Here is a 56,137-nt window from a genome sequence, read left to right on the forward strand (position 1 = left end):
GCCATGGGGGTGGCGGCGGACGTGGTCGCCGTGGTGCCCCCCGGCACCGATCCGGCGCCGGCCGCCGCGGGCTCCGGCGGCGTGGCACCGGCCCTGCTGGCGGTCGGCATGGTGACGCCGCGCAAGGGGCATCTCACGCTGGTGGCGGCGCTGGCGGCGCTGACCGACCTGCCCTGGCACCTCACCCTGGTGGGCAGCCTCGAGCGCGACCCGGCGCACGCCGGAGCCGTGCGCGACGCGCTGGCCCGCGCCGGGCTGGCGCACCGGGTGACCCTGCGCGGCGCGGTGGCCGAGGCGGACCTCGCCGCCGCCTTCGCGGCCGCCGACCTGTTCGTCCAGCCCTCCCACCACGAAGGCTACGGCATGGCGCTGGCCGAGGCCCTGGCGCGCGCTCTGCCCGCCGTCTCCACCGCCGTCGGCGCGGCGCCGGAGCTGCTGGCCGGCGGCGCCGGCCTGACGGTGCCGCCCGGCGATGCCGGCGCGCTCGCCGCCGCCCTGCGCGCGGTGCTGGGCGAGCCGGACCGCCGGCGGCGTCTGGCGGCCGCGGCGCGCGGCGTGGCGTCCCGCCTGCCGACCTGGGACGACGGCGTCGACCGCTTCGCCGGCGCGCTCACCCCCGTGGTTCGCGGCTGACGGCCGTTCCACTCGCGCAACGACCGCATCGGGCAGGCATGCGGGCGGCGACAAGGGCGGTGTCCCGTGATAGAATCCGCGCGCCTTTCCACGACGAAGAGACGCGCTCCGCATGGTTCCGGCGAAACGCATCCTCCTGGTGGACGACGACGAGCCGCTGCGGCAGTCGCTGGCGGAGCAGCTGCAGCTCCACGAGGAGTTCGAGACCGCCGAGGCCGCCAGCGGGGCGGCGGGGCTGGAGGCGGCGCGCGCCGGCGCCTTCTCGGCGGTGCTGCTCGACGTCGGGCTGCCCGACATGGACGGACGCGACCTGTGCCGGCTGATGCGGCGCGAGGGGGTGCGCTGCCCGATCATCATGCTGACCGCCGCCGGCACCGACGCCGACACCATCCTCGGCCTGGATTCCGGGGCCAACGACTACATCGTCAAGCCGTTCCGCCTGGGCGTCCTGCTGGCCCGCCTGCGCGCCCAGCTCCGCCAGTTCGAGCAGAGCGAGGACGCGGTCTTCGCCATCGGCCCCTACTCCTTCCGCCCGGCCTCCAAGCTGCTGGTGGACGAGGCGACGCACCGCAAGATCCGCCTGACCGAGAAGGAGACGGCGATCCTCAAGTTCCTCTACCGCGCCGGCGGCAAGGTCATCGGCCGCGAGGTGCTGCTGGGCGAGGTGTGGGGTTACAACGCCGGGGTGACGACGCACACGCTGGAGACCCACGTCTACCGGCTGCGCCAGAAGATCGAGCGGGACCCCTCCAACGCCGAGATCCTCGTGACCGAGCCCGGCGGCTACCGCCTGGTGCCCTGACCGCCGCCCCGCCGGTTGGCGCCCGAACCGTTGGCGCCCCGGCCGTCGGCGCCCCAGCCATCGGCGATGGTGACGGCCAGCGACCCGCCGGGCCAGCGCCGCCGCGGCCCGTCCGGCCCGCCGGCGGGCAGGGCGCCGGCGCGCGGGCCGTGCGGGCGCCACAGGCCGCGCCCGCGCGGCGCCACCGGCAGCAGCCGCAGCTTGCGCCCGACGATGGCGAGGCGGCGGCGCCAGTGCGCCACCACCTGCGGCGAGGTGCCGACGCGCCGGGCGATCTCCTGGTCGGACAGCGGCGCGCTGCCGGGATCCTGCAGATGGTCGAGAATGGCGCGGCGCTTCTGCAGCGGCGTGTGGCGGCTGGCCCGGCGTTCCAGGGCCTTGCCGACGTCCCACAGCTTCTCCGCGGTCTGGCGCGCCAGGACCTTCCAGCGCTCGGTCTCGTCGCGCTGCTTCTCCGCCTCTCCCACCGCCTGGTCGAGCTGGCGCTTCAGCGCCGTGACCTCCTTCTCCAGGTCCGAAACCTGGCGGCGCAGGCCGAGCACCATCTGGTCCGGCGGCGGCGGCTTGACCGGCGGCTGCGCCGGCTCCGCCGCCCGGGCGGGACGGGCGTCGGCGGGGGCCTGGGCGGCGGTGGCGAGATCGCGGAAGGTCAGGCCGGCGCGGGCGAGCATGATCCGGGCGGCACGCAGGGCGGACAGCGCCTCGCCCTGGTGCTCCGATTCGGCCATGGCGAGAACCTTGGCGAGCTTGTTTGGGTCCATGCGTCGTTCGAGTCCGGCGCCCGCGGTCCGCGGTGGTGGGAAAGCGCGCGCCGACCCTACCACATGTTATGCCTTTCGGCATCCCTACATGTTGAGCGGAACAGTCTGGAATTGCAGACGGTCGCGGGATCGTGCACGTATGACGCTCTCAGTGTGGCGCTCTTAAGGCCCAGCTTTTCGCTCGACTTCGCCGGCATCGCCCCGGCAACATGCCGGAACCATGACGGACGCCGCCGTTTCGAACGCCCCTTTCCCGCCCGGCGGCCCGAGCCGGAGCTTCACGGCCCGTTTCTGGGGCGTGCGCGGCAGCATCGCCTCGCCCGGCCCGGACACCGTGCGCTACGGCGGCAACACCGCCTGCCTGGAGGTCCGCTGCGGCGGGGCGCTCCTGGTGTTCGACGCCGGCACCGGGCTGCGCGCCCTCGGCCTGGCGCTGGAGCGCGCCGGGCCGGCCGACCTCGACCTGTTCCTCAGCCACAGCCACTTCGACCACATCTGCGGCCTGCCCTTCTTCGCGCCGGCCTTCAACCCGGCGAGCCGCCTGCGGGTGTGGAGCGGCCACCTGCCGCCCGAGCACACCACCCGCTCCGTCGTCTGCGACATCATGTCGGCCCCCTACTACCCGGTGCCGGTGGACATCTTCCGCGCCGACTGCACGTTCCACGAGTTCGAGTGCGGCGCCGTGCTGGAGCCGGTGCCGGACGTCCGCGTCCGCACCGCGCCGCTCAACCACCCCAACGGCGCCGTCGGCTACCGGATCGAGTTCGCCGGGCGCAGCCTGTGCTTCGTCACCGACACCGAGCACCTGGCCGGGGGACGCGACCCGGCGGTGCTGGAGCTGGTGCGCGGCGCCGACGTGATGATCTACGACAGCACCTACACCGACCAGGAATACCCGCGCCACGTCGGCTGGGGCCATTCCACCTGGCAGGAGTGCCTGCGCGTGGCCGACGCCGCCGGGGTCGGCCGGGCCGTCATCTTCCATCACGACCCGACCCGCGACGACGCGGCGCTCGACGCCATCGCCGCGGCGGCGCAGGCGCTGCGCCCCGGCACCTTGGTGGCGGCGGAAGGCATGGAGCTGGTGCTGTGAAGGGAGCGCGATGAGCCGGGCGCACCGTCTTCCCCTCGGCCTCGCCACCCTGTTCGGGCTGGCGCGCCGCGGCTTCTTCATTCCCTACCGCCACGCCGCCACCCTGCCGCCGGCCGGTGCGGTGCCCGTCTACGCCCCCTTCGAGGCGCTGCTGCGGCGCTGCGAGCCGGCGTTCCTCGCGGTGCTGGCGGACATCGACCGCTTGGCCGCGGCGCTCGCCGCCTTCGACGGCACGGCACCGCCGGCGCCGCGCTGGCGGCAGGACTGGTTTCCCCGCCTCGACGGCGCCGCCGCCTACGCGCTGGTGCGGCGCCACCGGCCGGCCCGCATCGTCGAGGTGGGCTCCGGCCATTCCACCCGCTTCCTGGCGCGCGCGCTGGCCGACGAGGGCGTCGAGGCCGAGGTCACCTGCATCGACCCGCAGCCGCGCGCCCGGCTGGCCGGGCTCGCCGTCCGCCATCTCGCCGTGCCGCTGCACCGGGCGGGAGCGGAGCCGTTCGCCGCGCTGCGCGCCGGCGACGTGCTGTTCATCGATTCCTCGCACATCCTGATGCCCGGCACCGACGTCGACGTGGCGGTGGCGCGCATCCTGCCGGCCCTGCCCGAGGGCGTGCTGCTGCACGTGCACGACGTCTTCCTGCCCGACGACTACCCCGCGGACTGGGCGTGGCGTGGCTACAACGAGCAACAGGCGGTGGCGGCGCTGCTGGCCGGCGGCGGCTTCGCGCCGCTGTGGGCCAGCCACTACGCCGCCACCCGCATGGCGGCGGCGGTCGCCGCCTCGGCCGCCGGCGCGCTGCCGCTGCCGGCGGGGGCCCGGGAGTCCAGCCTGTGGCTGCGCAAGACGGCGCCGCCGCTGGCCGGCTGGGACCTCGCGGCGCGTTGATCGTTCGTGAAGGCGCGGCGGCGGCGCGACCGACGTAGAATGGGGTGACGCGTTTCCGCCCGCGAAAGGCTCCGCCATGCGCCTGTCCCTGCTCCGTCCGTCCCTGCCCGCCGTGCCGCCGGCGCCTCTGCCCGAGCGGGTGCGGGCGGCCGTGCGCGAGCAGGAGGAGCGCAGCGAGATCCTGATCGGCTGGGTGCAGCTCGGCGTCGTCGTCACCTTCGGCACCCTCTACGCCGTGGCGCCCAAGGCCTTCGACCGCACCATGGCGATGTTCGAGCCGGTGCCGATCGCGCTCGCCGCCTATCTCCTGTTCACCGTGCTGCGCCTGGTCCTGGCCTACCGGCGGCGCCTGCCGCCGTGGTTCCTGCTGCTGTCGACGGGGGTCGACGTCGGCCTGCTGATGGGGCTGATCTGGAGCTTCCACGTCCAGTACGGGCAGCCGCCGAGCTTCTATCTCAAGGCGCCGACCCTGCTCTACGTCTTCATCTTCGTGGCGCTGCGGGCCCTGCGCTTCGACCCGGCCTACGTGCTGACCACCGGGCTGGCCGCCGCCGCCGGCTGGGGCGCCATGGTGGTCTACGCGGTCGCCGCCGGCGACGGCATGGTGACGCGCGACTACGTCGCCTACCTCACCGGCAACCGCATCCTGCTGGGCGCCGAGTTCGACAAGATCGTCACCATCCTGATGGTGACCCTGGTGCTGGCGGTGGCGCTGGCGCGCGGCCGCCGCCTCCTCGAGCGCGCGGTGGCCGAGGAGGCGGCGGCGCGCCAGCTCAGCCGCTTCTTCGCCCCGGAGATCGCCGCCCGCATCACCGGCGCCGAGCAGCCGGTGGCGGCCGGCCAGGGCGAGGCGCGCGACGCCGCCATCCTCACGGTCGATCTGCGCGGTTTCACCCGGCTGACCGCCGGCATGGACCCGGCGTCGGTCATCGCCCTCCTCACCGAGTACCAGGCGCGCATGGTGCCGGCGATCGTCGGCCACGGCGGCAGCATCGACAAGTTCATGGGCGACGGCATCCTCGCCAGCTTCGGCGCCGTGGTCCCCAGCGCCACCCACGCCGCCGACGCGCTCGCCGCCGTCGACGCGCTGCTCGCCGAGGCCGACGCCTGGGCCGCCGAACGCCGCGCCCGCGGCCTCGCCACGCCGGACGTCAACGCCGCCGTCGCCACCGGCCGGGTGATCTTCGGCGCCGTCGGCGACGCCGACCGGCTGGAATACACCGTGATCGGCGACGCCGTGAACCTCGCCGCCAAGCTGGAGTCCCACAACAAGGTGGCGGGCAGCCGCGCCGTCGCCAGCGCCGAGGCCTGCCGCCTCGCCGCCGTCCAGGGCCACCGCGGCGGCGATCCGCGCGGGCCGGCGGCGCTGTGCCGGGTGGCCGGGGTCGAGGGCGACGTCGAGCTGGTGGTGCTCGCCCCTGTGGCAGAAGCGTGACAGGGTTGTGGCAAACATCGGGCGCGTTCCAGCGCTTTGCTAACTTCCGCCTGTAAAGCGCTGTCCTGCCTATGATATGGAAAACGCGTGCAACCGGGTGACGAACCTGGAGGTGAGCATGCGGCTTTCCCGACGTGCCCTGATGTGCGGCGTGCTGGCGACAGGAACGCTGGCCGGCTGCGCGACCGGTCCGAACCCGGACGCCGGGCCGGACACGCCGCGGTCGATCGTGCTGGTCCATCCCGAGAGCGGCGAATCGGTGGCGGTGACCTACTGGCGTCCCGGCGGTTACGAGTCCAAGGCGCTGTTCGAGATCGGGCTGCTGTTCCGCGACCGCCGCGCCGGCGACTTCCTGCCGGTCGACCCGGCGCTGATCGAGACCATCGTGGCGGTGCGCGACCGCCTGGGCCTGCCGCCGGACACGCCGATCCACCTCACCTCGGGCTACCGCTCGCCGATCACCAACGCCTCGCTGGCGCGCGCCAACGGGCACGTCGCCGAGAACAGCTACCACGTCACCGCCCGCGCCGCCGACATCCGCATCCCCGGGGTTCCCGGCCGGCGGGTCGCGGCCGCCGCGGCGGAGCTGCGGCGCGGCGGCTACGCCTACTATCCCGGCAGCGACCACGTCCACATCGACACCGGCCCGCCGCGCACCTGGACGGTGCGGTAGGGCCTACCGGTAGGGATCCGCCGCGTCGCGCAGGCCGTCGCCCAGGAAGTTGAAGGCCAGCACGGTGACGATCACCGGCACCACCGGCAGCATCAGCCAGGGGTAGAGGGCGACCACGTTGATGTTCTGCGCCTCCGCCAGCAGCACGCCCCAACTGGTGATGGGCGGGCGCAGGCCGAGGCCGAGGAACGACAGGGCCGTCTCGCCGAGGATCATGCCGGGGATCGACAGGGTGGCCGAGGCGATGAGGTGGCTGGTGAAGCCGGGCAGCAGGTGGCGGCGGATGATGCGGGCGGGCGAGGCGCCCATCAGCTGGGCGGCGGTGCAGTAGTCCTCCTCGCGCAGCGCCAGCAGCTTGGAGCGCACCGCCCGGGCCAGCCCGGTCCAGTCGAGCAGGCCGAGGATCACCGTGATGCCGAAATAGATGAAGATGGGATTCCAGGTGACCGGCAGGGCGGCCGACAGGGCCATCCACAGCGGCAGCTCGGGAAAGGAGCGGATGATCTCGATGGCGCGCTGGATCACGTTGTCGACCCAGCCGCCGTAGTAGCCCGCCACGCCGCCGATGGCGATGCCGAGCACGAAGGAGATGGCGATGCCGAACAGCCCCACCGTCAGCGAGATGCGGGTGCCGTAGACGATGCGGCTCAGCATGTCGCGGCCCAGCCGGTCGGTGCCGAGCAGGAACAGGGTGCCGCCGGCGGCCGGGCAGGCGAGGTGCAGGTCGGCCTCGAACAGGCCCCAGAACGCGTACGGGTCGCCGCGGCAGAAGAAGCGGATGGGCTGCACGTCGGCGGGATCGGGGGTGTAGACGCGGGTCAGCGTCTCCATGTCGAGGCGGTAGTCGAAGCCGTAGACGAAGGGGCCGACGAAGCGCCCCTCGTGGAACAGGTGGACCGCCTGGGGCGGGGCGTGGATGAAGCGGGTGTGGCGGCTGTCGACGGCGTAGGGGGCCAGCATCTCGCTGACCAGGGTCGAGGCGTAGAGCAGCAGCAGCACCGCCCCGGACAGCACGGCGAGGCGGTGGCGCTTCAGCTTCCACCACATCATCCGCCACTGCGAGGCGAGGAAGTAGCGCTCCTGTTCCGGGGTCAGCCGCTCCTCGACCTCCGGGCTCCAGGGGGCGGTGGAGACGGTGTGGGGCAGGGGGGCGTCGCTCATTTGCCGGCCCCCGCGCCGAGGCGGATGCGCGGGTCGAGCGCCGCCAGCGCCAGGTCGGAGACGAAGACGCCGACCACCGTCAGCACGGCGAGGAACATCAGGAACGAGCCGGCGAGATACATGTCCTGGCTGCGCAGGGCCTGCAGCAGCATCGGCCCGGTGGTCGGCAGCGACATCACCACCGAGACGATGGCGGCGCCGGAGACCACCTGCGGCAGCAGGTTGCCGATGTCGGAGATGAAGGGGTTCAGCGCCATGCGCAGCGGGTACTTCCACAGCACGCGGCCGGGCGACAGGCCCTTGGCGTGGGCGGTGACGACGTAGGGCTTGTGCAGCTCGTCCAGCAGGTTGGCGCGCAGGCGGCGGATCATCGCCGCGGTGCCGGCGGTGCCGATGACGATCACCGGGATCCACAGGTGCTCCAGCACGCTCAGCACCTTCTCCGCGGTCCACGGGGCGTCGAGGTAGCGCGGGTCCATCAGCCCGCCGATGGAGGTGCCGAACCACACGTTGGCGAGGTAGAGCAGCACCAGCGCCAGCAGGAAGCTGGGCGTCGCCAGCCCGAGGAAGCCGAGGAAGGTGAGGGCGTAGTCGCCGGCGCTGTACTGGTGGGTGGCGGAGTAGATGGCGATGGGAAAGGAGACGGCCCAGATGAACAGGATGGTGGCGAAGGAGACGACGGCGGTCAGCCACAGCCGGTCGCCCACCACCTGCGACACCGGCAGCTCGTACTCGAAGGAGTAGCCGAAGTCGCCGCGCAGCATGCCGACGACCCACAGCGCGTACTGCTCGATCATCGGCCGGTCCAGGCCGTAGGTGGCGCGCAGCATGGCCAGCCGCCCCTGGTCGACGGTCTCGCCGCGGCTCTGCATCTCCATCACCAGCGTCGACAGGTAGTCGCCCGGCGGCAGCTGGATGATGACGAAGGTGATGACGCTGATGGCGAGCAGCGTGGGGATCATCACCAGGACGCGGTGCGTCAGGTAGCCGAGCATGGTGCGCTCCTCCGCAAGGGACCACGTGGCCACTCGGCTTCCCGACCGGCGCTCATTCTCTGCCCTCGAACCAGAAGCTGTCGGGCCGGTAGATGCCGAAATGGGCGCCGGGGTCGTAGTTGTAGAGGCCGTCCTCCGGCACGTTGCGCAGCCCGTCGGCGACCACCACCGGCTGCGGCACGCCCGACACCAGGCCGATGGTGAAGACCTGGTCGGCGTTGATCTCCAGGATGCGGTGCCAGGCCTCGGCCTTCACGGCGGGATCGACGGCGTCGCGCCAGGCGGCGAAGGCGTCCTCCAGCTCCTTGGCGGCGGGCAGGTCCGGAGGCTCGCCGTTCTGGCCCTTGGTCTCGTGGTACTGGCCCCAGGCCGGCCACTGGTACTGGGTCTGGGCGCGCGGCACGAACTCGGCCGGGCTCATCTGCGGCGTCGGGATGGCGTTGTCGACGCCGTGGGCGATCGCCATCAGGGTCTCGCCGGCGAAGATGCGGTTGCGGAAGACGTCGAGCTGCGAGGGGCGGGTGAACAGCAGGATGCCGAGGCGGCGCCAGGAGTCGGCGACCAGCTCCAGGGCGTCGGTCTCCTCGGTGCTCTCGCCGGCGGTCTCGACGACGATCTCCATGGGGCGGCCGTCGGGCAGCAGGCGGGTGTCGTTCAGGTTGCGCTTCTCCAGGCCCATCGCGTCGAGCAGCGCGTTCGCCTTCTTCAGGTCGAAGTCCGCCCAGCGCTGCTGGTACTCCGGCCGCCACAGCGGCGATTCCGGCAGCACCGTGTTGTTGGAGGGCTGGGCGAGGCCGAAATAGATCACCTGGTTCAGCTCGTCCCGGTTGACGGCGAGCGACAGGGCGCGGCGGAAGCGGACGTCGCGCATCACCGCGCGCCACACCGGATCCCGGGCGTTGAGGTTGGGATAGAGCGCCATCTGCGCGCCGGTGCCGCTGCGCCAGAGATGGACCCGGTAGCCGTTGCGCTTCTCCCCCTGCTTCAGGAAGGTGTAGTTGTCGAAGCGCAGGTAGCGGGCCTGCAGGTCGCTTTCGCCCGCTCCGGTCTTGGCCGGGATGATCTTGCCGTCGGCCACGCTCATCACCACCCGGTCGATGTAGGGAAGCTGCCGGCCCGCCGCGTCGACCCGGTGGAAATAGGGGTTGCGGACGAAGACGAAGCGGTCGGCCGGCGGCGCCGTCGTCGGCACCCAGGGCTGCAGGGTCGGCAGGTCGGGATTGTTGAACTCGGTCAGATCGTCCTTGCGGTTGTGGAGCTGCTGCCAGTTCTTCTGCTTCGCCTCGGCGACCCGGTCGGCCAGGGTCTTGGCGTCGGTGTAGCGCGGGTGGAAGCGCTTGAGGTAATGGGCCGGCGCGTAGATCTCCACCGGCTTGGCGCCGGCCAGCATGGGCAGGAAGAAGGGGTTCGGCCGCTCCCAGGAGTAGCGGACGGTGGACTCGTCGAGGATCTCCACCACCGGCGGCCGGCCTTCCACCATCAGCTCGGCCGGCGGCCCCAGCGGGTAGCGCTTGTCGTTCTGCGCCATGTCCTCCCACCAGTAGCGGAAGTCCTCCGTGGTGAAGGGATGGCCGTCGGACCAGCGGTGCCCCTTGCGCAGGTGGAGGGTGAAGACGCGGCCCTCCTCCACCTCGAAGCGCTCCAGGATGTCGGGGACGATGGTCAGGTCGGGGGTGTAGGCGACGAGGCGGGCGTAGCTGTAGACGTAGATGATCCGCGTGTCCTTGGCCCGCGCCATCAGCAGGCGCAGGTCGCCGCCGTGGCGCCCGGGCGCCTGCCAGGGCCGGTCCATCGTCACCACGGAGGGCTCCTCCGGCAGCCGCTCGGCCACCGGCGGCAGCAGGCCGACGGTCACCTGGTCGGCCAGCACCGGCGTCTCGACGTAGTCGGCCGCCGCCGGGGCGCCGTAGGCCAGCAGGACGAGCAGGGCCAGGGCGAGGCGGCGCATCACGCCGCGTCGATGATCGAGGCGGCGCATCACGCCACCTCCGCGATCGAGGCGGCGTCGGCGGCGGCGCGCACGTGGTGGCCGTTGCCGAGGTCGACCAGGTGCGGCCGGTGGGCGGTGTCGACGGTGAAGGGGGCGGGCCAGGCCGTGGGGTCGGAGGCGGTGCCCTCGCGCAGCGCCGCGAGCGCCAGCGGCCGGGTCGGGTCGGGCTCGGGCACGGCGGCCAGCAGGGCGCGGGTGTAGGGATGGACCGGGTTGCGGAAGAGCGCGGCGCGCGGTGCGGTCTCGACGATGCGGCCGCGGCACATCACCAGGATGCGGTCGGCCATGTAGTCGACGACGGCGAGGTTGTGGCTGACGAACAGGTAGGTGAGGCCGAGCTTCTCCTTGAGGTCCTTCAGCAGGTTCAGCACCTGCGCCTGGATCGACACGTCCAGTGCCGACACCGGCTCGTCCAGCAGCAGCAGGTCCGGGCGCAGGGCGAGGGCGCGGGCGATGCCGATGCGCTGGCGCTGGCCGCCGGAGAAGCTGTGGGGGTAGCGCTTGAGGAAGCGGGGGTCGAGGCCGACCAGCGCCATCAGCTCCTTGACCCGCTCCGCCCGCTCGGCGGCGTCGCCGATGCGGTGGATCAGCAGCGGCTCGGCCAGGATGTCGAACACGGTCATGCGCGGGTTCAGCGAGCCGAACGGGTCCTGGAAGACGAACTGCACCTTGCGGCGGAAGCGCTCCAGCGCCGGGCCCTCGAGGCAGGGGACGTCGACCATGCGGCCGCGGTCGTTGAAGCGCACGGTGCCGGCGTCGGGCCGCAGCGCCCCCATCAGGATCTTCAGGAGGGTGGTCTTGCCGCAGCCGGACTCGCCGACCAGCCCGAGGCACTCGCCGCGCCGCACCGCGAAGCCGACGTCGTCGACGGCCAGCGCCCCGGCCGACGGCTTGGCGCCGAACCAGCCGGCCTTGCGGGCGCCGTAGCGCTTGGCGATGCCGTCCACCGCCAGCAGCGGGCCGGCGGCGTCGCCGTCGGCCGGCCAGGGCTCGCCGAGCCCGTCGAGCAGGCGGCGGCCGTCGCCGGCCGCGGCGGGCGCCGCCGCGCGCACCGGCACCAGCCGCTCGCCCGGCGCCATGCCGAAGCGCGGCACCGCGCGCAGCAGCGCCTTGAGGTAGGGATGGCGGGGGTCGGCGAACAGGTCCCCGCGCGTGCCGGACTCCATCACCGCGCCGCGGTGCATGACCACCACCTCGTCGGCGAGGTTGGCGACCACGCCGAGGTCGTGGGTGATCAGCAGCACCGCCATGCCGAGCTCCGCCTGCAGCTCCTTCAGCAGCAGCAGGATCTCCGCCTGGATGGTGACGTCGAGCGCGGTGGTCGGTTCGTCGGCGATCAGCAGCGCCGGGCGGCAGACCAGGGCCATGGCGATCATGGCGCGCTGGCGCAGGCCGCCCGACAGCTCGAACGGGTAGCTGTCGAGGGCGCGGGCCGGGTCGGGGAAGCGGACGCGGGCCAGCATGTCGGCGGCGACGGCGCGGGCCTCGCGCCGGCCGACGCCGCGGTGCAGCCGCACCGCCTCGCCGATCTGGTCGCCGATGGTGTGCAGCGGCGACAGCGAGGTCATCGGCTCCTGGAAGATGATGGAGATGCGCCCGCCGCGCACCGCGCGCATGGTCCGGCCCTCGGCGGGCACAGCGGCGAGGTCGAGCCGGCCGGCCCCGTCCGGATCGTTCAGCAGGATGCGGCCGCCGGCGATGCGGGCCGGGCGGGGCAGGATGCGCAGGATGGCCTGGGAAACCACCGACTTGCCCGACCCGGACTCGCCGACCAGGGCGACCGTCGAGCCGGGCCGCACGCGGAACGACACCCCGCGCACCGCCCGGACCACCCCTTCCGGCACGTGGAACTCGACCTTCAGGTCCTCGACGCGCAGCAGGTCGGCGGTCACGCTCGGTCCTCCGTCCGCTCGGGATCGATGCCGAGCGCCAAGAGATTGTCGACGGTGGCGGCGTCGAGCGCCACCCCGTTGCGGCGGGCGGCGGCGGCGGCGCGGGCGGCCAGCGCGCCGAAGCCGTCCAGCGAGGATTCCACCCGCACCCGGCCGCCGCCGCCGGCCAGGGTCAGCTGCATCCAGCCTTGGGAGCGGTCGCGGCGGGTGGCGTAGAAGCGCAGGCGCAGCCGCGCCAGGGCGTCCCAGCGCACCGCGCCGCCGAGCGGCCCGTCGGCCCGCACGCCGGCGCCGTCGACGGACACCCGGGTGAGCTGGCGCTGGGCGGTGCGCGCCGCGAACAGGGCGAACAGCAGCGCCGCCGCGCCCAGCGGCACCGCCAGCCAGCGGCTGACCTCCAGCAGCGCCAGCGGCAGCGCCGTCATCGCCAGCCCGGCGCCGGCCCGGGCGTAGTCGCCGTAGAGGCTGCCGGCGGGATAACGCAGCGCGTCCATGCTCATCCCGGCGCCCCGAAGAGGGCGCGCGGGTGCAGCCAGCGGCCGGCCGGGTGGGCGGACGTCTCGGCGAGGAAGCGCGCCGCGAAGTCCCAGGTGGCGGCGTCCATGACCAGATGGTGGGTCAGAAGGCCGGTCGGCTCGTCGGGGTCGGCGGCGCCGGTGCGCCGCGCCGCCAGGTGCGCCACCGCGGCGCGCAGGGCCGGGGCGTCGCCGACGAAGCCGCCGCCGCCCCGCCAGTCCACCGGGTCGACGTGGGTGTTGACCCGCGGCACGCCGTCGCCGGCGGCGGCACGCGCCGTGAAGGTGGAGAGGCCGGCCAGCCCCGCCTCGGGCAGGCGGGCGGCGACGGCCGGGGCGATGCGGTTCCACGGCGGCGCCAGCACCGGCAGGAAGGCGGCGCCGAACAGCGCGGCCAGCCGCCGCCGCCCCTCGGCCAGCTCGGCCAGCACCGTCCCGGCCGGCCGGCCCGCCCCCAGCTCGCACTTCTTCTCCGCCGGCCCGGCGTGGTTGACGTGGGCCCAGCCGTGCTGGATCGCCACCGCCTCCGGCCAGTCGGCCAGCGCCGCCGCCAGGTCCGGCACCGCCGCCGCGGGAACGACGGCGAGCGCCAGCGGCACGTCGGCGTCCCGGCTCAGGGCGCGCAGCCGCTGCAGCGCCGGCGTGGCCGCGGTGGCGTCGTCGTCCCGCCACCAGAAGGTGGCGGTGCGCCCGTCGGCCGCCCACTCGTCGAGTTCGGCCCGCAGCACGGACCAGGCGTGATGCAGAGGGTTTGCGCAGGGGGCGGTGGAAAGGACGGCGGTCATGGAACTCGTCGGCGCTTGACCGGCACTCCATCGCACGGCCGTATGTCAGAATGACGCACGTTTGCCGAACATTCAAAGAAGTTTCGGGACGTGGCGGCCGGGCCCGCCGGCCTCCTCACCGCCCGGGCCGGCCGGCCGCGAGCCGTTCGGCCAGCAGGCGGGCCGTCTGCGCCGCCCCGTCCAGGCGCAGCGGCAGGGGAGGGGGCGGCGGCAGGGCGAGGGCACGGGCGACGCCGGCGGCGAGGGTGGCGGGGGAGAGCGTCGCCTCCTCGACCACGGTGAGGCGGCCGCGGTCGGCCAGCAGCCCGGCGCGCAGGGCCTGTTCGGTCTCCGCGCCGGCGGCGAAGGGGACGACGACGGCGCGGCAGCCGGCCTGCAGCAGGTCGAGCACCGTGTTGTAGCCGGCCTGGCTGACCGACAGGCGGCAGCGGCGCAGCAAGGCCGGGAAATCGGGGCGCGCGCGTTCCACCACCACGCCGGCCGGCGCCGCCGCCGCCAGCGCGGCGAGCGCGTCCGCCGGCACGTCGGGACCGGCCAGCAGGCGCCAGACGGCGCCGGCGGCCGGCGAGCGGGGGCGCGCCTCCAGGGCGGCGCGCAGCAGGGGCAGGCCGACGGCGCCGCCGCCCACCGACACCAGCACCTCGTCGCGGCCGTCGTCGCCGTCGCCGTCACCTTGGCCGAAGGACGCCGACGGCGGGTTGGCGACGTAGCCGGTGTAGCGGATGCGCCCCGCGATGCGGTCGGCGGCGGGGAAGGTGGCGGCGAAGGGGATCAGGTCGGGGTCGCCGTGGACCAGCACGTGGTCGACGAAGGCGGTCACGGTGTCGACCACCTCGGCCACCCGCTCGGGCTTGCGCTTGGCGACCAGGATGTCGCGCACCGACACGGCGGTCGGCAGGCCGCGCTGGCGGGCGGCGGCGAACAGGGGCAGCAGCTCGAAGCGGAAGGCGCGGCGGGCGAAGGGAAAGGACTCCACCAGCAGCAGGTCGGGCCGGGCGCGCTCGAACGCCGCCCGCGCCGCGGCGGCGCGGGCGGCGCGCCAGGCGTCGTCGAGGGGACGGCCGTCGGCGTCGAGCAGCACCTTGAACGTCGCGTCGGCGGCGCGGGCGGCGGGAAGCTGGACGATCTCCGCCGCCCCGTAGTCGACGCCGGGCACGGGGTGGCCGCCGCGGGCGACGGTCACGTGCAGCCCGGCCTCGATCAGGGCCCGGGTGATCGCCGCGGCGCGGCGGTCGTGGCCGATCCCCAGGAGGTGCTGGACATGGAAGAAGACGCGTCGGGTCATCGCCGGTTCCGGGGAGCGTCCGGATGAAAACGCAAAGAATGGAAGGATGGAAGGGCTTTCATTCTTCCATTCTTCGCGCTTTTCATCGGCGTGTCTCCGGCGTGAGCGGGATGTTCATCGCCACGACCTCGACCGCGCCGCCCGGGCCGAGGCGGAAGCGGTGGGCGCAGAAGTCGCGCAGCTTGTGGCGGGGCGGGGCGACGAAGTCCCAGCCGGTGGCGAGGCCGTAGAGGGCGCGCATCACCCCGTTGTGGGCCACGGCGCCGGTGGCGAGGCCGGCCTCCGCCAGCTCGGCCAGCCACGGCCGCAGCCGCTCCTGGACGTCGCGCGGGCTCTCGCCGCCGGGCCCCCGCAGGTCGAGGCCCAGCGCCTCCATCGCCGGCGTCAGCTCGCCGGAGGCGCGCAGCTCCTCGCGCAGCCGGCCTTCCCAGGCGCCCCAGTGCATCTCGCGCAGGCGCGGCTCCGGCTCGGGCGCCAAGCCGAGCAGGCCGGCGGTCTCCCAGGCGCGGCGCAGCGGGCTCGCCACCCAGCGCCAGGCGCGGGTCTCCTCGGGCAGGCGCCAGCCGGCGACGGCGGCGCGCCCGGCGTCGGACAGCGGTTCGTCGATGCCGCCCTGGATGCGGCCGGCGGCGTTCCAGGCGGTCGGCCCGTGGCGCAGGATGATCAGGTCGGGCATGCGGCGCAGCCTCCGGTCAGGCGCCGCACCACACCGTCCAGCACGGCGGCGGCGGCGGCGAGGTCGTGCTCGGCGGCGGCGCAGCGCCGGGCGGCCTCGCCCATGGCGGCGCGCGCGGCCGGATCGGCGAGCAGCGCCGCCACCGCGTCGGCGAGCGCCGCGGCGTCGCCGACCGCGACGAGGCGCCCGGTGACGCCGTCGCGGACGATGTCGGGCACCCCGCCGGTGCGCCCGGCGACCACCGGCAGGCCGGCCGCCTGGGCCTCCAGCAGCGCCATCCCGTAGGCCTCGTTGACGGCGGGCCACACCATCAGGTCGGCGGCGGCGTAGGCGGCGGCGAGGGTGTCGGCCTCCAGCATCCCGGCGAAGCGGATGCGGGCGCCGCCGGCGGCGGCCGTCAGTTCCGCCTCCACCGCGGCGCGCTCGGGGCCGTCGCCGACCACCAGCAGGCGCCAGTCGCGGGCCGCCAGCCGGGCCAGCGACTCGGCGAGCACGGCGTAGGAGCGCCGCTTGTCGCCGCCCCGCATCATGCCGACGGCGAGCAGCCAGGGGACGTCGTGGGGCAGGCCGAAGCGGCGGGCCAGGGCGGCGCGGTGGCCGGCGCGCGCGGCGGCGGCGGCGGCGAAGGGGGCGGTCTCGACGAAGGGGCGCAGGCGCACCAGGCGCTCCGGGCCGCGCAGCAGCGGCAGCACGGCGGCGGCGTCCTGGCTGGCGAGGTTGACGACGGCGTCGGCGCGCCGGATCGCCGCCGCCGCCGCGGCGTGGCCGGCGGCCCAGGGACCCCGGGCGCGCTTGGCCGCGTGCGACGCCTCGGCGACCACATAGGGGATGCCGAACGCGGCGCTGACCGGCGGCCCCAGCCAGTCCGGCGCCTTGTGGTAGAGGTGATAGGTGAACCACAGGTCGGGCGGGTCGGCGCGCCAGCGGGCGACCAGGCGGTTGGCGCCGCGCGCCCCCAGCGCCGCCAGACGGGCGGCGCGGCCGGGCCGGCGGGCGTCGTCCCAGCTCCGCAGGGTGCAGGCGAGGCGGACCTCGTGGCCGCCGGCGGCCAGTGCGGCCATCAGCAGGCGCGCCATGCGGCGGTCGCCGGACGGCACCGGGTGGGTCGGGGCCTTCAGCGGCGCGTAGAAGGCGATGCGCATCGGCGGCCGGCGCCTCAGGCGGCGGGAACCGCGGCCAGCGACGCGGCGAAGCGGGCCATCAGCCGGTCGATCCCGGCGTCGCAGCCGAAGCCCGCCCGGACGCGGGCGCAGCCGGCGGCGCCGAGGCCGGCGCGGCGGGCGGGATCGCCGATCAGCGCGGCGAGCGCCGCCGCCAGGGCGGCCGGGTCCTCGGGCGGCACCAGAACCCCGGTGGCGCCGTCCTCGATCAGCTCGGGGACGGCGGCCATCCGCGTCGACAGGCAGGGCAGGGCCTGCGACTGCGCCTCCATCAGCACGTTGGGCAGGCCGTCCTGGTCGCCGTCGCGGGCGCGCCGGCAGGGCAGGACGAACAGGTCGGCGCGGCGGTACTGCGCCACCACCGCGTCCTGCGCCAGGGCGCCCAGCCAGTCGACGCGGCCGGCCAGGCCCAGCGCCTCGGCCTGCGCCCTCAGCGCCGGCAGCCGCTCGCCGCCGCCGACGTGGACCCAGCGCCAGGCGAGGCCGGCCGGCAGGCGCGCCAGCGCCTCCAGCAGGACGTCGAAGCCCTTCTTCTCCACCGCCCGGCCGACCGACAGCAGGATCACCGGGTCGGCGGCGACGGCGCCGTCGCGCGGCGGGCGCGCCGCCGGCGGGTCGGGGAAGCGGGTGAAGTCGAGGCCGTGGTAGAGCAGCTCGACGGTGCCCGGCGCCGGCGCCAGCGCCTCCAGGCGGGCGTGGCCCTGGGCGGTGCAGGTGACGCCCCAGCGGCAGCCGGCCAGCTTGTCGCGGAGCTCCCAGTCGGGGCTGGTCCAGATGTCCTTGGCGTGGGCCGAAAAGCTCCAGGGCAGACCGGCGAGCAGGGCGGCGTAGCGGGCGACGCTGGCTGGGGTGTGCAGGAAATGGGCGTGCAGCCACGCCACGTCGTCCGGCAGTTCGGCGGCCAGCACGCAGGCCTGGCCGAAGCGGCGCACCCGGTTGCGGGTGGGGTCGCGCGCCAGATCGGCGCGCCACGCCCGGAGCGCCGCCCGCCAGCCGGGCCGGCGGCTCGCGGCGGCGACCGCGCGGGCGACGCGCAGCGGCGCCTCGTGCAGGTATTCCGGCAGGTAGAGCACGGGGGCGGCGACCTGCCGGTTCAGGGCGTGCACCGCCCGGTCGGTGGGGCGGCGCAGGGAGACGACGACCTGCTCCAGGCCGCGCCGTTCCAGCCCCAGCACCTCCTGGGCGATGAAGGTCTCCGACAGGCGCGGCCAGCCCTTGACGATTACGGCGACGCGGCGGCCGCCGCGCTCCGCCCCTCCTCCATAGGGCATCAGCGGCCGCCCGCCAGCAGGGTCATGGCGCCGCGCGGGCCGCGGCTGGCGTGGTCGAGATGGCGCCGCGCCAGGCGGTCGACGTTCTCCAGCCCGTCGAGCAGGCCGGGCACGACGACCGACGAGGGGACGTCCTGCTGCGGCAGCTGGCGCAGCGCGGTCGCCATGTCCTGCGGCCGGCGCACGTCGTCGTCGGGCAGCATCGCCACCAGCCCGAGCTCCTGGGCGCGGCTGGCGCGGATGTACTGCTCGCGGCGCGGCGTCTCCCGCGGCACGATCAGGGCCTTCTTGTCGAAGGAGAGGATCTCGCAGAAGGTGTTGTAGCCGCCCATGGCGACCACCCCGACGGCCGCCTGCATCAGGCTCTCCAGCCGCGTCTCGAAGGTCGTCACCTCGACGTCGGGCAGGGCGGCGGCGCGGGCCAGGAACTCCGCCTGGCGGTCGGGCTGCATGAAGGGGCCGAGCACCAGCAGGGCGCGGTACGGCATCTCGCGGTCGTGCTCGTAGGCGCGCAGCACCCAGTCGATCAGTGCCTCGCCGTCGCCGCCGCCGCCGGCGGTGACCAGGATGAAAGGGGCCTCGGGCAAGCCCTGGGCGGTGGGCAGCGGCGGCGGCGCGCTGCGCCGGAGATAGCCGGTGTAGACCATCTTGCGGCGCACCGACGGCGGCAGCTCGATGCCCTGCAGCGGGTCGCAGATCTGCGGCAGCCCGTAGGCCCACAGCTCGTCGTAGAGGTCCTCGAGCGCCGGCTGCACCCGCTTGCGCTCCCATTCCGGGGCGAGCAGCGCCGGCTCGTCCATGACGTCGCGCAGGCCGAGCACCAGCGGCACGCCGCGGTCCTTGAGGATCTCCAGGGTCTCCTTCACCTCGCCGCGCAGGCCGAGCGGCTCCTTGTCGACGATGAACAGGTCGGGGCGGAAGGCGTCGGCGGTGTGGCGGATCAGCGAGGCCCGCATGTGCAGGATCTCGTCGACGTCCATGTGCAGGTTGAGGGCGGTGTACTCGCCGTTGCGCAGCTTGATGACCCCGGGCACCCGCACGAAGTCGACGCGGGTGCGGAAGTCGAAGCTGCCGACGATGGGCGACCCCGAGAGGATGAGGACCGACAGGTCCTTGTGCCGGTCGACCAGGGCATGGGCGATGGCGCGGCAGCGGCGCAGGTGGCCGAGGCCGAAGGTGTCGTGGCTGTAGATGAGGATGCGGTGCGTCGGCGAGCGATCGGTCATGGTCCCTTTTCCCCTTCGATCGCCCCCTCGGCCATCGGCGGCGGGTGTGAGGGGCGGCCGGCCGCTTGGCGGCGATCCTAGCAGAAGGTGGGTGATCGAACCATGCATTTGCCGCGGCACAGCAAACCGGCTAAGGTCAAGGGCGGGTCCATGGTCCGGAGCGTCCGGCCGGGCTCGGCGCCGCTCTCGTGAGCCGTCATGGAATCCAGCATCTACCGCTTCATCCTGCGCCACAGCGTGCGCCAGCAGATCGTCCTTCTGCTGCTGACCTTGGCGTCCTTTCCGTTCCTCTACGCCTCGCTGGACCTGCCCAAGCGCATCGTCAACGAGGCGATTGCCGGCTCGGGCGTGCCCGATGCGGTGTGGGGGATCCCGGTCGACCAGATCAGCTACCTGCTGATCCTGTGCGGCGCCTTCCTCGGGCTGGTGCTGGTCAACGGCGCCTTCAAGTACGTCATCAACACCTTCAAGGGCCGACTCGGCGAGCGCATGCTGCGCCGCCTGCGCTACGAGCTCTACGCCCGCGTCCTGCGCTTCCCGCTGCCGCGCTTCCGCAAGATGTCGTCGGGCGAGATGATCCCGATGATCACCGCCGAGGTGGAGCCGCTCGGCGGCTTCATCGGCGACGCCTTCGCGGTGCCGGTGTTCCAGGGCGGCACCCTGCTGGTCTACATCGGCTTCATCTTCGTCCAGGATCCGGTGCTGGGCGGCGCCGCGGTGTCGCTCTACCCCTTCCAGGGCTGGCTGATCCCGCGCCTGCAGCGCCGGGTCAACCAGCTCGGCAAGCGCCGGGTGCGCGCCATGCGCACCATCGCCGACCGCATCGGCGAGACGGTGGCCGGGGTGACGGAGGTGCACGCCCACGACACCTCGGCCTGGCACCTCGCCGACGTCGCCGACCGCCTCGGCGAGGTCTACGACATCCGCTTCGAGATCTACCAGCGCAAGTTCTTCATCAAATTCCTCAACAACTTCATCAACCAGCTCACGCCGTTCTTCTTCTATTCGATCGGCGGTTACCTGGTGATCGAGGGCGAGCTGTCGTTCGGCGCCCTGGTGGCGGTGCTGGCGGCCTACAAGGACCTGGCCGCGCCGTGGAAGGAGCTGCTGGACTGGTACCAACAGAAGGAGGACAACCGGATCAAGTACGAGCAGGTGGTGGAGCAGTTCCAGGCCCCCGACCTGATGGAGGAGGAGCGCCAGCGCGCCGACGTCGCGCCCGACGCCCGGCTGTCCGGCACGCTCGCGTTCTCCAACGTCAGCTTCGGCGAGGACGGCGGCGCGGCGGTGCTCGACGGCGTCAACGGCGAGGTGCCGCTCGCCGGTCACACCGCCGTGGTGGGCACCGGCGCCGGCAAGGAGGAGCTGGCGCAGATCGTCGCCCGTCTGCTGCTGCCGACCGGCGGGCGGGTGCTGGTCAACGGCGAGGACTACGCCCATCTGCCCGAGGCCCTGACCGGCCGGCGCATCGCCTACGTCGGCGGCTCCTCCCACCTGTTCGCCGCCAGCCTCTACGAGAACCTGGTGTACGGGCTGCGCCACCGTCCGCTGGTGCCGCCGGCGCGCGACGAGACGCAGGCGCAGCGCCGCCGCCGCCGTGCCGCCCTGGCGCTGAGCGCCGGCAACACCGACCACGACGTGGAGGCCGACTGGATCGACTACGCCGCCGCCGGCTGCTCCGGGCCGGAGGAGCTGATGGACCGCATCCGCCGGCTGCTGCGCGACGTCGACCTGGAGGACGACGTCTACGCCATGGGGCTCAACCGCACCATCGACCCGACCCGCCGGCCGGACGTCGCCGCCCGCATCCTCGAGGCGCGCGTCGCGGTGGCGGGCCTGCTGCAGGACGGCCATTACGGCGACGTGGTCGAGCGCTTCGATCCGGACCGCTTCAATTCCAACGCCACGGTGGCGGAGAACCTGCTGTTCGGCACGCCGGTCGGGCCGGTCTTCGCCATCGAGACGCTGGCCGAAAACCCCTACATGCTGCACGTTCTGGACAAGGTCGGCCTCACCGAACGGTTCCTCACCGCCGGCCGTTCGGTGGCGGCGACCATGGTCGAGCTGTTCTCCGACCTGCCGCCGGGGCACGAGTTCTTCGAGCGCTTCTCCTTCATCGACTTCGCCGATCTGCCGGAGTTCCAGGCGATCCTGGCCCGCGCCGACAAGGAGGGGGTGGAGGGCCTGCGCCCGCAGGACCGCACGCGGCTGCTCGGCCTGCCGTTCCGGCTGATCCCGGCGCGCCACCGCCTGGGCCTGTTCAAGCCGGAGGAAATCTGGCCGCGGCTGGTGGAGGCGCGCCGCGTGTTCGCCGCCGACCTGCCCGGAGAGCTGCGCCACGCCGTCGAGTTCTTCGACCCGCAACGCTACAACGCGGCCGCCTCGATCCAGGACAACATCCTGTTCGGCAAGGTGGTCTACGGCCAGGCGCAGGCCCAGCCGCGGGTCGGCCGCATGATCGGCGAGCTGATGGAGCGCATGCATCTGCGCGACACCGTCGTCGAGATCGGGCTGGAGCATCCCGTGGGGATCGCCGGTTCCCGGCTGTCGTCGGCGCAGCGGCAGAAGACGGCGCTGGTGCGGGCGCTGCTGAAGGCGCCCGACCTGCTGGTCATCGCCGAGGCCACCGCCGGCCTCGACGCCGCCACTCAGGCCCGCATCCACGCGGCCATCCTGCGAGACCGTGCCGGCCGCGGGCTGTTCTGGGTGGTGCACCGGGCGGACCTGGCGCGCGGCCTCGACCGCGTGCTGGTGCTGCGCGGCGGCCGCATCGTCGAGCAAGGACGCTTCGACGAACTGGAAAAAGAGAGTACAGTGCTGAGAGAGCTGATGGCGGCGGAATAGCCACCACCACGGGTAGAAAGGACAGGGCCCCCGTGAGCATCGCTGAAGAAGTCGAGTGCCTGCGTCGCATCCCGCTGTTCGCCAACATCGACGTGGCGAAGCTGAAGCTCCTGGCCTTTACCAGCGAACGGATGACCTTCAAGGCGGGCGAGGAGCTGTTCCACCAGGACGACCCGGGCAACTCCGCCTACATCGTGCTGGACGGCGAGGCGGAAGTGGTGATCCACACCGCCGAGGGCACGCTGCCGGTGGCGGTCCTGGGGCGCAGCGAGATCGTCGGCGAGATCGCCATCCTGTGCGACGTGCCGCGCACCGCCACGGTGCGGGCGCGCAACGACCTGACCACGCTGTGCATCTCCAAGGAGCTGTTCTTCCGCCTGGTGACGGAGTTCCCGCAGATCGCCGTGCAGATCATGCGCGTGCTCGCCCACCGCCTGGACCAGACCCTGCGCGCGCTGCGCCGCCATGGGGTGGTGGGGGCCTGACGGCGGGCTCCCCCGCCGCGCGCCCCCCACCCCTCAGAGCGCCAGGTCCACCAGCACCGGCACGTGGTCGGACGGCTTGGGCTCCCAGCCGCGGGCGTCGCGCACCACGGCCTGCCCGGCGAGCGTGCCGCGCAGCGCCGGGGTGACCCAGACATGGTCGAGCCGCCGCCCGCGGTCCGACGCCGCCCAGTCCCGCGCGCGGTAGCTCCACCACGTGTAGAGCTTTTCCGTTTCGGGAACGAAATGGCGCATCGCGTCGATCCAGCCGACCGACCGCTGCATCGCCGTCAGCTTGTCCACCTCGACCGGCGTGTGCGAGACGACGTCCAGCAGCTCCTTGTGGCTCCAGACGTCGTTGACCAGCGGCGCGATGTTCAGGTCGCCCACCAGCACCATCGCCCGATCGCCGCTGCGGCGGCTGGCCATCCACTCCGTCATCTCGTCGAGGAAACGGAGCTTGTGGGCGAATTTCGGATTTTGTTCCGGGTCCGGAATGTCACCGCCCGACGGGATGTAGACGCTGTGCAGTTCGATGCCCCCGGGCAGGGTGGCCAGCACGTGGCGGCAGTCCTCCTTGCCGCACCAGTGCTGCACCGCGCACGCCTCCAGCGGCACCCGCGACAGGATGGCGACGCCGTTGTAGCTCTTCATGCCGTGGACGTGGGCGTGGACGAAGCCGCGCTCGGCCAGCGGCTTCAGCGGGAAGTCCTTGTCGACCACCTTGGTTTCCTGCAGGCAGACGACGTCGGGAGCGTGCTCGTCGATCAGCTTCAGCAACAGGTCGAGTCGCAGGCGGACGGAGTTGATGTTCCAGGTGGCGATGCGCATCGGGGGTCCTAAGGGGGTGGTGGCGCGGGGCGGGCCGTCGCCCCGGCCGGGCCGGCCGCCGGCGGGCGTCCGCCACCGGCGCCACCGGGCCGGCGGGTCCGGCGGTCGGGTCCCTGCAAGACCTAACCGGCGCCGCGCCGCTTGCCAAGAGCGCTGCCGCGGCCGCGGCGGCGAATCGGCGGCGGCGAAATAAAAAGCGCCCGGTCTGGGGGGGACCGGGCGCCGGAAGCTCCCAAGTGGAGCCCGTCGGCTGGCAGGGGAAAAACCAATCCGCCGGGCGATCGCCACCGGTGCTGCCGGCAGCGGTCACTTCGTGCGATTCAGGTGGTCAGCCTTTTGAAGGTAGACCAATGCAACAAGCGAATATGTGATATGCGAACGGCTGGGTTTGTGCTGTTCTAGCTGACAAACCCGCGGCGCCGCAGCATTTTAGCCGGGTTGGTCCATATCCACGAAACTTCAATGGTTTTTCAGGTGAACGACTCCGACCGTTCCTCGCCCGCCGACCGGCGGTCCCGCGGGCGAACCGGCAAGAACGGCAAGATGGGCCTCGGCCCGCTGCCCGGTCTCGTCGGCTACAATCTCCGTAAGGCGCAGGTGGCCCTGTTCCAGAGCTTCCAGAACGCCGTCTCGCCGCACGACATCACGCCCGGCCAGTTCGGCGTGCTGATCATGATCAGGGAGAACGAAGGCCTCAGCCAGTCCGACCTCGGCTCGGCGGTGGGGATCGACCGTTCCACCATGGTCGCGGTCATCGACCGGCTGGAATCGCGCGGGCTCGTCATCCGTGCCCCCTCGCCCAACGACCGCCGCTCCTACGCGCTGCGGCTGTCGGACCAGGGCGAGCGGCTTCTCGACGAGCTGATCCCGCGGGTGCAGGCGCACGACGACGCGATGGTCAAGGACCTCTCCGCCGAGGAGAAGGCCCAGTTCATCGACGCCCTGCAGCGCGTCGCGCGGTCCAGCTGACCGTCGCCGGTCACGCCTGACGGCGCCGCGCGCGCTCGGCCGAGGCCGCCCCGAAGGCGGCGAACAACGCCGAGGACAGCGCGTCGTCGTGGAAGCGCCACTCCGGGTGCCATTGCACCGCGATCGCGAAGGCGGCCGCGGACGGCACCCGCACGGCCTCGACCAGGCCGTCCAGCGCCGTCGCCTCCACCGCCAGCCCCGGGGCCAGCCGGTCGATCCCCTGCCCGTGCAGGGAATTCACCGTGACCTCGGTGGCGCCGGCCAGTCCGGCGAGCACGCCGCCCGCGGTCAGCCGCACCGGGTGCGACGGGCCGTACTGCACGTCGAGCGACTCCGACTCGGCCTCGCGGTGGTCGTTCAGGCCGGGCACCTCGTGCACCCGCTGGTGCAGGGTGCCGCCGAACGCCACGTTCAGCTCCTGCAGGCCGCGGCAGATGCCGAGCACCGGCACGCCGGCGGCGACGGCGGCGCGAATCAGCGGCAGGGTGGTGGCGTCGCGCTCGGGATCGTGGAGCGTGCCCGGCGCGCTCGCCACGCCGCCGTAATGGTGCGGCTCGACGTTGGACTTGCTGCCGGTGACCAGCAACCCGTCCAGCCGGCCGACCAGGTCGGCGATCTCCAGCGATTCGCCCAGCGCCGGAATCAGCAGCGGCAGGGCGCCGGCACCGTCGGCGACGGCGCGGACGTACTTGTCGCCGGCGACGTGGAAGGGATGCGGGCCGATCATGCGCGCGCACGCCGGGATGCCGATCAGCGGCCTTGGTGCGAATCGCGGCATCTGCCCCTCGCGTTGCATCGTCGCGGAGCACTATGCCGCAGCCCGCTTCGGCGGGATAGGGCGCCGTCGTCGGCACACCCATGCGGAACGCTCATAAGCGCCGGCGGTTGTCAGGTCACCCGCCGCGACGGGCGTGAAAAGGCCATGTCGCGGCGTCGTGCGGCACCGGCGGATCGTGTCCCGCTGCAACAGAGGAATCACCGGTGCGCCGCGATTTTCTGTTGATTCACCGGACACTTTGCCGCATATGCGGCTCTCCGCAGGGAATGCGGGGTCATCTACTGATGGGGGAGACCGATGGCGAACGCCGCTTCTCTCTTCCAATTGGGGATGGACTTGGGACGCGCGCCAAGGAAAGCCCAAACGGAAGTTTCGTCCGAACCGTCGAGCATCACCACCGGGCCGTGGACGGCCGGTGACGACGGCAAGGACCATTTCGTGACGCGGGACGGCAAGGTGTTCGCCGGCACGCATCTGATCGTCGACCTGTGGGACGCCGTGCGGCTCGACGAGCTCGACCACGTGCGCCAGACGCTGGTCGAGGCGGTGCGCGTCGCCGGGGCGACCCTGCTGCACATCCACCTGCACCACTTCACCCCCAACGGCGGGGTGTCGGGGGTGGCCGTGCTGGCGGAGTCGCACATCAGCATCCACACCTGGCCGGAACGGGGCTACGCCGCGCTCGACATCTTCATGTGCGGCGACGCCGAACCGCGCAACGCCATCCCCGTGCTGGAACGGGCGTTCCGGCCCGGCAGCATCACGTGCGACGAGCTGCTGCGCGGCGAGACCGGGGACTGAGCGGCCGCCATGACCGAGTGGTTCACCGAATCCCTGTACCCGGACGTCGCCCAGGCTCTGCGCATGGACCGCGTCCTCCACCGCGACCGGACCGGACACCAGGACCTGGTGATCTTCGAGAACGCGGCGCTGGGGCGGGTCATGGCCCTGGACGGCGTCGTCCAGACCTGCGAGCGCGACGAGTTCGTCTACCACGAGATGCTCACCCACGTGCCGATCCTGGCGCACGGGCGGGTGCGGCGCGTGCTGATCGTCGGCGGCGGCGACGGCGGCATGCTGCGCCGCTGCCTGGAGCACCGGTCGGTGGAGCGGGTGACGATGGTGGAGATCGACCGCACCGTGGTCGACCTCTCCATCGCCCATCTGCCGTCCATCAGCGGCGGCGCCTTCGACGACCCCCGCGCCGACCTGGTGATCGCCGACGGCTGCCGCTTCGTCAAGGAGACGGCGGAGCGCTTCGACGTCATCATCGTCGACTCCACCGACCCGCACGGGCCGGGGGCGGTGCTGTTCACGCAGGCGTTCTACGGCGACTGCAAGGCCCGCCTGACGCCGGGCGGCGTGCTCGTCACCCAGAGCGGCGTGCCGTTCCTCCAGCCGCAGGAGCTGCGCGACGGCCACCAGCGGCTCGCCCGGCTGTTCGCCGACACGGCCTTCTTCGTGGCGCCGGTGCCCAGCTACTACGGCGGCTTCATGGCGTTCGGCTGGGCCAGCGACGACGCCACCCTGCGCCGCCGCACCGCCGAGGAGATCCGTCCCCGCTTCGCCGCGGCGGCCCTGACGACCCGCTACTACACGCCCGAGATCCACGTGGCGAGCTTCGCCCTGCCGGCCTACATGCAGCGCGCCCTGGCGTGAGCGTCCGCGGGTGGCGCCCTCAGGGGAGGGCGGCGCCGGCGCCGCCGTGCGGGCCCTCGACGTGGCGGCGGCGCAGCCGCAGCGCCGTCATCAGCGTCAGCGCGCCGAAGGCGATGGCGTAGGCGGCGATGCTCCAGACGATCGCCAGCAGCCCCAGCACCGGCACGGTCCAGAAGGCGATGCCGAACAGGATCGACAGGGCGCCGGTGACGCCCCACAGCCAGCGGCCGTGGCTGTCGCGCATCTGGAAGGCGCTCAGCAGCTCGGCCAGGCCGGTGATGGTCGCCCACACCGCGACCAGCCACACCAGGGCGAAGATGCTGGCCATCGGCCACAGCACGGCGATGACGGCGGCGGCCAGGCTGACCGCGCCCTCCAGGATCAGCAGGTGCCAGCGCTGGTCGCGCCGGGCGGCGCGCAGGCCGGCCACCAGCGCGAACACGCCGTCGACCGCCAGCCAGGCGGCCAGCAGCATGGCCAGGGTGGCGACGGTGGCCGCCGGCAGGGCGATGGCGAGGACGCCCAGGGCGATGGCGACGCCGCCGCGCAGCGCCATCGCCCACCAGTTGCGGGCCAGGCCGTCGTTCATGCCCTGGACCCGGATCGGATCGCTCACGACTCGGCTGATCATGCCGCTTCTCCCTGGTTGCGACGGCCCCGGGGGTGTCGTCCCCCGGAAGCGTCAACAGGGCGGGAGCGGAATTGTCCTGCCGGCGGTGGGGCTATTCAGTTGCCGAACCCGTCCTCGGGCGTGCGGAAATAGAAGAGGTCGCGGTCGAGCGGGACGCCGACCCGGGGGTTCAGCAGGCCGACCTCGGTGACCAGCCCCTGGGCGTCCAGCACGCGCCACTTGCGCAGGTTCAGCGGGCGGTCCTCGAACACCAGGGTCAGGACGCCCTTGCCGGGGTCCTTGGTCTCCACCAGCGACACCTCCAGCACGCCGGGCTCGTGCTGGACGTCGATCACGGTGACGTCGCCCGACAGGGCGATGTCCTTGCGCAGGATGAAGTCGGCCAGGGTCGAGCCGATGGGGGTGTTGGACTGCTGCTTCATCTCGCTGTCCCAGTAGAACAGCATGAGCCCGTCGGCGACGATGAAGTCCTTGATCGGCGGGTCGTATTCGAGCCGCATGCGGCCGGGCCGCGAGAGGTAGAAGGTGCCGGCGACCTGCCGCCCGTCGGGGTTCACCTGGACGAAGCGCGACTGCAGGGTGCGCACGCCGTTCAGATACGCCTCGACGCGGCCGAGGTCGGCGCGCTCCTCGGCGGTGAGCGGCGCGGCGCGCGGCGCCGCGGCGGCGGTCGTGCCGGCGGTGGCGGCGACGGCCAGGAGGGCGGCGGCGATGAGGGGGCGGAGGAACGTCTTCATGTCGCTGAGCTTGCCGGTGATGTCCAGCGGAGATGGGGCGCGGCGGCGGCGGTTCCAAGGACAAATCGTCGGCGCGGCGCCCGCCCGGCGTCCCGGGCGGGCATGGAAAAGGCGCCTCGCGGCGCCCTTTCCGTCTCCGTCGGTGAGCGCGCCGTCACTGGGCGGCGGTGCCCTCGTCCTTCTTCTTCACGAGGTCCTCGCCGGTGGCCTGGTCGACCTGCTTCATGGACAGCTTGACCTTGCCGCGGTCGTCGAAGCCGATGACCTTGACCTTCACCTCGTCGCCCTGCTTGACCACGTCCGACACCTTGCCGACCCGCTGCTGGGCCAGCTCGGAGATGTGGACGAGGCCGTCGCGCGAGCCGAGGAAGTTCACGAAGGCGCCGAAGTCGACGACCTTCACCACCTTGCCGGTGTAGACCACGCCCATCTCCGGTTCGGCGACGATGCCCTTGATCCAGTCGATCGCCGCCTGGGCGGCCTTGTTGTCGACCGCGGCCACCTTCACCGTGCCGTCGTCCTCGATGTCGATCTTGGCGCCGGTCTGCTCGACGATCTCGCGGATCACCTTGCCGCCGGAGCCGATGACGTCGCGGATCTTCTCCTTGGGGATGTTGATGACGGTGATCCGCGGGGCGTTCTGGTTGACCGCCTCGCGGGCCCCGCCGATCGCCTTGGCCATCTCGCCGAGGATGTGGAGGCGGCCGTCATGGGCCTGGGCGAGCGCGATCTTCATGATCTCCTCGGTGATCGAGGTGATCTTGATGTCCATCTGCAGCGCCGTCACGCCGGCCTCGGTGCCGGCCACCTTGAAGTCCATGTCGCCGAGATGGTCCTCGTCGCCGAGGATGTCGGAGAGTACGGCGAACGCCGCCTCCTCCTTGATCAGGCCCATGGCGATGCCGGCGACCGGGCGGGGCAGCGGCACGCCGGCGTCCATCATCGACAGCGACGAGCCGCACACGGTGGCCATCGACGACGAGCCGTTGGACTCCGTGACCTCCGACACCACGCGCAGGGTGTAGGGGAAGTCCTCCTTCTTCGGCAGCAGCGGGTGGATGGCGCGCCACGCCAGCTTGCCGTGGCCGATCTCGCGGCGGCCCGGCGAGCCCATGCGGCCGGCCTCGCCCACGGAGTAGGGCGGGAAGTTGTAGTGGAGCATGAAGTGCTCGCGGTACTCGCCCTCGAGCGCGTCGATGATCTGCTCGTCCTGGCTGGTGCCCAGCGTGGTGACCACCAGCGCCTGGGTCTCGCCGCGGGTGAACAGGGCCGAACCGTGGGCGCGCGGCAGCACGCCGACCTCCGAGACGATGGGGCGCACCGTCCTGGTGTCGCGGCCGTCGATGCGCTTGCCGGTCTTCAGCACCGCACCGCGCAGGATGTCGCTCTCCAGCTCCTTGAACTGGGCGGCGACGGCGCCGGCGTCGATCTCCTCGGCCAGCAGCGTCTCCAGGGCCTTCTGCTTGGCGGCGGACAGCTTCTCGTGGCGGGCCTGCTTGACCGTCTCGGTGTAGGCGGCCGCCACGTCGGCGCCGACGACGGCGCGCAGGCGGGCCTTCACGGCGTCGGCGTCGTAGGCCGGCGGCGGCACCTCCCAGGGCTCCTTGGCGCACTGCTCGGCCAGGTCGATGATGGCGTCGATGACCGGCTGGAAATTCTTGTGGCCGAACATCACGGCGCCGAGCATGACCTCCTCGGACAGCTCCTTGGCCTCCGACTCGACCATCAGCACGCCCTCGCGGGTGCCGGCGACCACCAGGTCGAGGGCCGAGCCGTCGATGGCGTCCATGGTCGGGTTCAGGACGTACTGGCCGTCGAGGTAGCCGACGCGGGCGGCGCCGATCGGGCCGAGGAAGGGAACGCCGGAAATGGTCAGCGCGGCCGAGGTGCCGACCATCGCGACGACGTCGGCGTCGGTCTCCAGGTCATGGCTCAGCACCGTGCAGATGACCTGGGTCTCGTTGCGGAAGCCCTTGGCGAACAGCGGACGGATGGGACGGTCGATGAGCCGGCTGACCAGGGTCTCCTTCTCGGTCGGGCGCCCCTCGCGCTTGAAGAAGCCGCCGGGGATCTTGCCGGCCGCGAAGGTCTTCTCCTGATAGTTGACCGTCAGCGGGAAGAAATCGATGCCGGGCTTGGGCTGCTTGGCCGCCACCACCGTGCACAGCACCGTCGTCTCGCCGTAGGTGGCGAGGACGGCGCCGTCGGCCTGGCGCGCGATCTTGCCGGTCTCCAGCGTCAGCTTGCGCCCGCCCCAGTCGATTTCCTTGCGGTGAACGTTGAACATACTTTGCTTCCTTCCATCCGACACCCGCGCCGCCCGGATTGGCGGACCGGGTCGGGAGCGGCGGACCGCGCCGCCGGGGTCCCATGAAAAACAAAAATCAAAGGCCGGTGGCGGGATCCGCGCACCGGCCCCGAAACGGGAGCGTGCCGACAAAACAGAAAACCCGCCCCGCCATGCACGCCGTCCCCTGCGGCGCCCGAAGGCGCTGGGAACCGGCGGCGTGGCGGGACGGGTTCACGGCGTCGAAGCCTCGGGCGTTGGGAGCCGGCGTCAGCGGCGCAGGCCCAGACGCTCGATCAGAGTGGAATAGCGGCCCTGGTCGTTCTTCTTGAGATAATCGAGAAGGCGGCGACGCTGGCCGACCATCACGAGAAGGCCACGGCGGGAGTGGAAGTCCTTCTTGTGGGTCTGCAGGTGCTCCGTCAGGTTGCGGATGCGCTCCGACAGGATGGCAACCTGCACCTCGGGCGAGCCGGTGTCGGCTTCGGCCCGGGCGTATTCCTTGATCAGCTCCTGCTTGCGCTCGGCGGTGATCGACATCGGGGTCTCCTTCAAGGGATCAGAGGTTGAGCACGCGCACCGGGCGGACCTCCGCCCCCTCGACACGGGCCAAAGCCACCGGCCTGCCCGCGCAGAGCGCAAGAATGGCGCCATCCTCCCCTGCCGAACCACGCACCGCCATCAGGCGGTCGCGGTCGGGCCGGGCAAGAAGCGCCACCGGTTGGCCGTGTCTCAGTCGGTGCGCTTCGGCTTCCGTCAGGGCCAGCGCCGGGATGTCGTCCAGCGCGGTCTCGATCGGCAGCAGAAGTCGTTCGACGGCCGCACCTTGCTCCATCGCCGCCAGTTCGTCCAGGGAAATCGCCCCCTCGAGGGTGAACCGGCCGACCCGGGTGCGGCGCAGCGTCGCGACGTGGCCGACGGTGCCCAGCGCCTCCGCCAGGTCGCGGGCGAGCGAGCGCACGTAGGTGCCCTTGCCGCAGTCGACCTCGAACACGGCGTGGTCGGCGTCGGGCGTGTCGAGCAGGGCGAAGCGGTCGATGCGCACGGCGCGCGGCGCCAGATCGACGGCGTCGCCCTCGCGGGCGATGTCGTAGGCCCGTTCGCCGTCCACCTTGAGCGCGCAGAACTGCGGCGGCACCTGGGCGATGGTGCCGAGGAAGCCGGGCAGCGCGGCGGCGACCGCCGCCGCGTCGGGGCGGTGTGGGCTGGTGTCGATGACCTCGCCCTGGCGGTCGTCGGTGGTGCGGCGCTCGCCCCAGCGGACGGTGAAGCGGTAGGTCTTCGCCCCGTCCATGGCGTAGGAGACGGTCTTGGTCGCCTCGCCCAGCGCGATCGGCAGCACGCCGGTGGCGATGGGGTCGAGCGTGCCGCCGTGCCCCGCCTTCTCGGCGTTCAGCAGGCGGCGCGCCCGGCTCAGCGCCTGGGTGGAGGTCACGCCCTCGGGCTTGTCGAGCACCAGCCAGCCGTGGACCGGCTGCCCCTTCCGCCTACGCGCCACGGCGGCCATCCGCGCCGGGCGCCGCGTCCGTCTTCTCCTCGTCCGGGTCGTCGAGCGGATCGTCCAGCGGGTCGTCGGACTCCTGGTCGTACTCGAACTCCTCGGCGGCCTCGTCCTCGTCCTCCCAGGAGTCCTCGTCCTCGTCGTCCTCGTCATCCCCGTCGTCGCCGTTGACGCGGTCGGGCAGCAGGTCGCGGGCGACCGCCGGGCTGTGCAGGATGGCGTCGATGCGGCCGGCGTACTCGAACGAGGTGTCGGCCTCGAAGCCGAGCGTCGGCGCGTGGCGCAGGTTGACGATGCGGGCGACCTGGCCGCGCAGGAAGGGGGCGGCGCGGCGCAGCGCGCTCAGCGTCTCGTCCATGGGACCGCCGCCCAGCGGGGTCACGAAGGCGGTCGCGTTCTTCAGGTCGGGACTGATGCGGACCTCGGTCACGGTGACGTTGAGGCCCTGCAGTTCGGGGTCGTGGAAGTCGCCCCGCTGGAGGATCTCCGCCAGGGTGTGGCGCAGCTCCTCGCCGACGCGCAGTTGCCGCTGGGACGGGGCCTTGCCGGCGCGCTCGGCGCCGCGATGCTTGCTCGCCATGGTCTTTGCTTTCGTTTCTGCGACCTGACCGGGAACACCGGCGCCGTCGAAAGGGCTCGGTCCGCAGTTCGGATCCGTCCCCGGCTCCGCCGGGGAAGGGAAGGGGCCCGTGCGCAGCATGGGAAGGGGTGGGGGCACGGTGCCGCACGTCCCGCGACGTCGCGGCCTTCAAGCCCGATCCGCCGCTTCCTTGCCGCACCGTGCCCCACCCGGCGCCTTCGGCACCACCCTCCCCCGCCGCCGGCGGGGGAGGGTGGGGCGTTACAGCGCCCGCGCGACCTCTTCCATCTCGAAGGCCTCGATGATGTCGCCGGCCTCGATGTTGTCGTAGTTCTCGAAGGCCATGCCGCATTCGTAGCCCTCGCGCACCTCGCGGACCTCGTCCTTGAAGCGCTTGAGGGTCTTCAGCGTGCCCTCGTGGATCACCACGTTGTCGCGCAGCAGCCGCACCCCGGCCCCGCGCTTGACGATGCCCTGGGTGATCATGCAGCCCGCCACCTTGCCGACGCGGGTGATGTTGAACACCTCGCGGATCTCGGCGTAGCCGATGAAGCGCTCGCGCAGGGTCGGCGTCAGCATGCCCGTCAGCGCCGCCTTCACGTCGTCGATCACGTTGTAGATGATCGAGTAGTAGCGGATCTCGACGCTGTCGCGCTTGGCGAGGTCGCGGGCCTGCGGGTTGGCGCGGACGTTGAAGCCGATGATCATGGCGTTGGACGCGTTCGCCAAGGTGACGTCGGACTCGTTGATCGCGCCCACCGAGGCGTGCAGCACGCGCACCTTGACCTCGGTGCTCTCCGCCGTGAGCTTCTCCAGCGAGCTGGAGATCGCCTCGATGGAGCCCTGCACGTCGCCCTTGATGACGACCGGCAGCTCCTTGGCCTCGCCGGCCTGGATGCGGTTGAACATGTCCTGCAGCGAGCCGCGGGCGGTCGCCGCGTTGGCCGCCTCGCGCTTCCGGCGCTGGCGGAACTCGGCGATCTCGCGGGCGCGCGCCTCGGTGTCGACGACGGTGAAGTCGTCGCCGGCCATCGGCGTGCCGTTCAGGCCCAGCACCTCCACCGGGGTGGCGGGGCCGGCCTCCTGGACGGTCTGGCCGCGGTCGTTGACCAGCGCGCGCACGCGTCCCCACTCGGAGCCGGTGACGAAGACGTCGCCGACCTTGAGGGTGCCGCGCTGGACCAGGACGGTGGCGACCGAGCCGCGGCCGCGCTCCAGCTTGGCCTCGACCACCACACCTTCGGCGGTGCGGTCCGGGTTGGCCTTGAGCTCGAGGATCTCCGCCTGCAGGAGGATCGCCTCCTCCAGCTTGTCCAGGTTCAGCCGCGCCTTGGCCGAGACGGGGACGTCGAGCACGTCGCCGCCCATCTCCTCGACCACCAGCTCGTACTGCAGCAGCTCCTGGCGCACCCGCTCCGGCTTGGCGTCGGGCAGGTCGATCTTGTTGATCGCCACGATGATCGGCACCTTGGCCGCCTTGGCGTGGTGGATCGCCTCGATGGTCTGCGGCATGACGCCGTCGTTGGCGGCCACCACCAGGACGACGACGTCGGTGACGTTGGCGCCGCGCGCGCGCATCTCGGTGAAGGCGGCGTGGCCCGGCGTGTCGATGAAGGTGATCTTGGCGCCGGAATGGAGCTGCACCTGGTAGGCGCCGATGTGCTGGGTGATGCCGCCGGCCTCGCCCGAGACCACGTCGGTCTGGCGCAGCGCGTCCAGCAGCGAGGTCTTGCCGTGGTCGACGTGGCCCATGATGGTGACCACCGGGGGACGCGGCGCCAGCTGCTCGGCGACGTCCTCCTCGCCGCGCATGCCGAGTTCGACGTCGGCCTCGGAGACGCGGCGCACGCGGTGGCCGAACTCGTTGATGATGAGCTCGGCGGTGTCGGCGTCGATGGTCTGGTTGATGGTCGCCATGACGCCCATGCGCATCAGCGCCTTGATGACGTCCGCACCGCGTTCGGCCATGCGGTTGGCGAGCTCTTGCACGGTAATGACTTCGGGAAGCACCACGTCGCGGGTCACCTTCTGACTCTCCTGGCGGGAGAGCATGCGTTGACGCTCGCGTTCGCGGGCGCGGCGCACCGCCGCGAGGCTGCGGCCGCGGCCGCCCTCGTCGTCGTTGAGCGCCTGGGTCACCGTCATCTTGCCGCCGCGCCGCCGGTCGGCGCCGGCCGGACCGGGCTTGCGCGGCGCCGGCGCCGGCGCCTTGCCGGCGGTCTTGCCGCGGCTGCCGCGACCGCCGCCGCGGCCGTCGTCCTCCTCCGGCGTGGCGAAGCGGGGGGCGAGGACGCCGGCCGCCGGCGGACGCGCCGCCGGAGCCTCGGCCGTACGGGCCGCGGCGGGCCGCCGGGTGTCGTCCTCGCGCTTGCGGCCCTCCTCGCTCTTGCGGGCGTCCTCGGCCTCCTTGCGCTTGGCCTCCTCCTCCTTGCGGCGGCGTTCGGCCTCCTCCTCCTGGCGGCGCTCGTCCTCCTGGATGCGGCGGAGCTCCTCCATCTCGCGCTGGCGCAGGGTCTCGGCGTCGAGAACCTCGGGCTCCTCGGGAGCCGGCGCTTCGACGACGGTCTCGGCCAGCGCCGCCTCTTCGGCGCGGGCGGCCGCCTCCTCCTCCTCCTGGATGCGCCGCTGCTCCTCCTCGAGCACGGCGCCGCGCAACGCCCGCAGGCGGGCGTCGCGCTCCTCCTTGGTGAGCTGGCGCACGGCACCGGCGCCGCCCCGCGCGGGGCGGCCGCCGCCGCCGCCGCGGATGGGCAGCCCCTGGGCGGCTTGGCGAGCGGCCGCACCGCCGTCGGCGACGCCCGGCAGGGCGCCCTTCTCGACGGTGCGCTTGCGCTTGACCTCGACGGTCACGGTTTTCGACCGGCCATGGGAAAAGCTTTGCCGGACCGTGGTGTCGACCGGCTTCTTCAGCTCCAGTTTCCCCTTGCCGGAGCCGGAGAGGTGCAAGACTTTCTTTTGGTCCTGGTCGTTGCTATCGGTCATCGGTTCCGGAATGTTGGATCGTTAGTTGCCACGGCCGCCCGGCCCCGCGCCGGCGACGGAAGGTCTGGCGTCCGGGTCGGCGAGGCCGCCGAGCCGCGCCGCGTCGCGAGCCAGCCCATCGGCCAGCTTGCCGCGGGCGACCACGGCGTGCACCGCGTGTTCCCGTCCGAGCGCCGCAGCGAGGGCTGCGGAATCGAAGAGGTCGACCACCGGCAGGGCCGGGGCCAACGCCTGTAGCTTGCCGCGCTGGTCGGCCGAGCCGTCGCGGGCCTCCAGGAGGAGGCCGGGCGGCGTGCCGGGGCGGCCGACTCGGCCCCCCTTGAGCGCCTCGCGGACCTTCTCGAAGCCGGCCACGGCTTGGCCGGCGCGGCGCGCCAGGCCGATCGTGTCGAGGCAGCGCCGCTCCAGCAGCGCCGTCAGGCGGATCGCCAGGTCGGGCGGCACGCGGACGGCGCGGCGGGCGGCCTTGGCGAAGAGATTGCGGGCGACCGCCTTATCGAGCAGCGGCCGCTCGGCCGTCAGCCAGAGACCGCGGCCGGGCAGACGCTCCTCGAGATCGGGCACGAGCTCCCCGTCCGGCGCGACCGCGAAGCGGATCATGCCGTCCTTGGGCCCGACCGTGCCCGTGACGATGCAACGGCGCTGCGGACCCCGCTCCTGATCGGCGGGATCCACGGCCGTGCCCGTCTCCGGGTGCCGGGTGTCCGTGTCGGTCGCGTCGTTCAGCCCTGCCATCCGCTCGATGTCGCCTCCAAAGGTCCCGCGTGTCCAGATCGGTGGACACGGGTCAGCTCTGCGCCGCAGGCTGGTCGCCGGCAGCGTCCGCTCCGCCCCCTTCACCGGCGAACCAGTGGGCGCGGGCAGCCATGATGATGTCGTTCGCCTCCTCCTCCGAGGGGGCGTCCTTGCCGAGGATGTCGCGCAGCTCGTCGGCGGCGAGGTCGGCCAAGTCGTCGAGCGTCTTGACGCCGTTCTCGCCGAGCTTGACCAGCTGGGTCGGCGTGGCGCCGGTGATCTCGGCGACCTCGTCGCTGACCCCCAGTTCCAGGCGCCGCGCCGTCATGCGCTCGTCCTGCTCGGCCAGGAAATTGAGGGCGCGCTGCTTGAGCTCGTTGGCGACGTCCTCGTCGAAGCCCTCGATCTCGGCCAGCTCCTCGGTCTCGACGAAGGCGATCTCCTCGACCGAGGTGAAGCCCTCGGCCACCAGAAGATGGGCGATGACGTCGTCGACGTCGAGTCCGTCGATGAACAGCTGCGAGCGGGTGCGGAATTCCTCGGAGCGGCGCTCCGATTCCTCCTGCTCGGTCATGATGTCGATGTCCCAGCCGGTCAGCATGGTGGCGAGCCGGACGTTCTGGCCGCGCCGGCCGATGGCGAGCGACAGCTGGTCGTCGGGGACCACCACCTCGATGCGCCCGCCCTCCTCGTCGATCACCACCTTGGCCACCTCGGCGGGGGCCAGGGCGTTGACGACGAAGGTCGCCGGCTCCTGCGACCACGGGATGATGTCGATCTTCTCGCCCTGCAGCTCGCCGACCACCGCCTGGACGCGGCTGCCGCGCATGCCGACGCACGCGCCCACCGGGTCGATTGAGCTGTCCTTGGACACCACGGCGATCTTGGCGCGGCTGCCGGGGTCGCGGGCGACCGCCTTGATCTCGATGATGCCGTCGTAGATCTCCGGCACCTCCTGGTCGAACAGCTTGGCCATGAACATGGGGTGGGTGCGCGACAGGAAGATCTGCGGCCCCCGCGCCTCCTCGCGCACGTCGTAGATGTAGGCGCGCACGCGGTCGCCGTTCTTGAAATGCTCGCGGGGCAGCAGCTCGTCGCGGCGCAGGATCGCCTCGGCGCGGCCCAGGTCGACGGTGACGTTGCCGTACTCGACCCGCTTGACCAGGCCGTTGACGACCTCGCCGATGCGGTCCTTGTACTCGTTGAACTGGCGCTTGCGCTCGGCGTCGCGGACCTTCTGGACGATGACCTGCTTGGCCGTCTGGGCGGCGATGCGGCCGAAGTCGATGGGCGGCAGCGGGTCGATCAGGAACTCGCCGACGGCGATGCCGGGGCGCTTGCGCTGGGCGTAGGCCAGCGTCACCTGGGTCGCCTCGTTCTCCACCGCCTCGACCACCTCGAGGTAGCGGGCGAGCTGGATCTCACCGGTCTTGCGGTCGATGCGGGCGCGGATGTCGTGCTCGTGGCCGTACTTGGAGCGGCCGGCCTTCTGAATGGCCTGCTCCATCGCCTCCAGGACCTCGTCCCGGTCGATGTTCTTTTCGCGGGCCACCGCGTCAGCGACTTGCAGCAGTTCCATCCGTCACTCTTTCCCGAACATGTTCTTATGGTTCCCGGAACCCGGCTGCGCCGGCGTCAGGCCTGCGGCCGGCTGGCCCGGATCAGGTCGTCCGTAATCACCAGCTTGGCGCGCTGGATGTTGTCGAAGGCGATGCCCGCCGCCCCCTGCTCGGTCTCGATCCGCACCTCGTCGCCCTCGACGCCGCGCAGCCTTCCCTTGAAGCGCTTGCGCCCGTCGATGGCGACCCGCGCCTCCAGCTTGGCCTCGAAGCCGGCGAACCGCTCGAAGTCCTTGAGCCGGGTCAGCGGCCGGTCGAGACCGGGGGAGCTCACCTCCAGGGTGTAGGCGCCGGCGATCGGGTCCTCGACGTCCAGCAGCGCGGACACGGAGCGGCTGATGTCGGCGCAGTCCTCCACGGTCATCGGCGCGCCGTCGGCGCGCTCCGCCATGATCTGCAGGACGGGGCGCTGCGTCCCCGACAGTTGCACCCGCACGACCTCGTAGCCCATGGCCTCGATCGAGGGGGAGACAATCTGTTCGATCCGTGCCGTTGCGTCCATTCCACCCCTGGCCCCGGACCCGCTCCGGGGATCGCCTATGCCGATAAAACAATGGGTGGGCCACAGCCCACCCGCAAAGCGTCTCGCCGGCCCGTTTGCACGGGCCGCCAAGTCGTATGGGATCTGGCGTGTGAATATAGCCGTTCCGCCGCGGGCTGCAAGGGAATTATCCCCACGCTGCGGCAGGGGCGTGTAGAGTGTGCCTCCCTTGGTGACACGGACGTGTGTGCGATGATCCTGGAAATCGCCATCCTGTCGGTGCGCCCGGGCCAGGGAGCCGCCTTCGAGGCGGCGATGGCCGAGGCCCGGCCGCTGATCGCGGCGACGCCGGGCTTCCTCGGCCTGGAGGTGCGGCCCTGCCTGGAGGCGGCGGACCGCTACCTCCTGCTGGTGCGCTGGCGTTCGCTGGCCGATCACACCGAGGGCTTCCGCGGCTCCGACCGCTATCCCCGCTGGAAGGCCCTGCTGCACCGCTTCTACGACCCGTTCCCGACGGTGGAGCATTACGGGGAGAGCGTCCTGGGGTAGGCGACGGTGCGACGGCCGGTGTACGGTCCTCGTCCACCGACAGGGAGGTCGACATGGTGGAGCCTGCCTTGCAGCACCGGTTGGCGCGCCGCGACGACGTCGCGGCGATGGCCGCGCTGATGGATGCGGCCATCGGCGAGTTGCAGAAGCCCTTCCTCGACGCCGCCGGGGTCGCGGCGAGCCGGGCGATCATGGGGATCGACACCCAGCTCGTCGACGACGGGACCTATTTCGTGGTCGAGATCGGCGGCGCGCTGGCGGGCTGCGGCGGCTGGAGCCGGCGCGCGACGATGTACGGCGGCAACCATTCGCCGGGGCGCGACGCCGGGCTGCTCGACCCCGCCCGGGACGCCGCGCGCGTGCGCGCCATGTACACCCATCCGGCCTTCGCCCGCCGCGGCGTCGCGCGCCTGATCCTGTCCCTGTGCGAGGATGCCGCGCGGGCCGAAGGCTTCGTGCGGGCGGCGCTCGTCGCCACCCTGGCCGGCGAGCCGCTCTACCGGGCCTGCGGCTACCGGCCCGACGAGCGCTTCGTCGACGAGCGGGGCGGCGCGCCGGTGCCGCTGGTGCGCATGAGCAAGGCGTTGTGAAAGGGCGCCGGCATCATCGCGCCCGCGGCCGGCGGACGAAGCGCAGGAACGCCGGCCGGCGGCCGGCGGCGATGGCCTTCTCCTCGTAGCGGGTCGGCGGCCAGTCGGCCGGACGCACCCGCCAGTCGGCGGCGGAGCGCGCGGTCCACGCGAAATCGGGGTGGCGGACCGTGTGCTCCAGCATCCAGCGCACCAGCCCCATGTCGTCGCTGGCCAGCCGCAGCTCGGCCCCGTCCTTGAGGACGCGCGACAGGACGGCGAGGTTGGCCGGGCCGATGAAGCGGCGCTCCCAGTGGCGCTTCTTCGGCCAGGGATCGGCGAACAGGACGAAGCAGCGGCCGATGCTGGCGTCGGGCAGGGCGTCGAGCAGCGGGCGGGCGTCGTCGGGCAGGACGCGCAGGTTGTCGAGCCCGGCGTCGTCGGCCAGCACCAGCAGGCTGGCGACGCCGTTGACGAAGGGTTCGCAGCCGATCATGCCGACGTCGCGGTGGTGCTCCGCCTGCCAGGCGAGATGATGGCCGCCGCCGAAGCCGACCTCCAGCCAGACGTCGCGCACCGGCCGGGCGAACAGCGCCGCCGGCTCGACGGTGGTGCCGGGGGCGGGGGAGGGGATCTCCAGCCGCGGCAGCAGGCTGTCCAGCAGCGCGGTGCGGCGGCGACGCAGCGGCCGGCCCTTGCGGCGCCCGTAGAGGCGGCGGCCGCCCTCTTCGGCGCCGGTTTCGCCGGCCTCGGTTTCGTTGTCGGTCGGATCGACGGGCTGATCGGTCATGGAAGCGGGGCCTGAAAACGACGGCAGGGGCCCGAAGGCCCCTGCCGGAGGAACACGGCGCGGACGCGCCGATCAGAAGAACGCGGTGCGCAGGTCGCCGGCGAGGTCGGTCTTCTCCCAGGCGAAGCCGCCGTCCACCTCGGGATCCCGGCCGAAGTGGCCGTAGGCGGCGGTGCGCGCGTAGATCGGCTTGTTGAGGCCGAGATGGGTGCGGATGCCGCGCGGGCTGAGGTTCATCAGCTGCTGCAGCACGTCCGACAGCCGGTCCTCGTCGACGCGGCCGGTGCCGTGGGTGTTGATGTAGACCGACAGCGGCTTCGACACGCCGATGGCGTAGGAGAGCTGGATGGTGCAGCGGTCGGCCAGCTCGGCCGCCACCACGTTCTTGGCGAGGTAGCGGGCGGCGTAGGCGGCGGAGCGGTCGACCTTGGTCGGGTCCTTGCCGGAGAAGGCGCCGCCGCCGTGCGGCGCCGCACCGCCGTAGGTGTCGACGATGATCTTGCGCCCGGTCAGCCCGGCGTCGCCGTCGGGGCCGCCGATGACGAAGCGGCCGGTCGGGTTGACGTAGAACAGCGGCTCCTCGCACATCCAGCCCTCGGGCAGGCAGTTGACGACGTGCGGGCGGACGATCTCGCGCACCTCGTCCTGGTCGATGCCCTCGGCGTGCTGGGTGGAGACGACGACCGAGGTGGCGCGCACCGGCACGCCGTCGACGTACTGCAGGGTCACCTGGCTCTTGGCGTCGGGGCCGAGCAGCGGGGCGGCGCCGGAGTGGCGCGCCTCGGCCAGCGACTTCAGGATGGCGTGGGCGTAGTAGATCGGCGCCGGCATCAGCGCCGGGGTCTCGCGGCAGGCGTAGCCGAACATGATGCCCTGGTCGCCGGCCCCCTCGTCCTTGTTGCCGGCGGCGTCGACGCCCATGGCGATGTCGGCCGACTGGGCGTGGACCAGGCACTTGACGTCCATGGTCTCCCAGTGGAAGCCGTCCTGCTCGTAGCCGATGTCCTTCACGGCGTGGCGCGCCACCTCGACCAGCCGGTCGGGGGTGATGCTCTCCGGGCCGCGCACCTCGCCCGCCAGCACCACCTGGTTGGTGGTGGCCAAGGTCTCCACGGCGACGCGCGCCTGGGGGTCGTGCGACAGGTACAGGTCGACGATGGCATCGGAGATGCGGTCGCACACCTTGTCCGGATGCCCCTCGGAGACGGACTCGCTGGTGAAGACGTAGTTGTTCTTGGCCACGGGAAACCTCGGCTGTTCCAAGAGGTGCGTTCGATGGGATCGGCGTACGACGTCCGGACGATCGACTGCGGTATTTGACAATCTTTCGCGCCGGGGTCAAGCGATGTTCCGGCCGCGTTGCCGAGGCGGCTGAAACAACGCAAGCGGGCGCGCCCTGGGAGGGCGCGCCCGCTGCGATCGGAGACGTTCGTGGCGGCCGGTTTACTCGGCGGCTTCGGCGCCGGCGTTGGCGACCGCCTTGGTCAGCTCGAACAGCCGCTTGCGGACCGAGGGGTCGCTGATCCGGTAGTAGGCCCGCACCAGCTCCAGCGTCTCGCGCTTGGCCATGGGATCCGGCTCGTAGGCGCCGACGGGCTCGTCGGTCTCGCCGTCCTCGATCGGCGCCTCGCCGGCGTTGCTCGGCATGTCGTCGAAGAAGAACGACACCGGGACGTCGAGCACCGTGCTGAGCTTGTACAGACGCGACGCGCCGATGCGGTTGGCGCCGCGCTCGTACTTCTGCACCTGCTGGAAGGTGAGGCCGATGGCCTCGCCGAGCTTCTCCTGGCTCATGCCGAGGAGGGTGCGGCGAAGCCGGACACGGGAGCCGACGTGGACGTCGATCGGATTCGGCTTACCGGTCTTGGGCCGTCCCGCTACACCCCGGCGGCCCCGCGCTGCTGTCTGCATGCCCAATTCCCTGAAAACGTGTGTCCGCTTTTTTAGTGCATATCAGTGTATGCAGTCAAGTGCACCCGGCAGGGACCTGTCATGTGCCGCGGTTGTAGGGATAATGGGTTGCGCTAGCGCCGATGTCGAGCGAGCATCCCAAGCCCCAAACAACTCAGTAGCAGTAACCCGAATCCGAGATCGCCGAAGCGGCCGTACACGGTGGGTTCCGCCAGCGCCGCGGGCAGAGCAGCGTCGAGGGTGCCGCGCTCGCCGAGCCCGAGATAGGCCGTTACGCGCCCATGGGCGTCGACCACGCCGGAGATGCCGGTGTTGGCGCTGCGCACCAGCGGCAGCCCTTCCTCGACGGCGCGCACGCGGGCGATGGCGAAGTGCTGGTGGGGGCCGGCGGTGAGGCCGTACCAGGCGTCGTTGGTGAGGTTGAGCAGCCACCGCGGGCGGTCGGCCTCGTCGACCACGGCGTGGGGGAAGATGACCTCGTAGCAGATCAGCGGGCTGACCGGCGGCAGGCCGGGAAGGTCGAGCGAGCGCGGCCCCGGCCCGGCCGAGAACTCCGCCCCGTTGCCGGCGATGGCGCCGACCGGCAGGTAGCGGCGCAGCGGCATGTACTCGCCGAAGGGGACGAGGTGGAACTTGTCGTAGGAGGCGACGACGGCGCCGCTGCCGTCGACCGCCAGCATGGCGTTGTAGAAGCGGCGCGTGCCGTCGGCCGCCACCGCGACGCGCGGCGCGCCGGTCACCACCAGCCCGCCGGGCGGCGTCACCGCGGCGACCTCCATCCGGCGCGCCGCGTCGTTGGCGAGGAAGAAGGGGGCCGCCGTCTCCGGCCAGATGACGTGGGTCACCGGCTCGGCCGCCGGCGCCGCGGAGAGGGCGAGGTGGCGTTCGAAGTTGGTCTGGCGCTCCGCCGGGTCCCATTTCAGGCGCTGGTCGACCGCCGCCTGCACCAGGCGCAGCCGCACGCCCGGCACCGTCGCCGGGTCCGCCCCCTGCAGCCGCAGCGCACCCCAGACGCCGATGCCGGCCAGCACGGCGAGCCCGGCGGCCAGCGCCAGCCCGGCCCGCCGCGCCGGCAGCCGGCGGTCGGCCAGCGCCGCCGGCAGGGCGGCCACCAGCACGGTGAGGAGGCTCAGGCCGTAGATGCCGACGACCGAGGCGCCCTGCAGCACCGGCAGCACGCCGACCCAGCCGTAGCCGGTGAGGTTCCAGGGAAAGCCGGTGAAGAGATGGCCGCGCAGCCACTCCGCCGCCGCCCACGCCGCCGCGAACAGCAGCGGCCGCGCCAAGCCCTCCGCCCTGGCCGTCCAGAAGGCGAGGGCGGCCAGGCCGGTGAACAGGGACAGCAGCATGGGCAGGCCGGCGGCGGCCAGCGGCAGCGCCCACCAGAAGCGGTCGATGTCGGTGAACAGCGCGAAGCTCACCCAATAGAGGCCGAGCAGATGGTGCCCGAAGCCGAAGAACCACCCCACCGCGAAGGCGCCGCGCCGGCTGCGCACGCCGGCGAGCAGCCAGAGCAGGCCGGGGAAGGCGACGAGGAGGACGGGCAGGGCGTCGGCCGGCGGCAGGGCGAAGGCGGCGAGCCCGCCGAACGCCGCGGCGGCGGCCAGCCGGCGCCAGCCGGTCAGCGCGGCCAGCCCCTCCGCCGTCCGCTGCAGGAATCCGTGGTCGGTCAAGGCGTCGGCGGTGTGCACGGAGGGCGTCCCATGGCGGCTGAACGATCGGCGCCGCATCGGCGGCACCGGCCACTACATAGGAGGGCGGCGGGCGGGTTGCGACACCGGCGCTCGCGGCCGGCGCCTCTCCGGAACCCTCGGACAGAGCCCGCCGCCCGCCCGGGACGCCATCGACCGCGCCGGTGTCCACCGCATCCCGCGCGCCTTCGTCCGGCCGGTCCGAAGCGGCGGTTGGCGGCACGGGCGGTTTCTCGGCAACAGCGGAAATCCGCACCTGCGGCCAGGCGGCCCTGCCAAGTCCGGATTGGCCGGACCTGTCGCCGGCCGTCCGTTGGGGGCCGTCCGTTGGGGGCCGTCCATTGGCGGCCGGCCGCGAGCGGTGCGCAAAGGTCAGCGGACGCGTTCCCAGGCGATGAGAATGATCGTGCCTTCGGGTCTCCGGAAGGTTTCCGTCATTCGGTCGCCCTCGACGGTCAAGGTGAGCTCGTCGCGGGTGCGCACGTGGCCGATCCAATTCGGAAACGTGCTGCCCTCGACCGTGTTGCCGCTGAACTCGCCCTGGGCATCGACGGTGTAGGTGCCGTAGAAACCGATGCTGCCGGCCATGGCCGCCTGGTTCTCTTCGGCTGTTCCCTTGCCCCGTTCGTCCGACGCGAATTTCGGGATGCGGGGATCGTGAAGAACCTCGATGAAGTTCATGGTCTTGGTGAAAACCAGGAGACCGGCGGGATCGGGGCCGTAGGCGGCAATCTTCCGGCCGCCCGGGTCGGCCAGGACGGAGATCGGCCGCCAGGCGCCGAGCACCTTGTTCGGACGCGCCGTGTCCGCAGCCCCGTTCAGCCGGTCCGACCGCGCGGACGATGGAAGCGCGGTGCCCGCGCCGACGACGAGCGCCCCTGCCAACCGCAGAACATTGCGCCGTCGATAGGTCGTGCTCATGGTCACCCTCCGAAATTCGTGAGCAAGGCGGGCGGGCTCCGCCGCCGGCAGCAACGTTCACGGCAACCGCCGCGCGCTCGCCATCGCCGTCGCCGGCGAGCCGCCCTTTCGCTCATCCGATATGGCACGGGGGGCTGGGGAGATAAGCTGGACCGCCTGGCATGGCCTGGTGAACGGAGGCCATCAATGAGCGGGCCGTCGGTGGTCACCGCCGACGGGGCTTCGACGTCACCGGCCGATCACCGCCCGGCCGAACGCGGGCGTCCTGCCGGCCTGCCGGCGAGACGCCGGGCACGCCGACGACAGCCGCTCCGCGGTGGCTGGACGCGCTGCCCGCGGGATCGCGGGGGCAACGATGTCAGCGGCCCAGCATCCCGCGCAGCCGGTACAGCTCCTCCAGCGCCCGGCGCGGCGTCAGGTCGTCGAGGTCGAGGGTCTTCAGCGCCTCCTCGACCGGCGACGGCCCGGCCGGCCCGGCGGCGGCCGGCGCTGCGGCGGGCGCGGGGGGCGGGCGCCTGAGGGCGGCGCTGAACAGGGGCAGGTCCTCGGCCAGGCGGTGGATGGCGGCGTTCTGCTCCCCCGATTCCAGGATCTTCAGCACCTCGCCGGCGCGGCCCACCACGGCGTCCGGCAGGCCGGCCAGCTTGGCGACGTGGATGCCGTAGCTGCGGTCGGCCGCCCCGGCCGTCACCTCGTGCAGGAACACCACGTCGCCCTGCCACTCCTTGATGCGCATGGTGTGGCAGGACAGCGCCGGCAGCTTCGACGCCAGCATCGTCAGCTCGTGGTAGTGGGTGGCGAAGAGGGCGCGGCAGCGGTTGACGTCGTGCAGGTGCTCGACGCAGGCCCAGGCGATGGAGAGGCCGTCGAAGGTGGCGGTGCCGCGGCCGATCTCGTCGAGGATGACCAGCGCGCGCGCGCCGGACTGGTTCAGGATGGCGGCGGTCTCGACCATCTCGACCATGAAGGTGGAGCGGCCGCGCGCCAGGTCGTCGGCGGCGCCGACCCGGCTGAACAGGCGGTCGACGACGCCGATGTGGGCGTGCTCGGCCGGCACGAAGCTGCCGATCTGCGCCAGCACGGCGATCAGCGCGTTCTGCCGCAGGAAGGTGGACTTGCCCGCCATGTTGGGGCCGGTCAGCAGCCACAGCCGGTTGTCGGGGGCGAGGTCGCAGTCGTTGGCGACGAACGGCCCGGCGTTGTCGGTGTCGAGCACCGCCTCGACCACGGGATGGCGGCCGCCGCGGATGGCGAAGGCCAGGGAGTCGTCGACCTGGGGCTGGCTGTAGCGCCGCTCCCCCGCCAGCTCGGCCAAGGCGAGCGCCACGTCGAGCGCGGCCAGGGCACGGGCCGCCGCGGCCACCGCCTCGGCCTGCTCGGTCACCGCGCGCACGAGGTGCTCGAACAGCTCCTGCTCCACCGCCAGCGCCCTGTCGGCCGCCTCGGAGATGCGGCGCTCCAGGTCCGACAGCTCGACCGTGCCGAAGCGCACGGCGTTGGCCATGGTCTGGCGGTGCATGAAGGTCTCGCGGGCCGCCCCCGTCATCAGCTTGTCGGCGTGCGCCGCCGTCACCTCGATGTGGTAGCCGAGCACGTTGTTGTGCTTGACCTTGAGCGTCGGCACCCCGGCCAGCTCGGCGTACCGGGACTGCAGCCCGGCGATCAGGCGGCGGCTCTCGTCGCGCAGCGTGCGCAGCTCGTCGAGCGCATAGGAGTAGCCGGGGGCGATGAAGCCGCCGTCGCGGGCCAGCAGCGGCAGGTCGGGGGCGAGCGCCTCGGCCAGCTGCGCCACCAGGGCCGTGTGCTCGCCGAGGCCCTTGGCGACCCGCCCCAGCCCGTCGGGCAGCGGCGCCGCGGCGGCGCCCAGCAGCAGCGCCCGCAGCGCGCCGGCGCAGGCCAGCGCCTCGCGCACCGCGGCGAGGTCGCGCGGGCCGCCGCGGCCGAGGGTCAGCCGGGTCAGCGCCCGCTCCAGGTCGGGGCAGCGGGCCAGCACCGCGCGGGCGTCGAGGCGCAGCCGCTCCTCGGCGAGCGCGAACGCCACCATGTCGAGGCGCCGGGCGATCGCCGCCGGGTCGGTCAGCGGCGCGGCGAGGTGGGCGCTGAGCAGGCGGGCGCCGGCCCCCGTCACCGTGCGGTCGATGGTCGCCAGCAGGCTGCCGCGGCGCTCGCCGGCGAGCGTGCGCGTCAGCTCCAGGTTGCGCCGGGTGGCGGCGTCGATCTCCATGACGGCGCCCGGCCGCACCCGGCGCGGCGGCGACAGGCGCGGCAGCCGGCCCTTCTGGGTCATCTCCACGTAGGCGACGAGCGCCCCGGCCGCCGCCACCTCGGCGCGGCCGAAGCCGCCGAAGGCGTCGAGCGTGCCGACGCCGTAGAGTTCGTGCAGGCGCTGGCGGCCGTTCTCGCTGTCGAAGCGCGGGTTGGGCAGCACCGCCAGACGCCGCTTCCACTCCCCCCACAGCTCGAACAGCTCGGGCGCCTGTGCCAGGCGCTCGGGCACCAGCAGCTCCTGCGGGTCGAGGCGGCCGAGGGCGGCGGCCAGCCCGGCGCGTTCCAGCGGCTGCACCGCCAGCTCGCCGGTCGACAGCTCCAGCCAGGCCAGCGCCACCCCGCCGCCGGTCTCGGCCACCGCCGCCAGCCAGTTGGAGGAGCGGGCGTCGAGGAGGGAATCCTCGGTCAGGGTGCCGGGGGTGACGATGCGCACCACGCCGCGCTTCACCACCGACTTGGAGCCGCGCTTCTTCGCCTCCGCCGGGTCCTCCATCTGCTCGCAGATGGCGACGCGGAAGCCCTGGCGGATCAGCCGTTCCAGGTAGGATTCGTGGCTGTGCACCGGCACGCCGCACATCGGGATGTCCTCGCCCAGGTGCTGGCCGCGCTTGGTCAGCGCGATGTCCAGCGCCTTCGCCGCGGCGACCGCGTCGTCGAAGAACATCTCGTAGAAATCGCCCATCCGGTAGAACAGCAGGCAGTCGGGATGGGCCTGCTTGATCTCCAGATACTGCGCCATCATCGGCGTGGCGGCGTCGGGAATGGCGATGGCGGTGTCGGAAGCGGCGGTGTCGGAAGCGGTGGTGTCGGACACGGGATTCGGCCAGGAGCGGTTCGGACGGCGGGAGTCCCGTCATATAGCATCGCCGGCCGCCGGGCGCACGGGTTGCGCCGTTGCGCGCACTGGCGCCCCGCCGGGCGGGTGGGTAGACTTCGCCCCCGAGAGGCCGGCCCCGGAGAGCCGGCCCGCGCATAGGATGAGGAGAGCACCCGTGGCGCAGGACACCGACACTCCCCGGCAGGTGCGCGAGGTGGTCGCCCTGTTCGACCGGCGCGCCGATTTCGACCGCGCGGTGGACGCGCTGGCGGGCGCCGGGTTCCCCCGCGAAGACCTGAGCGTGCTCGCGTCCCACACCTCGCTGGACGCCGTGACCCCGACGCCGCCGCGCGACGAGGCGCTGCTGGGGTTGGTGGGGGAGCTGAAATACGCCTTCCCCCTGACCACCGCCGGCCTGATCGCCATCGTCGGCGGGCCGATCGCCGCGCCGCTGGCGGCGCTGGTGGCGGCCGGTCTCGGCGGCGTCGCCATCAAGGACTACCTGGACGAGCTGACCAGCCATCCCGAGCCCGACGAGTTCGCCCGCGCCCTGGAGGCCGGCGGCATCATCCTGTGGGTCCGGGTCGCCGACGCGGAGGCCGAGCGGCAGGCCGGCGCCATCCTCCAGCGCGAGGGCGGACGCAACGTCCACCATGCCCTGCGCGAGGAGTAAGGACGCCTTCCAAGCGCGCGCCGGACGAGAAGGGCCCCTTTCCCGCGACGGGAAAGGGGCCCTTCGCACGTCTGCCGCTCTCTTTTTGCAAGTGCGAACCGTTGACGGCAACCGCCGCCCCCGTCATAGTGCGCCAGAAAACTGGACCGTTCAGTTTGATAATTGCCGGACCCCCCGATGCGAGGCGCGCCGTGAAGAAGAGGCTGGGACTGATCGTCGTGGTGCTGCTGCTGGCCGGGGCGGGCTGGGCGGGCTGGTCCTGGTGGACCGACGGGCGCTTCCTGGAGAGCACCGACAACGCCTACGTCGAGGCGGACATCACCGTCGTCAGCCCGCGGATCGACGGCTACGTCGCCGCGGTGGCGGTCGAGGAGAACCAGCCGGTGGCGCGCGGCGACGTGCTGCTGCGCCTCGACGACCGCGACTTCCGCGCCAAGGTCGACCAGGCGCGGGCCAGCGCCGAGTCGGTGCGGGCGAGCATCGCCACCATCGACAGCCGCCTGGCGCTGGAACGGGCGCTGATCGCCCAGGCCGAGGCCGACGTCGCGTCGGCGGAGGCGGAACTGGCGCGCGCCCGCGCCGACCGCGAGCGCTACGCCGCGCTGGCCGGCCACAACTTCGCCAGCCAGCAGACCCTCAGCAACACCGTGGCCGAGGCCGAGAAGGCCCGCGCCGCGCTCAACCGGGCCAACGCCGCGCTGGCCGCCGAGCGCCAGCAGGTGAGGGTGCTGGAGAGCGAGCGCACCGCCGCCGAGGCCAACCTGGCCGAGGCCGAGGCGGCGCTGGCGCTGGCCCGCAACGACCTGGAGCGCACCGTGGTGGAGGCTCCGGTCGACGGCATCGTCGGCAATCTGGGGGCGCGGATCGGCCAGTACGTGCACGCCGGCACCCAGACCATGTCCGTGGTGCCGATCCGCGAGGCCTACGTGACGGCGAACTTCAAGGAGACGCAGATCGAGGGGCTCCGGGTGGGCCAGCCGGTGCACCTCAGGGTCGACGCCTATCCCGACCTGGAGGTCACCGGCCGCATCGCCAGCGTGGCGCCGGCGTCCGGCGCCCGCTTCAGCCTGCTGCCGCCGGAGAACGCCACCGGCAACTTCACCAAGATCGTGCAGCGCGTGCCGGTGCGCGTCGCCCTGCCCGCCGAGGGGCCGCTGGCCGGCCATCTGCGCCCCGGCCTGTCGGTGGTGGTCACCGTGGACACCCGCGAGCCCGGCCGTGACGACGCGGGCGGCTCGGCGGCGGTCGCCGCGCGCTGACGGCGCCCGCCATGAGCCCCCCTCCGCCCGGCCCGCAGCCGCCGCAGTCGGTGTCGCCGCGCACCGTCGTCGGCTTCATCGCCATGGTGTTCGGGATGTTCCTGGCGATCCTGGACATCCAGATCGTCGCCTCGAGCCTGCGCCAGATCCAGGCCGGCGTCGCCGCCAGCGCCGACGAGATCGTCTGGGTGCAGACCAGCTACCTCATCGCCGAGGTGGTGATGATCCCGCTGTCGGGCTACCTGTCGCGGCTGCTGTCGACGCGGGTGCTGTTCACCGGCTCGGCCCTGGGCTTCACCCTGATGAGCTTCCTGTGCGCCCAGTCCTCCAGCATCGGCGAGCTGGTGCTGTGGCGCACGCTGCAGGGCTTCGTCGGCGGGGCGATGATCCCGACCGTCTTCGCCACCACCTTCCTGACCTTCCCGCCCAGCGCGCGGGCGCGGGTGACGGTGGTGATCGGCCTGGTCGCCACATTGGGGCCGACCGTCGGCCCGACCCTGGGCGGCTACCTCACCGAGCAGTTCGACTGGCACTGGCTGTTCCTGATCAACCTGGTGCCGGGCATCGTCGTCGCCGGCCTGGTGTGGCGCCTGATCGACATCGACCGGCCCAACCCCGGCCTGCTCAAGGGCATCGACCTCGTCGGCATGGTGCTGATGGCGGTGTTCCTCGGCAGCCTCGAATACGTGATCGAGGAAGGGGCCCGCAACCAATGGTTCGAGGACGAGGAGATCGTCCGCTTCTCGATCGTCGCCGCGGTGGCCGGCCTGCTGTTCGTGTGGCGGGCGCTGACCTACGCCCACCCCATCGTCGACCTGCGCTCGCTGCGCAACTTCAACTTCGCCATCGGCTGCGTCTACGGCTTCGTCATCGGCATCGGCCTCTACGGCTCGGTCTACGTGCTGCCGCTCTATCTCGGGCAGATCCGCGGGCTGAACGCCCAGCAGATCGGCGCCACCATGTTCGTCACCGGCATCACCCAGTTCCTGTCCTCGCCCTTCGCCGGCATCCTCTCCAGCAAGGTCGACGTCCGCAAGGTGCTGGCCGTCGGCTTCGTCCTGCTCGCCAGCAGCTTCCTCGTCGCCACGCCGATCACCGCGGACTGGGACTTCGACCAGTGGTTCGTGCCGCAGATCCTGCGCGGCATCGGGCTGATGTTCTGCATCATCCCCATCACCACGCTGGCGATGGGCACCCTGCGGCCGGACCAGGTGAAGAACGCGTCGGGCCTGTTCAACCTGATGCGCAACCTGGGCGGCGCCTTCGGCCTGGCCGGCATCAACACGGTGATCACCGAGCGCTCGGCCCTGCACGGCCAGCGCCTGGCGGAATGGGTCAACCCGGTCCGTCCGGAGATCGCCGGCTGGCTGGACCGGGTGTCCGCCTCGCTGGCGTCCGCCGTGCCCGGCGACGCCGATCTCCAGGCGCTGCGCATCCTCGCCGGCAAGGTGCAGACGCAGGCCACGGTGATGACCTTCGCCGACGTCTTCCTGGTGATGGGCGTGGTGTTCGTGGCGGCGCTGGCGACCCTGCCCTTCGTCCGCCGCCCGGTGATCGGCGGGCGCGGCGGGGGGCATTGACGGTGGACGGCGCCCGTCCCGCCAAGCCCCGCCGCCGGGCCGGCCGGCCGCCGGCGCCGGAGAAGCGCTGCGCCATCCTGGCCGCCGCGCGCGACCTGTTCCTGGCGGAGGGCTACGGGGTCAGCATGGACCGCGTGGCCGAGCGCGCCGGCGTGTCGAAGCAGACGATCTACACCCACTTCGCCGGCAAGGAGCCGCTGTTCCAGGCGATCGTCCGCTCCCACTGCGAGCGCATCACCGAGCCGCTGGCCGGGACGCGCGACGGCCGCCCGCCGTGCGAGGTGCTGGCGGCGATGGGGCTGCGCCTGCTGGAGCTGATGAGCCTGACGGACTACGGCCGGCTGCTGCGCACCCTGGCGGCGACGGCGGCGCAGTTCCCCGACACCGGCCGCGACTTCTACGAGGCGGGGCCGCTGCACTCCCACGGCGCGCTGGCCGGCTACCTCGCCGAGCTGGACCGCCGCGGCGTGCTGCGGGTGCCCGACCCGGGGCTGGCGGCGGAGCAGTTCTTCGGCATGGTCAACGGCCACACCCAGCTGCGCGCCCTCATCGGCATCGGCGCGCCGCTGACCGAGGAGCAGCGGCGGCACCGCGTGGCGGCCGCGGTCCGCGTCTTCCTCGCGGCGTACGGGGCGTGACGGCGGGTGCCGGCGCGACCGCGTGACGCCCGCTATCCCAGCGGGTAGTCCCGCAGCGCCTCGTACACCGCGCCGGTGCGGCCGAGATGGCTGCGGAACAGAGTGAAGTGGTCGACCGGCACCGGGCCGGCCCGGAACAGGCCGCGCTCCTCCAGGAAGCGGCCGATGCGCTCGCGCGGCGCCTCCTTCAGGCGGGCCAGGGTGACGTGGGGGGAGAACTTGCGCTCGTCCCGCGGCAGCCCGCCGCGCACCAGCGCCGATTCCACCTTGGCCTGGAGATGCCCGAGCGCCTCGTTGCGCTCCACCCCGGCCCACAGGACGCGGGCGTTGCGCCCCGAGCCGAAGACGCCGACGCCGTCGAGGACCACGTCGAAGGCCGGGGCCTCGACGGTGGCCAGGGCGGCGTCGATGTCGTGCAGCCGGTCGTCCGGCACCTCGCCGATGAAACGGAGGGTGAGGTGCAGGTTCTCCGGCTCGGCCCAGCGTGCCCCCGGCACGCCGCCGCCGAGGCCGGACAGGCGCTGGCGCAGGTCTTCGGGAAGCTCCAGCGCGACGAACAGACGGATCATGGCGGACATTCCCCGGCGCGGGCGCCGGGGCCCGGTTACGGACAGGGATCGGGGTTGCGGGCGTGCACCCCGTCGATCTCCTTCAGCACCGCCGGATCGAGGCGGAGGTCGAAGGCGTCGATGTTGGACTCCAGATGCGCCATCGTCGTCGCCCCGATCAGCGTCGAGGCGACGAAGGGCTGGTGCGCCACGAAGGCGATGGCCATCCGCGTCGGCTCGAGCCCGTGGCGGCGGGCGATGTCGAGATAGGCGCGGGTGGCCGCGTCGGCGTTGGGCGTGTCGTAGCGCGACTTGCGGTGGTCGACGGCGCGCCGCGTGCCGTCGGGCACGGCGCCGTCCAGGTATTTGCCCGCCAGCGTCCCGGCGGCCAGCGGCGAGTAGGCGATCAGCCCGACGTCCTCGCGCAGCGCCACCTCGGCCAGCCCGCTCTCGAAGGTGCGGTTCAGCAGGTTGTAGGCGTTCTGGATGCTGGCCGGGCGCGGCAGGCCCCTGGTCTCGGCCAGCTTCAGGCAGGTCATGGTGCCCCACGGCGTCTCGTTGGACAGGCCGAAGGCGCGGATCTTGCCGGCCTTCACCAGCTCGTCCAGCACCGACAGGGTCTCCTCCAGCGGCGCGCCGTCGTCCTCCGGCGCGTGCCGGTAGCTGCGCGCGCCGAAGCGCACGGCGAGGCGGTCGGGCCAGTGGAGCTGGTAGAGGTCGATCCAGTCGGTCTGCAGACGGCGCAGGCTGGCTTCCACCGCGGCCAGGATGTTGGCGCGGTCGAGCCGGGCCGTGCCGCCGCGCACCCAGTCGAAGGCGCCGCGCGGCTGGCCGATGACCTTGCTGGCGAGCACCACCTTGTCGCGGCCGCCGCGGCTCCTGAACCAGGTGCCGATGATCGTCTCGGTGCGCCCGTAGGTGTCGGCGGTGGGCGGCACGGCGTACATCTCGGCGGTGTCCCAGAAGGTGACGCCGCGCTCCAGCGCGCGGTCCATCTGCGCGTGGCCTTCGGCCTCGCTGTTCTGGCGGCCCCACGTCATGGTGCCAAGACCGATGGCGCTCACCGTCAGGCCGGTGCGGCCGAGCGGGCGGTATTCCATGAAGACTGTCCCAGGGTGATGGTTCGGATGGTTCGCTCAGACGAACAGGGTGAGGACGCCGGTATAGCCGTAAAGGCGGTTGTGGGAAATCTCCCCGTTGGCGAAGAATCCCACCAGCGGCACCGCGCCGAGCGCCGTGCGGATCGCCGCGACCTCGCCGTTCTCGCCGAACAGGCCGGGGCCGCGGGCGACGCAGCTGACGTAGACGCCGCCCCGGGGCGGCCCCGGCAGGCGGCGCTTCAGGCCGGCCAGCATGCGCTCCAGGTCGGCGGCGGCGGCCTCGGGGTCGCGGCGGGTGAACAGGACGGGCTGGCCCGTCTGCACCCGCTCGGCGATGGCGAGCCAGCCGGTGCGCGGGTCGATGGCGACGAGGTCGCGCACCAGGTACTCGCCGGTATCGCTGCCGGCGATCGGCAGGCCGGCGAAGATGGAGCCGGCGACACTGCGCAGGTCGCGCGCCAGCGCCTCGCCGATGTCCTCCTTGAAGACCTCCAGGGCCGGCCGGCCGTCGATCTCCAGGATGACGTTCTCCTGCGCCGCGGTGATGGTGCGCAGCGGGCCGATGGGCGAGCAGCCCTGGGTCTGCCCGGTGGCGACCGCCACCCCGGGGCCGAACAGCACGCCCGACAGGCCGCCGTCGCCGACCGGGCCGCCGCCGGTCCCCTCCCGCGCCGCGCCGGTGGCCCCAGCGGCTCCAGCGGCCCCAGCGGCCATGGTGGCGCCGGTGTCGGGCACGGTGAACTGCGGGAACTCCCCGCGCGACGAGGTCAGGCCGCCCACCAGGAAGGCGCCGGTGCATTCCGCCACCCGGCCGACCAGATCGGCGATCCGCTGCTGGCGCGGGTCGACGTGCACCAGGCCGAGCGTGGCGCCGCTGCGGTCGAGCCAGCCGCCGGCGGCGCGGCGCAGCGGCGTCAGGTCCTCGCTGACGATGGGGAAGACGCGGTAGTCGTCGGCCGGCAGCCGGGCCGCCATGATCGCCACCGCCGGCGTGTCGAAGAACTCCTCGCCCCCGCCGAGCACGCCGATCCCCGCCGTGCCGACCCAGTCGCGGATGCCGGTGACGCCGCGCAGCAGGGTGACGATCGCGGTGGCGTGCTCGGCCAGCGAGTCGGAGACGTAGAGGAAGCCCAGCGTGCAGCCCCGCACCTCGCCGAGCTTGTCGAGGCAGGCCCTGACGGCCTGCCCCCAGTCCGCCCCGCCGGCGGCGGCGGCATGGAAGCGCGGGTCCTGCGCGGCGGCGCTCATGCCTCAGCCCCCCTGGGCGTTCGGGCGGGCGGCGGGCACCCGCGTGTCGATGAAGCGGGCGACGTGCGGCACCAGGCGCCGCACGATCTCCCGCACGCCGGTGGCGTTGGGATGGATGCCGTCGCCCTGGTTCAGCGCCGGGTCGGTCGCCACCCCCTCCAGGAAGAAGGGATAGAGGGCCACGTCGTGGCGGGCGGCGAGGTCGGGATAGATGGCGTCGAACCGCTCGGTGTAGGCGCGGCCCAGGCTGGGGTTGGCGCGCATGCCGGCGAGCAGCACCGGGATGCCGCGCGCCTTGAGCCGCTCCAGGATGGCGTCCAGGTTGGCCAGCACCGCCGCCGGATCGACGCCGCGCAGCATGTCGTTGGCGCCCAGCTCGACGATCGCCGCGTCCGGCCGGTCGGCGAGCGCCCAGTCCAGCCGCGCCAGCCCGCCGGCGGTGGTGTCGCCGGACACGCCGGCGTTGATCACCTCCACCGCATGGCCGGCCTCGCGCAGCGCCCGCTCGAGCTGGACCGTGAAGCCCTCGCCCTCGGGCAGGCCGTAGCCGGCGGTCAGGCTGTCGCCGAGCGCCAGGAGCCGCAGGTCGGCCGCCGCCGCGCTCATGCCGGGCGCCGCCAGCGCCAGCAGCAGGACCGCCCCGGCGGTCGCGTTGAAAAGGCGGCGTGCCATGCCATATGGCGAAGGGCCCTTCCGCCCGCTCGCGAGATCCATTGCAATGTCCCGACCCGATTCACCGGTTCAGCCGATCGTCCTGCTCGACGACGTCCACCTCAAATTGGACAGCGGGGCCGGACCCGTCAACATCCTGCGCGGCCTGAACCTGTCGGTGGGGCCGGGCGAGAGCGTCGGCGTGGTCGGCCCGTCGGGGTCCGGCAAGTCGACGATGATGATGGTGATGGCCGGCCTCGAGCGGCCCTCGTCCGGCCGCGTCCGCGTCGCCGGCTGCGACCTCGGCGGGCTCGACGAGGACGGGCTGGCGCGCTTCCGCCGCAACCACGTCGGCATCGTCTTCCAGGGCTTCCACCTCGTGCCGACCATGACCGCGCTGGAGAACGTGGCGATCCCGCTGGAGTTCGCCGGCGCCGGCGACGCCTTCGACCGCGCCCGCCAGGGGCTGGAGGCGGTCGGGCTGGCCCACCGGGTGACCCATTACCCCGGCCAGCTCTCGGGCGGCGAGCAGCAGCGCGTCGCCATCGCCCGCGCCTTCGTCGCCGAGC

52 protein-coding genes (2 of these 52 cut by a window edge) are annotated in these 56,137 nt (G+C 72.7%); 18 read left to right on the forward strand and 34 right to left on the reverse strand.

Going from position 1 to position 56,137, the window contains the following annotated elements:
- Both ACSBPG_RS01615 and ACSBPG_RS01620 read left to right on the forward strand, forming a co-directional pair.
- Positions 1-633 carry the 3' portion of a glycosyltransferase gene (locus tag ACSBPG_RS01615; RefSeq protein WP_435535340.1) on the forward strand. Its footprint begins 426 nt before the window's first position, so the window shows 633 of its 1,059 coding nt (coding positions 427-1,059); its start codon lies beyond the left edge, outside the window; it ends in the stop codon at positions 631-633.
- A 112-nt stretch (positions 634-745) separates the two neighbouring features.
- Complete coding sequence (locus ACSBPG_RS01620; RefSeq protein ID WP_435535341.1) at positions 746-1,435, forward strand: response regulator transcription factor; 690 nt, start codon at positions 746-748, stop codon at positions 1,433-1,435.
- Here the strand turns inward: ACSBPG_RS01620 and ACSBPG_RS01625 are convergent.
- On the reverse strand, positions 1,417-2,196 hold the full coding sequence (locus tag ACSBPG_RS01625) for a hypothetical protein (protein WP_435535342.1): 780 nt from the start codon (positions 2,194-2,196) through the stop codon (positions 1,417-1,419). The genes ACSBPG_RS01620 and ACSBPG_RS01625 overlap by 19 nt on opposite strands.
- 220 nt (positions 2,197-2,416) lie before the next feature.
- Between ACSBPG_RS01625 and ACSBPG_RS01630 the strand changes: the two genes are divergently transcribed.
- The 4 genes from ACSBPG_RS01630 (at position 2,417) to ACSBPG_RS01645 (ending at position 6,283) form a co-directional block, all read left to right on the forward strand.
- Positions 2,417-3,289, forward strand: a complete 873-nt coding sequence (locus ACSBPG_RS01630; protein ID WP_435535343.1) for an MBL fold metallo-hydrolase — start codon at positions 2,417-2,419, stop codon at positions 3,287-3,289.
- A 10-nt stretch (positions 3,290-3,299) separates the two neighbouring features.
- Positions 3,300-4,175 carry a class I SAM-dependent methyltransferase gene (locus ACSBPG_RS01635; RefSeq protein WP_435535344.1) on the forward strand — a complete coding sequence of 292 codons (876 nt, stop codon included), beginning with the start codon at positions 3,300-3,302 and terminating at the stop codon, positions 4,173-4,175.
- 76 nt (positions 4,176-4,251) lie between these two features.
- Entirely contained in the window at positions 4,252-5,610 is a 1,359-nt protein-coding gene (locus tag ACSBPG_RS01640) for an adenylate/guanylate cyclase domain-containing protein (protein WP_435535345.1), read from the forward strand.
- A gap of 118 nt (positions 5,611-5,728) precedes the next feature.
- Positions 5,729-6,283 carry a YcbK family protein gene (locus ACSBPG_RS01645; protein ID WP_435535346.1) on the forward strand — a complete coding sequence of 185 codons (555 nt, stop codon included), beginning with the start codon at positions 5,729-5,731 and terminating at the stop codon, positions 6,281-6,283.
- 3 nt (positions 6,284-6,286) lie between these two features.
- Here the strand turns inward: ACSBPG_RS01645 and ACSBPG_RS01650 are convergent, their stop codons facing one another.
- The 11 genes from ACSBPG_RS01650 to ACSBPG_RS01700 form a co-directional block, all read right to left on the reverse strand.
- The gene (locus ACSBPG_RS01650) at positions 6,287-7,444 is read right to left on the reverse strand and encodes an ABC transporter permease (protein WP_435535347.1); all 1,158 of its coding nucleotides are present in this window, start codon (positions 7,442-7,444) and stop codon (positions 6,287-6,289) included.
- Positions 7,441-8,472 (reverse strand): ABC transporter permease, encoded by a 1,032-nt coding sequence (locus ACSBPG_RS01655; RefSeq protein ID WP_435535348.1) that lies wholly within the window; start codon positions 8,470-8,472, stop codon positions 7,441-7,443. Before ACSBPG_RS01655 ends, ACSBPG_RS01650 begins: the two co-directional genes overlap by 4 nt.
- A gap of 19 nt (positions 8,473-8,491) precedes the next feature.
- Positions 8,492-10,417: an ABC transporter substrate-binding protein gene (locus ACSBPG_RS01660; protein ID WP_435535349.1), complete on the reverse strand. Its 1,926-nt coding sequence runs from the start codon at positions 10,415-10,417 to the stop codon at positions 8,492-8,494.
- Positions 10,417-12,321, reverse strand: a complete 1,905-nt coding sequence (locus ACSBPG_RS01665) for an ABC transporter ATP-binding protein (protein ID WP_435535350.1) — start codon at positions 12,319-12,321, stop codon at positions 10,417-10,419. Before ACSBPG_RS01665 ends, ACSBPG_RS01660 begins: the two co-directional genes overlap by 1 nt.
- On the reverse strand, positions 12,318-12,815 hold the full coding sequence (locus tag ACSBPG_RS01670; protein ID WP_435535351.1) for a hypothetical protein: 498 nt from the start codon (positions 12,813-12,815) through the stop codon (positions 12,318-12,320). Before ACSBPG_RS01670 ends, ACSBPG_RS01665 begins: the two co-directional genes overlap by 4 nt.
- A 2-nt stretch (positions 12,816-12,817) precedes the next feature.
- Positions 12,818-13,621, reverse strand: a complete 804-nt coding sequence (locus tag ACSBPG_RS01675; protein WP_435535352.1) for a polysaccharide deacetylase family protein — start codon at positions 13,619-13,621, stop codon at positions 12,818-12,820.
- A 115-nt stretch (positions 13,622-13,736) separates the two neighbouring features.
- Positions 13,737-14,906, reverse strand: coding sequence for a glycosyltransferase family protein (locus tag ACSBPG_RS01680; protein WP_435535353.1), 1,170 nt, complete (start codon positions 14,904-14,906; stop codon positions 13,737-13,739).
- Between the two features lie 82 nt (positions 14,907-14,988).
- Complete coding sequence (locus ACSBPG_RS01685) at positions 14,989-15,582, reverse strand: histidine phosphatase family protein (RefSeq protein WP_435535354.1); 594 nt, start codon at positions 15,580-15,582, stop codon at positions 14,989-14,991.
- The gene (locus ACSBPG_RS01690) at positions 15,570-16,724 is read right to left on the reverse strand and encodes a glycosyltransferase family 4 protein (protein WP_435535355.1); all 1,155 of its coding nucleotides are present in this window, start codon (positions 16,722-16,724) and stop codon (positions 15,570-15,572) included. Before ACSBPG_RS01690 ends, ACSBPG_RS01685 begins: the two co-directional genes overlap by 13 nt.
- A gap of 14 nt (positions 16,725-16,738) precedes the next feature.
- Entirely contained in the window at positions 16,739-18,013 is a 1,275-nt protein-coding gene (locus tag ACSBPG_RS01695) for a glycosyltransferase (protein ID WP_435535356.1), read from the reverse strand.
- Positions 18,013-19,239 (reverse strand): glycosyltransferase family protein, encoded by a 1,227-nt coding sequence (locus tag ACSBPG_RS01700; protein ID WP_435535357.1) that lies wholly within the window; start codon positions 19,237-19,239, stop codon positions 18,013-18,015. Before ACSBPG_RS01700 ends, ACSBPG_RS01695 begins: the two co-directional genes overlap by 1 nt.
- A 198-nt stretch (positions 19,240-19,437) precedes the next feature.
- On the opposite strand from ACSBPG_RS01700, the gene ACSBPG_RS01705 reads away from it, so the two are divergent.
- A complete protein-coding gene (locus ACSBPG_RS01705; RefSeq protein WP_435535358.1) occupies positions 19,438-22,083 on the forward strand; it encodes an ABC transporter transmembrane domain-containing protein in 2,646 nt (881 codons plus the stop codon).
- A gap of 32 nt (positions 22,084-22,115) precedes the next feature.
- Positions 22,116-22,568, forward strand: coding sequence for a cyclic nucleotide-binding domain-containing protein (locus ACSBPG_RS01710; protein ID WP_435535359.1), 453 nt, complete (start codon positions 22,116-22,118; stop codon positions 22,566-22,568).
- Between the two features lie 33 nt (positions 22,569-22,601).
- Here ACSBPG_RS01710 and xth read toward each other — a convergent pair whose 3' ends face one another.
- Entirely contained in the window at positions 22,602-23,396 is a 795-nt protein-coding gene (gene xth / locus ACSBPG_RS01715) for an exodeoxyribonuclease III (protein WP_435535360.1), read from the reverse strand.
- Between the two features lie 462 nt (positions 23,397-23,858).
- Between xth and ACSBPG_RS01720 the strand changes: the two genes are divergently transcribed.
- Complete coding sequence (locus tag ACSBPG_RS01720; protein WP_435535361.1) at positions 23,859-24,365, forward strand: MarR family winged helix-turn-helix transcriptional regulator; 507 nt, start codon at positions 23,859-23,861, stop codon at positions 24,363-24,365.
- Between the two features lie 10 nt (positions 24,366-24,375).
- Here ACSBPG_RS01720 and ACSBPG_RS01725 read toward each other — a convergent pair whose 3' ends face one another.
- Positions 24,376-25,143 carry a gamma-glutamyl-gamma-aminobutyrate hydrolase family protein gene (locus ACSBPG_RS01725; protein ID WP_435535362.1) on the reverse strand — a complete coding sequence of 256 codons (768 nt, stop codon included), beginning with the start codon at positions 25,141-25,143 and terminating at the stop codon, positions 24,376-24,378.
- Between the two features lie 438 nt (positions 25,144-25,581).
- Between ACSBPG_RS01725 and speD the strand changes: the two genes are divergently transcribed.
- Together speD and speE are read left to right on the forward strand one after the other, a co-directional pair.
- Complete coding sequence (speD, locus tag ACSBPG_RS01730) at positions 25,582-25,944, forward strand: adenosylmethionine decarboxylase (protein ID WP_435535363.1); 363 nt, start codon at positions 25,582-25,584, stop codon at positions 25,942-25,944.
- A gap of 9 nt (positions 25,945-25,953) precedes the next feature.
- The gene (gene speE / locus ACSBPG_RS01735) at positions 25,954-26,802 is read left to right on the forward strand and encodes a polyamine aminopropyltransferase (RefSeq protein ID WP_435535364.1); all 849 of its coding nucleotides are present in this window, start codon (positions 25,954-25,956) and stop codon (positions 26,800-26,802) included.
- 19 nt (positions 26,803-26,821) lie between these two features.
- Here speE and ACSBPG_RS01740 read toward each other — a convergent pair whose 3' ends face one another.
- The 10 genes from ACSBPG_RS01740 to rimP all read right to left on the reverse strand — a co-directional run bounded on the left by ACSBPG_RS01740 (position 26,822) and on the right by rimP (position 38,376).
- A complete protein-coding gene (locus ACSBPG_RS01740) occupies positions 26,822-27,433 on the reverse strand; it encodes an HdeD family acid-resistance protein (RefSeq protein WP_435535365.1) in 612 nt (203 codons plus the stop codon).
- Between the two features lie 95 nt (positions 27,434-27,528).
- Positions 27,529-28,170 carry a LolA family protein gene (locus ACSBPG_RS01745; RefSeq protein ID WP_435535366.1) on the reverse strand — a complete coding sequence of 214 codons (642 nt, stop codon included), beginning with the start codon at positions 28,168-28,170 and terminating at the stop codon, positions 27,529-27,531.
- A gap of 154 nt (positions 28,171-28,324) precedes the next feature.
- Positions 28,325-30,457 carry a polyribonucleotide nucleotidyltransferase gene (pnp, locus tag ACSBPG_RS01750; protein WP_435535367.1) on the reverse strand — a complete coding sequence of 711 codons (2,133 nt, stop codon included), beginning with the start codon at positions 30,455-30,457 and terminating at the stop codon, positions 28,325-28,327.
- 270 nt (positions 30,458-30,727) lie between these two features.
- Complete coding sequence (gene rpsO / locus ACSBPG_RS01755) at positions 30,728-30,997, reverse strand: 30S ribosomal protein S15 (RefSeq protein ID WP_435535368.1); 270 nt, start codon at positions 30,995-30,997, stop codon at positions 30,728-30,730.
- 19 nt (positions 30,998-31,016) lie between these two features.
- Entirely contained in the window at positions 31,017-31,955 is a 939-nt protein-coding gene (gene truB, locus ACSBPG_RS01760; protein ID WP_435535369.1) for a tRNA pseudouridine(55) synthase TruB, read from the reverse strand.
- Positions 31,945-32,538, reverse strand: a complete 594-nt coding sequence (rbfA, locus tag ACSBPG_RS01765; protein ID WP_435535370.1) for a 30S ribosome-binding factor RbfA — start codon at positions 32,536-32,538, stop codon at positions 31,945-31,947. Before rbfA ends, truB begins: the two co-directional genes overlap by 11 nt.
- Positions 32,539-32,799: 261 nt before the next feature.
- On the reverse strand, positions 32,800-35,520 hold the full coding sequence (gene infB, locus ACSBPG_RS01770) for a translation initiation factor IF-2 (RefSeq protein WP_435535371.1): 2,721 nt from the start codon (positions 35,518-35,520) through the stop codon (positions 32,800-32,802).
- A gap of 21 nt (positions 35,521-35,541) precedes the next feature.
- A complete protein-coding gene (locus ACSBPG_RS01775; RefSeq protein ID WP_435535372.1) occupies positions 35,542-36,255 on the reverse strand; it encodes an RNA-binding protein in 714 nt (237 codons plus the stop codon).
- 52 nt (positions 36,256-36,307) lie between these two features.
- Complete coding sequence (gene nusA / locus ACSBPG_RS01780; protein WP_435535373.1) at positions 36,308-37,834, reverse strand: transcription termination factor NusA; 1,527 nt, start codon at positions 37,832-37,834, stop codon at positions 36,308-36,310.
- A 56-nt stretch (positions 37,835-37,890) separates the two neighbouring features.
- Positions 37,891-38,376 (reverse strand): ribosome maturation factor RimP, encoded by a 486-nt coding sequence (rimP, locus tag ACSBPG_RS01785; RefSeq protein WP_435535374.1) that lies wholly within the window; start codon positions 38,374-38,376, stop codon positions 37,891-37,893.
- Positions 38,377-38,607: 231 nt separating this feature from the next.
- Between rimP and ACSBPG_RS01790 the strand changes: the two genes are divergently transcribed.
- Complete coding sequence (locus ACSBPG_RS01790) at positions 38,608-38,904, forward strand: antibiotic biosynthesis monooxygenase family protein (RefSeq protein ID WP_435535375.1); 297 nt, start codon at positions 38,608-38,610, stop codon at positions 38,902-38,904.
- A 53-nt stretch (positions 38,905-38,957) separates the two neighbouring features.
- Positions 38,958-39,494 carry a GNAT family N-acetyltransferase gene (locus ACSBPG_RS01795; RefSeq protein ID WP_435535376.1) on the forward strand — a complete coding sequence of 179 codons (537 nt, stop codon included), beginning with the start codon at positions 38,958-38,960 and terminating at the stop codon, positions 39,492-39,494.
- A 13-nt stretch (positions 39,495-39,507) separates the two neighbouring features.
- On the opposite strand, the gene trmB is transcribed toward ACSBPG_RS01795, so the two are convergent.
- The 6 genes from trmB to mutS all read right to left on the reverse strand — a co-directional run bounded on the left by trmB (position 39,508) and on the right by mutS (position 47,796).
- Positions 39,508-40,263 (reverse strand): tRNA (guanine(46)-N(7))-methyltransferase TrmB, encoded by a 756-nt coding sequence (trmB, locus tag ACSBPG_RS01800; RefSeq protein WP_435535377.1) that lies wholly within the window; start codon positions 40,261-40,263, stop codon positions 39,508-39,510.
- A 72-nt stretch (positions 40,264-40,335) separates the two neighbouring features.
- Positions 40,336-41,505, reverse strand: coding sequence for a methionine adenosyltransferase (gene metK, locus ACSBPG_RS01805; protein WP_435535378.1), 1,170 nt, complete (start codon positions 41,503-41,505; stop codon positions 40,336-40,338).
- Positions 41,506-41,706: 201 nt separating this feature from the next.
- Positions 41,707-42,174, reverse strand: coding sequence for a helix-turn-helix domain-containing protein (locus tag ACSBPG_RS01810; RefSeq protein WP_435535379.1), 468 nt, complete (start codon positions 42,172-42,174; stop codon positions 41,707-41,709).
- 113 nt (positions 42,175-42,287) lie between these two features.
- Positions 42,288-43,865, reverse strand: coding sequence for an apolipoprotein N-acyltransferase (gene lnt / locus ACSBPG_RS01815; RefSeq protein WP_435535380.1), 1,578 nt, complete (start codon positions 43,863-43,865; stop codon positions 42,288-42,290).
- A 372-nt stretch (positions 43,866-44,237) separates the two neighbouring features.
- Positions 44,238-44,786 carry a lipocalin-like domain-containing protein gene (locus ACSBPG_RS01820; RefSeq protein ID WP_435535381.1) on the reverse strand — a complete coding sequence of 183 codons (549 nt, stop codon included), beginning with the start codon at positions 44,784-44,786 and terminating at the stop codon, positions 44,238-44,240.
- A 358-nt stretch (positions 44,787-45,144) separates the two neighbouring features.
- Positions 45,145-47,796: a DNA mismatch repair protein MutS gene (mutS, locus tag ACSBPG_RS01825; protein ID WP_435535505.1), complete on the reverse strand. Its 2,652-nt coding sequence runs from the start codon at positions 47,794-47,796 to the stop codon at positions 45,145-45,147.
- Positions 47,797-48,046: 250 nt separating this feature from the next.
- Between mutS and ACSBPG_RS01830 the strand changes: the two genes are divergently transcribed.
- The 4 genes from ACSBPG_RS01830 (at position 48,047) to ACSBPG_RS01845 (ending at position 52,021) form a co-directional block, all read left to right on the forward strand.
- Positions 48,047-48,544: a hypothetical protein gene (locus ACSBPG_RS01830; protein ID WP_435535382.1), complete on the forward strand. Its 498-nt coding sequence runs from the start codon at positions 48,047-48,049 to the stop codon at positions 48,542-48,544.
- A gap of 191 nt (positions 48,545-48,735) precedes the next feature.
- The gene (locus ACSBPG_RS01835; RefSeq protein ID WP_435535383.1) at positions 48,736-49,803 is read left to right on the forward strand and encodes an HlyD family secretion protein; all 1,068 of its coding nucleotides are present in this window, start codon (positions 48,736-48,738) and stop codon (positions 49,801-49,803) included.
- Between the two features lie 11 nt (positions 49,804-49,814).
- Entirely contained in the window at positions 49,815-51,383 is a 1,569-nt protein-coding gene (locus ACSBPG_RS01840) for a DHA2 family efflux MFS transporter permease subunit (protein ID WP_435535384.1), read from the forward strand.
- A gap of 2 nt (positions 51,384-51,385) precedes the next feature.
- Entirely contained in the window at positions 51,386-52,021 is a 636-nt protein-coding gene (locus ACSBPG_RS01845) for a TetR/AcrR family transcriptional regulator (protein ID WP_435535385.1), read from the forward strand.
- 32 nt (positions 52,022-52,053) lie between these two features.
- Here the strand turns inward: ACSBPG_RS01845 and thpR are convergent, their stop codons facing one another.
- From thpR to ACSBPG_RS01865, 4 genes are read right to left on the reverse strand one after another with little or no spacing between them, the layout of a single operon-like run.
- A complete protein-coding gene (gene thpR, locus ACSBPG_RS01850) occupies positions 52,054-52,590 on the reverse strand; it encodes an RNA 2',3'-cyclic phosphodiesterase (protein WP_435535386.1) in 537 nt (178 codons plus the stop codon).
- A 35-nt stretch (positions 52,591-52,625) separates the two neighbouring features.
- Complete coding sequence (locus ACSBPG_RS01855) at positions 52,626-53,669, reverse strand: aldo/keto reductase (RefSeq protein WP_435535387.1); 1,044 nt, start codon at positions 53,667-53,669, stop codon at positions 52,626-52,628.
- Between the two features lie 36 nt (positions 53,670-53,705).
- Positions 53,706-54,917: an FIST signal transduction protein gene (locus ACSBPG_RS01860; RefSeq protein WP_435535388.1), complete on the reverse strand. Its 1,212-nt coding sequence runs from the start codon at positions 54,915-54,917 to the stop codon at positions 53,706-53,708.
- Positions 54,918-54,920: 3 nt separating this feature from the next.
- Positions 54,921-55,589 carry an arylesterase gene (locus tag ACSBPG_RS01865; RefSeq protein WP_435535389.1) on the reverse strand — a complete coding sequence of 223 codons (669 nt, stop codon included), beginning with the start codon at positions 55,587-55,589 and terminating at the stop codon, positions 54,921-54,923.
- Positions 55,590-55,635: 46 nt separating this feature from the next.
- Between ACSBPG_RS01865 and ACSBPG_RS01870 the strand changes: the two genes are divergently transcribed.
- Positions 55,636-56,137 carry the 5' portion of an ABC transporter ATP-binding protein gene (locus ACSBPG_RS01870; protein WP_435535390.1) on the forward strand. 224 nt of this gene lie beyond the right edge of the window, so the window shows 502 of its 726 coding nt (coding positions 1-502); it begins with the start codon at positions 55,636-55,638; its stop codon lies off the right edge, out of view.

It is taken from the genome of Azospirillum sp. ST 5-10 (genome assembly GCF_051225715.1).
Taxonomy (GTDB): Bacteria; Pseudomonadota; Alphaproteobacteria; order Azospirillales; family Azospirillaceae; genus Azospirillum.

Coding starts and splice junctions, on each gene's coding strand:
- ACSBPG_RS01620 (WP_435535341.1), top strand. CDS start 746: ATGGTTCCGGCGAAACGCATCCTCCTGGTGGACGACGACGAGCCGCTG.
- ACSBPG_RS01625 (WP_435535342.1), bottom strand. CDS start 2,196: ATGGACCCAAACAAGCTCGCCAAGGTTCTCGCCATGGCCGAATCGGAG.
- ACSBPG_RS01630 (WP_435535343.1), top strand. CDS start 2,417: ATGACGGACGCCGCCGTTTCGAACGCCCCTTTCCCGCCCGGCGGCCCG.
- ACSBPG_RS01635 (WP_435535344.1), top strand. CDS start 3,300: ATGAGCCGGGCGCACCGTCTTCCCCTCGGCCTCGCCACCCTGTTCGGG.
- ACSBPG_RS01640 (WP_435535345.1), top strand. CDS start 4,252: ATGCGCCTGTCCCTGCTCCGTCCGTCCCTGCCCGCCGTGCCGCCGGCG.
- ACSBPG_RS01645 (WP_435535346.1), top strand. CDS start 5,729: ATGCGGCTTTCCCGACGTGCCCTGATGTGCGGCGTGCTGGCGACAGGA.
- ACSBPG_RS01650 (WP_435535347.1), bottom strand. CDS start 7,444: ATGAGCGACGCCCCCCTGCCCCACACCGTCTCCACCGCCCCCTGGAGC.
- ACSBPG_RS01660 (WP_435535349.1), bottom strand. CDS start 10,417: ATGCGCCGCCTCGATCATCGACGCGGCGTGATGCGCCGCCTCGCCCTG.
- ACSBPG_RS01670 (WP_435535351.1), bottom strand. CDS start 12,815: ATGGACGCGCTGCGTTATCCCGCCGGCAGCCTCTACGGCGACTACGCC.
- ACSBPG_RS01675 (WP_435535352.1), bottom strand. CDS start 13,621: ATGACCGCCGTCCTTTCCACCGCCCCCTGCGCAAACCCTCTGCATCAC.
- ACSBPG_RS01680 (WP_435535353.1), bottom strand. CDS start 14,906: ATGACCCGACGCGTCTTCTTCCATGTCCAGCACCTCCTGGGGATCGGC.
- ACSBPG_RS01685 (WP_435535354.1), bottom strand. CDS start 15,582: ATGCCCGACCTGATCATCCTGCGCCACGGGCCGACCGCCTGGAACGCC.
- ACSBPG_RS01690 (WP_435535355.1), bottom strand. CDS start 16,724: ATGCGCATCGCCTTCTACGCGCCGCTGAAGGCCCCGACCCACCCGGTG.
- ACSBPG_RS01695 (WP_435535356.1), bottom strand. CDS start 18,013: ATGCCCTATGGAGGAGGGGCGGAGCGCGGCGGCCGCCGCGTCGCCGTA.
- ACSBPG_RS01700 (WP_435535357.1), bottom strand. CDS start 19,239: ATGACCGATCGCTCGCCGACGCACCGCATCCTCATCTACAGCCACGAC.
- ACSBPG_RS01705 (WP_435535358.1), top strand. CDS start 19,438: ATGGAATCCAGCATCTACCGCTTCATCCTGCGCCACAGCGTGCGCCAG.
- xth (WP_435535360.1), bottom strand. CDS start 23,396: ATGCGCATCGCCACCTGGAACATCAACTCCGTCCGCCTGCGACTCGAC.
- ACSBPG_RS01720 (WP_435535361.1), top strand. CDS start 23,859: ATGGTTTTTCAGGTGAACGACTCCGACCGTTCCTCGCCCGCCGACCGG.
- ACSBPG_RS01725 (WP_435535362.1), bottom strand. CDS start 25,143: ATGCCGCGATTCGCACCAAGGCCGCTGATCGGCATCCCGGCGTGCGCG.
- speE (WP_435535364.1), top strand. CDS start 25,954: ATGACCGAGTGGTTCACCGAATCCCTGTACCCGGACGTCGCCCAGGCT.
- ACSBPG_RS01740 (WP_435535365.1), bottom strand. CDS start 27,433: ATGATCAGCCGAGTCGTGAGCGATCCGATCCGGGTCCAGGGCATGAAC.
- ACSBPG_RS01745 (WP_435535366.1), bottom strand. CDS start 28,170: ATGAAGACGTTCCTCCGCCCCCTCATCGCCGCCGCCCTCCTGGCCGTC.
- pnp (WP_435535367.1), bottom strand. CDS start 30,457: ATGTTCAACGTTCACCGCAAGGAAATCGACTGGGGCGGGCGCAAGCTG.
- rpsO (WP_435535368.1), bottom strand. CDS start 30,997: ATGTCGATCACCGCCGAGCGCAAGCAGGAGCTGATCAAGGAATACGCC.
- rbfA (WP_435535370.1), bottom strand. CDS start 32,538: ATGGCGAGCAAGCATCGCGGCGCCGAGCGCGCCGGCAAGGCCCCGTCC.
- infB (WP_435535371.1), bottom strand. CDS start 35,520: ATGACCGATAGCAACGACCAGGACCAAAAGAAAGTCTTGCACCTCTCC.
- ACSBPG_RS01775 (WP_435535372.1), bottom strand. CDS start 36,255: ATGGCAGGGCTGAACGACGCGACCGACACGGACACCCGGCACCCGGAG.
- nusA (WP_435535373.1), bottom strand. CDS start 37,834: ATGGAACTGCTGCAAGTCGCTGACGCGGTGGCCCGCGAAAAGAACATC.
- rimP (WP_435535374.1), bottom strand. CDS start 38,376: ATGGACGCAACGGCACGGATCGAACAGATTGTCTCCCCCTCGATCGAG.
- ACSBPG_RS01790 (WP_435535375.1), top strand. CDS start 38,608: ATGATCCTGGAAATCGCCATCCTGTCGGTGCGCCCGGGCCAGGGAGCC.
- ACSBPG_RS01795 (WP_435535376.1), top strand. CDS start 38,958: ATGGTGGAGCCTGCCTTGCAGCACCGGTTGGCGCGCCGCGACGACGTC.
- trmB (WP_435535377.1), bottom strand. CDS start 40,263: ATGACCGATCAGCCCGTCGATCCGACCGACAACGAAACCGAGGCCGGC.
- ACSBPG_RS01810 (WP_435535379.1), bottom strand. CDS start 42,174: ATGCAGACAGCAGCGCGGGGCCGCCGGGGTGTAGCGGGACGGCCCAAG.
- ACSBPG_RS01820 (WP_435535381.1), bottom strand. CDS start 44,786: ATGAGCACGACCTATCGACGGCGCAATGTTCTGCGGTTGGCAGGGGCG.
- mutS (WP_435535505.1), bottom strand. CDS start 47,796: ATGATGGCGCAGTATCTGGAGATCAAGCAGGCCCATCCCGACTGCCTG.
- ACSBPG_RS01840 (WP_435535384.1), top strand. CDS start 49,815: ATGAGCCCCCCTCCGCCCGGCCCGCAGCCGCCGCAGTCGGTGTCGCCG.
- thpR (WP_435535386.1), bottom strand. CDS start 52,590: ATGATCCGTCTGTTCGTCGCGCTGGAGCTTCCCGAAGACCTGCGCCAG.
- ACSBPG_RS01855 (WP_435535387.1), bottom strand. CDS start 53,669: ATGGAATACCGCCCGCTCGGCCGCACCGGCCTGACGGTGAGCGCCATC.
- ACSBPG_RS01860 (WP_435535388.1), bottom strand. CDS start 54,917: ATGAGCGCCGCCGCGCAGGACCCGCGCTTCCATGCCGCCGCCGCCGGC.
- ACSBPG_RS01865 (WP_435535389.1), bottom strand. CDS start 55,589: ATGGCACGCCGCCTTTTCAACGCGACCGCCGGGGCGGTCCTGCTGCTG.